Here is a 57,671-nt window from a genome sequence, read left to right as displayed (position 1 = left end):
ACAGTTGAAGCCACGGCGCCCGATTGGATCTGGAAGCCATGGGTAAACGCATTTGAGATCTGGCCAGTTCCATGGTGACGCTCAATACATGCAAGTCGAATGACATCCTGCTGCAGGTCCGGTTGAATGATGCCATCCACCACAGGCAGTACAGCCTTCCTCTTCTCCGTCCGCGCGCTATTCTCAATAGCGCCAATCACATTCACTTCGGTCTTATCCGCAGTACCCCGGCTTGCAAGCTTGAAATCATCCGCCGTTAACTCACGCTTTACATTCATCGAATTCAGAATATGTTCCGGATAGACAAATTTCGGGAGCTCCACGGTATATTGGCCCTGATCATAGATCACTTGACCATCGGTAATCACTGTTGAAGGAACAACGCGGTGGAGATCATCAATGAGAAGAATATCCGCACATTTCCCTGGAGCAATACTGCCAAGGTCTTGGTCCATGCGGAAATATCGCGCTACATTAATGGTCGCCATCTGAATCGCCGTTACCGGATCTACTCCCTCTTCAATCGCGCGACGAACAACATGGTTCAAATGCCCGAGTTCCACAAGCGTCTGCGGATTCACGTCATCCGTGACCAGCGAGATATTGCTCGTATTCACTTTATCGTCGGTCACGATCTTAATAACTTCCTTCACATCATGCCATGCGGAACCTTCCCGGATCATTAAGTGCATGCCCAGGCGAACCTTCTGAAGCCCTTGCTCCCGTGTCACCGTCTCATGATCTGACGTCACCCCAGCGTTAAGGTAGGCTTGCAGCATCCGATCATCATCACTTGGGAAGTGTCCCGTCACCGTCTTGCCTGCTTCAATCGTCGCTTCAATCTCGCCGCACATCTGCGGATCGCCGAATACGACGCCTGGGAAGTTCATGACTTCACCCAGTCCCACGACATTATTCCACTGCATCCCTGCACGAATATCCTGGACGGACAAGCTGGCTCCGGCATCCTCCAAGTCCATCGTCGCAGGGACACACGACGGGAAGGTCGTGAAGACTTTGAGCGGAAGCTGCTGCCCTTCCTCATGCATCAAGCGTACGCCCTCGCTGCCGAATACATTCGCAATCTCATGTGGGTCCATGAAAATACCTGTCGTCCCCGTCGATAGTGCCGCTCTAGCGAACTCCGTCACGGACAACATCGTGCTCTCGACATGCATATGTCCATCCAATAACCCTGGAGCGATGTATCTGCCTGCAGCATCAATAACGGTCGTCTGTTCCCCAATGGTGTGATCTGCGTTCCCTACAAGCGCAATTCTCCCTGCTACAATGGCAACATCGATCTGTTCGACGAGTTCGCCCGAGAATACATTCACGAGTATTCCATTCTTAATGATGAGGTCCGCATGGGCTTGCCCCATTGCGACATTCGCTAATTGTCTGCTGACCTCGGTCAGCTTGTTTCTTTTCATATCCGTCATGGCAGTACTTCTCCTTATCCAATTGAATAATTTCCATTTCATACTTATCCCTCATTTAACCAGTTCGGCCTGCAGATTTCAACGTTTTGACTGACTTCAAGTTCTGTATCGACCTTGACCCCCAGATCATGTACAATGGATGTAATTTTATTTAACGAGGAGATTAAATATGAAGTATATCAGCACACGGGGGCAAGTCGCCCCGATCGGGTTCATCGACGCCATCCTGATGGGACTCGCGAATGACGGAGGATTACTTGTTCCAGAACACCTGCCGCAATTATCCGAAGAGACACTGCGTCAATGGCAAGAGCTCACCTATCCCGAACTTGCGCTCGAGGTGTTCTCCTTGTTCGTGAACGATGAAATTCCAAGAGACGATCTGAAGAAGCTTGTTGATGACAGCTATGGCACCTTCCGCCATGAGGAAGTGACACCGGTCCACAAGCTAGACGATAAGCGTTATATTCTAGAGCTATTCCACGGCCCGACCTTTGCGTTCAAAGACGTCGCGCTTCAATTCTTGGGTAACCTCTATTCTTATGTGTCCAAAAAAACCAATTCGATCATCCACATCGTCGGTGCAACTTCAGGGGATACAGGAGCTTCGGCCATCGAAGGCGTACGCGGCAAAGAAGGCATTCGTATCTGTATCTTGCATCCGCATCAGAAGGTCAGTGAGGTGCAAGCCCTGCAAATGACGACGGTCGATGATGCCAACGTATTGAATCTTGCAGTCGAAGGTACGTTCGATGATTGCCAGCGCATCATCAAGGAGCTGTTCGCTGATGTCGACTTCAAGCATGAATACCACTTGCGTGCGATCAACTCCATCAATATTGCCCGGATTCTGGCGCAGACGGTGTACTACTTCTATGCTTACTTCCAATTGGCGAAGCAAGGCGTTGACCGCAAGATTAGCTTCAGCGTGCCGACAGGCAACTTCGGCGATATTTTCGCCGGCTACCTTGCACAGCAAATGGGATTGCCGGTCCATAAGCTCATCTTGGCGACGAATGCGAACAACATTCTCGAACGCTTCGTAAATGTTGGTTTGTACCAGCCTGGAGAATTCCGCGGTACGTACAGCCCATCGATGGATATCCAAGTGGCGAGCAATTTCGAGCGATATCTCTACTACTTGAACGGCGGGAACAGCGAAGTGGTGTCCACGCTCATGGCACAGTTCAAAGCTGAGGGACGGATCGTCGTAGAGTCCGATGCGCTGAGCCACGTGCAGTCCGACTTCTCCGCCTACAGCGTATCGAACGAAGCGTGTCTCGACACGCTGAGCGACTACTATACGAAATACAACTATCTCATGGACCCGCATACCGCATGCGGCGCAGCGGCAGCCGACAAGCTAGCTGCTGAGGACGATGTCACGATCATCCTATCCACGGCGCATCCAGCAAAGTTCGACGAGTCCATTCGCTTGCGTGAGATCCGTCAGGAATATCCTGCACAGATCCAAGCCTTATTCAATAAACCGCAAATTCGGACCGTTGTTAGCGGAACGAATGAGGCGATCAAAGATCAACTCGTGAAGTTCTTCTAATTGTAAGAGCATCTACGAATCCATGATGAAGAGCCATTCCGGCTGGTTGAATCGCAACCGTGGAATGGCTCTTTTTGCTGCTTACTCACGCCGGATCAAGCAGCAGCATCTCTTCATAGTTCATATTCTGCAGCAGCTTGAGCCGCGTTGCAGGCGTAATCTGCTCTGATTCTTCTAGTTTCTGCACCAGATCTCGCTTCAATTGAATGCTCAGCAGCCGTACCTCGCTCACCTTCTCCATGAAGTTCGCTTCTTCTTCCTCACTGAGCGTTGCCTGCTGCAGCCTTGCATAATACTGAATCATGAACATCGCCTCGTAACGATTATCCGGCGTCATATGCTGCTGAATCGCTTGAATCGCAGCCTGCCGGAGTCCCCCTTTTACGCGATGCAGCTCTTCGACGAACTCCGTCATCTTCTTCGTGCGGGATGCGAGTTTGGGCGGCAGCTGCGCGGCACTTAACTTCTTCAATTTCTTCTTCATCCAATACATCTTATATCCGAACCATATTCTACGTAGATTGGAGCGCACGGTATAGAGCTCCTGAGGTTCGCTAATCACCGGATAATGCATCATCAATTGCGAGGACACCTCGCCTTGTTCGATCATTTCCGTCAGCTTCTTCATCTCTGCTTCGCGAGCGATCTCCTGGAGTTTACGCAATACACTGCTCGATAGCCGGGACGCCTTGCCTTCCTCCATCATACGCCGTTGTTCCTCCAGCTCACGAATCACGCGGAAGGTCGCACGCTTATGTCCTTGATCGGACTCCGCATGCAACAGTTGGATGGTCCGCTGGAGAATGAGCTGGGTCGCTTCTTGAATAGACAGAAGTGACTTCTCGTCCTTTACGTGATGAGTTGCATGCCTTAAGGTCAGCGGCAGAACGACGGTCGCGAAGATCAAGCTAAGGAGAATGACCCCAGCCGAGATGAATAGAATCGTATTCCGGTAAGGAAATAGCGTCCCGTTAGAAAGCTCATAAGGGATAGACATCGCTGTCGCCAGCGTTATCGTTCCATGGATGCCGCAGGTTGCAGTCAAGAACGCATACCGACCTCTGGATACATTGTCGGCTTCTCCATGAGGCTCATGCCCCTCGATCGCAGCGAAATTGCGATGGAGCACATATACCCAGATATACCGAATTAAGAATAGCCCCACGCTAATGAGGAGTGTAAAGCCAAGAACCACCATGATCGATATTTCTTGGCTCGTGAGCAATCCATGCACGACTTCCGGAAGAAGAAAACCCAGCAGCACGAATACAAACCCATTAAATAGATAACTAAGGACGGACCAAGTCGTACTCGAGGTGATCTGGATCTTCGTCGACGTCTGTTGGAGCCTGTCCCGCTCAATGCCATGGATGATCCCCGCAGCGACCACCGCTAGAATGCCGGAGACCGCTAATTCCTCCGCAATAATGAAGATCACGAAGGGCGTTATAAATTGAATCGCGACGAGCGAATTCACCTCTTCGAACCCATTCTGCCTAAGCGATAGCCTTAACTTAACGAATAAGAACCCGCAGATCAGTCCCGCTAGAATACCCCCGATCGAGACGATGAGAAAATTGAACGTCGCCGCTTGAACGGAGAAGACACCTGATAACACAACCGCCAGTGCTACCTTGAAGCTCACAATGCCCGCCGCATCATTCAGCAGCGACTCCCCCTCCAGAATAGGCATCAGGCTCGATGGCAGCGGAAGCCCCTGCGTTATCGACTTCACAGCTACCGCATCCGTCGGAGATAATACCGCAGCGAGTGCAAATGCTGCCGCAAGCGGCATGGACGGAATTAATATATGTATGGCATAACCAAGCCCTATGACCGTAATTAATACCAAACCCAAGGCCATGAATAAGATCGGCTTGCGATAGACCCATAATTCTTTGCGCGACGTCACGCGTGCATCACTGAATAATAAGGGAGCAATGAGACAGACCATGAATACTTCAGGTTCGAACTCTAGGGTGAGAGGGATGAAAGGCAACCACGACACCATCGCACCGAGTAAAATTTGAAATAAGGCAAGCGGTACGCGCGGGAACTTCTTATTCAGCACTGTAGCCACGACGATCACACCGATAAGCCCTAATAAAGGAATGACAAATTCCATTAGATACTCCTTTCTTCACAACCACGACGAGCAGCATTATGCATAAACCTAATTGACATATTATTCGCCACCCACATTTAACCATACGTAAAAATAGATAAAAATTGTTGACATTGGGCGAGAATCCCTATATCTTATTTAAGTACTGACATTGATAATCATTATCATTTATGATAACTAGCTTAAAGGAGAACCGATCATGAAAAAACTATTACTCCCCGTCCTTGCTGTACTCGTCATCTTGATGAGCGCTTGCAGCAGCCAAGCAGCTAAGCCAGCGGATGAATCCACAGCGAAAGAACCTGCGAAGGCAGAGCAGCCCGCAACATTTACGTACCAATCCGAGACGGGCCCTGTCGAAGTGCCTAGCCATCCTGAGCGTGTCATTGTCCTATCGTCGTATGCAGGCAATGTGATGTCGCTTGGCGTTAAGCTTGTCGGCGTCGATTCTTGGTCGAAGATGAACCCACGGTTCCAAGATCAATTGAAGGACGTCCAAGAAGTATCGGATGAGAACCTAGAGAAGATCATCGAACTTGATCCGGATCTCATCATCGGTTTAGATACGACAAAGAATGTGGACAAATTGAAAGAAATCGCGCCAACCGTGACCTATACTTACGGCAAGTTAGACTACTTAACGCAGCATATCGAAATCGGCAAGTTGCTGAACAAAGAGAAAGAAGCACAAGCCTGGGTCGATGATTTCAAACAACGCGCAGCCAAGGCAGGCGCTGATATCAAAGCAAAAATCGGTGAGAATGCCACCGTATCGGTTATCGAGAACTTCGATAAGCAGCTCTATGTCTTCGGCGACCACTGGGCACGCGGTACGGAGATCCTCTATCAGGAAATGAAATTGAAAATGCCTGAGAAAGTGAAAGAACTGGCTATGAAGCCCGGCTATTATGCACTATCCGCCGAGGTATTGCCTGAGTTCGCTGGCGACTATATCATATTCAGCAAAACCAAAGATACTGACAATTCGTTCCAAAATACCGATACGTACAAAAACATTCCTGCTGTGAAAAACAATCGTGTCTTTGAAGCGGATGCCAAATCGTTCTACTTCAATGACCCGTTAACGCTTGAATTCCAACTTCAATTCTTTATTGATAAATTTCTAGGGAACTAAGCCGATGACGAATCGACGTCCCATCCCATTTGTCTATAAACTGATCGCAGGAATTCTCCTGTTCGTGGCGATGTTCACGGTTGCGATGGTATTTGGGGCAGCCGATACATCCCTTAAGGATGTGTGGCTCGCGCTAACCTCGGCAGACGCTACGGGAGATAAAATATCGTTGATTCGTGAAATTCGCTTACCTCGTGAAGTTGCAGCCATCTTCGTCGGAGCGGCGCTTGCCGTCTCCGGCGCGATGATGCAAGGCATGACGCGTAACCCGTTGGCCGATCCAGGCCTGCTTGGGTTAACCGCTGGCGCTAATGCAGCGCTCGCCGTGACCATGGCCTTCATTCCGGGTGCGAATTATTTCTATATTATGATTGCATGCTTTATTGGAGCTGCGCTGGGGTCCGTCCTCGTGTTCGGGATCGGTACGATCAAGAAGGGCGGCTTCTCTCCGCTTCGAATCGTGCTTGCCGGTACAGCCATTTCTGCTTTCTTGTATGCGATTGCGGAAGGAATCGGCATCTATTTCAAAATTTCAAAAGACGTATCCATGTGGACCGCAGGTGGGATCATCGGAACTACATGGGAGCAGCTTCAAGTCATTGTGCCCTTCATTATCGTCGGGCTTCTGATTGCCATGGCGCTCTCCAAGCAGTTGACGATCTTGAGCCTAAGCGAAGAGGTCGCCGTCGGGCTAGGACAGAAGATCCAGAAGTTAAAAGCACTGTTGATCTTCGCGACCATTCTGCTCGCAGGCGCATCCGTTGCACTGGTCGGCAATATGACGTTTATCGGATTAATGATTCCACATATCGTGCGTGCGGTTGTCGGCAATGATTATCGCTACACGATTCCGATGTCCGCGATTACAGGAGCCGCATTCATGTTGTTCGCTGATACGCTCGGACGTACGATCAATGCGCCTTATGAGACGCCTGTTGCAGCCATTGTGGCGATGCTTGGCTTACCTTTCTTCCTGTTTATCGTTCGTAAAGGAGGGAAGTCCTTCTCATGATTCAACCTGCACTTATTCGCAAGCAACGGCTTATTCTACTTATTTTACTCGTACTTATTATACTTACGGTTACGATTAGTATGGGACTGGGGTATTCGAAATTGTCGTATGATCGACTTCTCCCTACACTGTTCGGGCAAGGCACATTCAAAGAAGAATTCGTCCTATTCTCGATTCGACTGCCGCGGATCGTGATTACGCTCTTAGCCGGGATGGCTCTCGCGCTATCAGGTTCGATTCTTCAAGGAATAACGCGCAATGATCTGGCTGATCCTGGTGTCATCGGCATCAATTCAGGAGCTGGCGTAGCGATTGCAGTCTTCTTCTTGTTCTTCCCGATTGATGCAGGCTCCTTTATCTATGTAATACCGATCGTTGCCTTTATCGGGGCGTTGATTACGGCTGGTCTGATCTATGTGTTCGCGTATCACAAGGACACGGGCCTTCAGCCGGTTAAGCTCGTGTTAACCGGGGTTGGGTTCTCCATGGCACTATCCGGCATCATGATTGTCCTGATCTCGTCGGCTGAACGTACCAAGGTTGATTTTATCGCCAAATGGCTTGCCGGGAACATCTGGGGTACGGATTGGCCGTTCGTCTGGGCGATCTTGCCTTGGCTGGTCATCCTCATTCCATTTACGCTCTATCGGGCCAATCGCTTGAACCTGCTCGTGATGAATGAGCCCGTCACTATCGGTGTCGGTGTCTCCATCAACAAGGAGCGCCTCATTCTGCTGTTAGTTGCGGTTGCTCTATCTGCTTCCGCTGTCTCGGTTACAGGTGGGATCGCCTTCATCGGACTGATGGCACCGCATATCGCCAAAGCGCTGGTCGGTCCTCGGAATCAACTGTTCATTCCGATCGCCATTCTGATCGGCGGATGGCTGCTCTTAGTCGCAGACACCATCGGCCGCCAAATCGTCGGTCCTGACGGTATTCCCGCAGGGATTATGGTCGCCTTGATCGGTGCACCGTATTTTATCTACTTATTGCTCAAACGATAATACAAGAAGCCTCCACAGGCCCTTTCATAGGGACAACGGAGGCTTCTTCATTTGATAGCCGTATCCCTTTCTAGTTGCGGATTTGGCTTCATCCCATCATATATGCTTCGGAATTGCGTCTTCCGCCACTTCGCCATCCATATCGAGATAATAGTGCCGGATCGGCTTCAGGTCTTCATCGAGCTCATACACCAGTGGTACGCCAGTCGGAATATTAAGATCGACAATCCCATTCGCAGGGATATTGTCCAGATATTGCACGAGCGCACGGAGTGTGTTGCCATGGGCCGAGATAATGACCTTTTCCCCTTTGCGAATGGCGGGCGCAATTTCTTCCGTCCAATATTTTAGCACCCGTCTCTCCGTATCTTCCAAGTTCTCCGTTAGAGGGAATTCCACCTCCGCCAAGGACTTATATTTCGGATTCGAAGCTTCATATCGCTCATCATTCTTATCTAACGCCGGGGGTCGCAGTTCCGCAGATCTTCGCCACTGCATGACCTGCTCCTCGCCGTATTGCTTCGCCGTCTCTGCTTTGTTCAGCCCTTGCAGCGCGCCATAGTGCCGCTCGTTCAGCATCCATGTCTTATGAACAGGAATCCACATCAAGTCCATCTCATGAAGCACAATCCATAAGGTACGGATCGCCCGCTTAAGCACGGACGTATACGCCTCATCGAATACATACCCATGTTTCTTCAAGATTTGCCCGGCTTGACGCGCTTCGTTCAGACCGTTCTCGGATAGATCCACATCCGTCCAACCTGTAAATCGATTCTCTACATTCCATACGCTTTGCCCATGGCGAATAAGTACGATTTTCATAATGGCTCACTTCTTTCCATATTGAAGGTGGTTACGGGTGTTATCTTGCCCAATTTCATACAAAACAAGAAGAACCGACTTCGTCGTCCTTATTGGACGACAAGCGTATCTTCGGAAATATAAGAACAATTTATCAGTGAAACTTATAAATTCTTATATTTGAACATTATTTGCGAATATCGATCGCACCGATCGAATGTACGATGATCCAGCCGAACAACGCACTTACAGGAAGCGCGAAGATCCCGCCCCACACCCCTTGGATCAATAGGCCGGTAACCAGACCGAGTACCAAGGTGAGCGGCAGCATCATGCCGTATACCGCGATCGGTTTAGCCGACTGGAGGTCCTCCTCCCGCCAACGAAACATTTTGACATACGCCGATTTCACGAAATCATTCCAGTCGCCCTGCATCCAATACCAGATTAACAAGATTAGCCCTACGTACACAATGATCTTGATCGTCGCAGGGGTCAGTAACACAGCAACAAGACCTGCACCTAGAAACTGGAGCATCGTCTTTAATTGCAAATTCGAACGGTATACGGATTTGATCGCGAGTTCGGCCACCACCATATGCGGCTTGCGGGAAGAGAATACATGATTCGAATGGCGGAATAACATCGGTCTGCGCATCCGAAACCATGGGGACTTCTCCAAAGTATTATGCAGCAGCAAGCCTGTCAATCGCATCCGCTGCTTGCCCTCTACGATGATGTCCTGTTCGAAAGCATTCACGCGCTGTATACGTGACCGCATGAACACCACGATGATCGCCGCCACCAGCACTGCACACCCAAACAGCAGCCATGTTAGCTGATTACATCGAAGAGCAAGCAGCACATACAATGCGCCGCCAGCCGCGGTCACGCCCCATTTAATCAGCCAGCGCCGCCAGCCTGAGAACGATATCTGGATGCGATTATTTATGAAGGACCATAGAATTGAATAGCTTAGATGGAACAGGAGAAGTCCTGTCCACGCCGTCCACGTCCATCCGAAGGAACGGATCCCGATCGGCAGCACCGTCACGTAGGCCAAGACACTGATGATTGCATCCAGCGCCATACTGTAGAGACACCCAACCCGAGTTAGCGTGTGTACCCAGTTTTCTTTTTGCCGAAGAAATAAGACGTCCGCTTCTTGCACCAGCACGCGGATATTTCCTCTTCTCGCACAGAGGAATAAGAGCGCCGCCACAACAGATGCTGGCATATATTCAATCCAGACGGGGAATGCATCCGTCCACAATGAACGATATCCGATAATCGCGAAAAAAATGCCCGGTATAATCAAGTACAGCATAACGGTCCAGTCTACTGCACTCCGCAGCGCTTTATATTGATAGACCGCTTCTTCTCTTAGCCGTCTCGTCGCTAGTTGCTTCGCATTGATGCGCATGCCTGTTCACCCTACTCTCTCTCACTCAAGTTAAAGCATCGAAACAATCGAGCAGCGTGCCATCAGGCAATCCGCTCTGAGCCTGAATCTCGGCAAGCGTGCCGCTCGCAACGACTCTCCCCTGGTCGACCATGACGAAGGAGCTGCAGATCCGCTCGGCCGTATCAAGCACATGAGTCGACATCAACACACCCGCACCGCGTTCCCGCTCCAAATCCAGCATGCGGAGGAAATCCTTCGTCGCTCTCGGATCCAGCCCGACGAAGGGCTCGTCCACAATGTAGACATCCGGCTCGGTTAAGAAACCGATGACGAGCATCATTTTCTGCTGCATGCCTTTGGAGAAACTGGCTGGGAGCTGATGCTTTACATCTTGAAGCCGGAATTGCCGCAGCAGTTCATTCGCTCGCCGTTCGAATACGTCCATAGGGAGGTTATAGGCAGCTGCCGCCAGCTCTAAATGCTCCCACAACGTCATCGCATCATACATAATCGGTTTCTCCGGAATATAACCGTAGGACTGCTGTGGACCTGTGAATCGGATCTCGCCTTTACAATGCTTCAGTAAGCCCATTAGGCTCTTCATCGTCGTACTCTTGCCCGCGCCGTTCGGCCCGATCAATCCTACCAATTCGCCGGGTTTCACTTCGAACTGAATTTCATGAATTTTCGGCTCGTGGACTTCGTAACCCGCTTCGATAATATCCACTTCTAACACTGTCATACTTGTCCGCTCCCTTCATTACCTGCTATCCTTTTCATTTTAACGCAAAAACGCGAACGACGACACGCGAGACACAACAAAGACACTAGCGCCTCATACTCAATCTAGTGTCTTTGAGCTCAATTCACCTATCTCTATTCAAATCAACTTCGAGCGAAGAATGAACTCACTGCGTAATAACACCTGCATATGATTGCCTTCAACGAGATGTTTGTCGCCCTCCAGCACAAATACGCTGCTCACCATGACATTCCCGTCACCCGCATCACTATTGACCGTACGCCAGACGGGGGCGCCATCAAGCTCCCCATTATTCATCGATCCTTGCACCATGCGAAGAAATTGCACGGTACGAGTCCCAATCCCTGCGATTAATGTCACCCGGATTCCGCGATGGTACATAATTGCACGACCCGCATTCAATCGATCGAGGAAAGCATTCTGTATCTGCATCGTGCGATATGGAACGAACCGCATCGCATTGTCACAGCCAACGACGAGGTAATCACCATAATCCCTGGCAGGCACGAGTTCATGCAAGCTCGGAAACAACGTATGTACGGCTTCGAGCGGATTCTCCGGGTTGTCATGCTTCAAATTATCCAAGTAACTGTTCATGGCCATGGTAACGATATTCTCAGATGCCTCCCAATCGGGCTCTAGTGTCCCCCCGGTCCAGTAGCGATAATTGGACGGCGATCCTGCATTGGGCGTACATAACAGGATGAGCTGGTCTACATCGTCCTGATAATGCCTGCTCTGAACATAACCTCTCGCGACCAATCCTCCCATACTGTGGCAGATGAGATGGACACGAGCTGCCCCCGTTACACGTCTAGCTTTGTTCAAGACAGGCATAAGATACGTATCCACGATATCGGGAATACACTGCCGCCAATCGTAGTAGGCGATGAACAAATCAACATGTAATTGATAACCCATTTCCTGCAGCAATTGAATGAACGGTTCGTAGAATACGCCCGCCACGCCGAAACTCCAATGCCCTGTCCCTGGAATAATGGTACTGCTCATTGATCCGAACATCCCTGGGACAAAGACGAGGGGTGTCCGGTTCGTGCGACGGATCGGCATGTTCCACCAACTTTTTCTACAAACTGTATTGCTTTCACTCTTATGCTTATGCCTTCTCTATCCCATGAATTCGTTCGTCTTTCGCCTCTTTGACGCAAAAAAGAACCGCCCCAAGCACATGTGTGCTGCAAAGAACAGTCCTTCTCCTACCTGACAACTTAAACCTGATATTCGCAATCAAAGTACGCTCGATGCTTGGCTGACCCATGACACGAGCTGTCCGGAATCCACCGTATCCCCCTTGCGCAGCTTCAAGGTCTTTCTTTCTGGCGGGCCATCGAACATTCCCTCTGGAAGCTCCAGGTCCGTAGCATGAAAAATCGTAAAGCTAACCGCATCCTTGGAGGTCGAGATCACAGCGGCATATTTGCCATTTTTCAGAAAATGGGGCTTCTTATACTGCATACGCTCCTGCACTTCCGGTATCGCCTGATGCACAATCTGACGCAAATTCGTGGACAGTTCTCCCTGCCATGGTTCTTTTAACGCTTCGATAAAGTCGGTGATTTCCTGATTCATCTTGTATATGCCCCTTTATTATATTTTTTCAACATGCTCCGTTGGTCTTCTAAATCATCTTCCATTGCCAGAATCCGGGGGTTCCTTGGCGTGTGCCGATTCTCTTCGAGCTTGCGCACCTCGATTTCAAATGCCACAGGCCCATAAGGGACCGGCATCCGGCGCGCCCAATCGATCGCTTCCTCTTCAGAACACACATCAATTAGCGTATACCCCGCAATGAGCCCTTGATCTACTGGAAAAGGTCCCGCCGTTACTTCAGGCTCTCCGCCATGTACCGGATACCCGATTCGAAGCCCGGTGCCACTCGGCTGAAGTTCTTCGTCCGCGAGGAGCACACCGGCTCTAGCCAACGATTTCATATAAGCTATCCTCGCCTCATCATATGCCTGACTGTGCTTCACACCCGCCTCTGAGTACGCTGTCGTCTTGATTATCAACATAAATCGCATTATCGTTTCCCTCCTAATCGAAAGATGATCTAGGTCAGCGGCAAGCTGCCGAATCTCTTCCTCTATGAAGTCGACGAACGGGAAACGAGGTAATCGACATGGTGGCTAAAAAAATTATTTCGATGTGTCATATGCGCATTCTGCCGCTCGACCTCGCAGCAATTCCTGCTCCTTTGCATTCCGAGTCATGGACGCTGCTCGTTCAAATTCCACACGAGCTTCATCGAGCCGCCCCAGCTTCACCAGTAGATCGCCGCGCACACTTGGCAGCAGATGGTAGCCCTTCAAGGAAGGTTCAGCACTTAGCCCATCCACAATTTGCAGGCCGAAGTCCGGACCGAACGCCATGGAAATAGCAACTGCCCGGTTTAGTTCAACAATCGGCGATGGTGATACCCGAGACAGCGCTTCGTACAAGGCTGCAATCCGAATCCAATTCGTCTCTGCTGCGGTAGGCGCCTCAGCATGGCAAGCCGAAATCGCAGCCTGCAGCGCGTAAGGTCCGAGTGGGCGTCCAGCCTTCTGACTGCGCTCGAGTGCCGCCAACCCACGGCGAATCAATAGTCGATCCCATTGCGCTCGGTTCTGATCCATGAGAAGCACAGGTTCTCCTGCCGCATTCACCCGAGTTCTGAATCGGGATGATTGAATCTCCATTAAGGCAACCAGCCCGTGAACCTCCGATTCCTGCGGTGCAATCTCAGCAAGAACGCGCCCCAGTCGAAGCGCCTCCTGGCAGAGCAGCGGCCTGATCCAATGATCCCCGGAAGTTGCTGAATACCCTTCGTTGAACATCAGATAAATGACTTCAAGCACGGCGGCCAGACGTTCCTTGAGCTCGTCCCCGACGGGTACCTCAAAAGGAACCTTCTCTGCATTCAGCGTTCTCTTCGCGCGCACAATACGCTGAGCAATCGTGGATTCAGCCGCAAGGAACGAGCGTGCGATTTCGTCCGTTGTCAGCCCGCACAGTAAACGCAGCGTCAAGGCAACTCTTGCGTCCTGCGATAACACGGGATGGCAGGTCATGAAGATCAGACGGAGGAGATCATCATGGATCTCCCCGTCTAGTGCAGCATCTATGTCTTCTTCGGTATACAAATCCATGTTGTGAGCCAGCTCTACATATTTCTGGTCACGCACCTTGTTCCGGCGAAGCAGATCAATCGCGCGCCGCTTGGCCGTCGTCATTAGCCAGGCACCCGGATTGTCTGGGATACCGATCTCCGGCCACCGTTCCAAAGCAATCACCAGCGCATCCTGGGCTAAATCCTCTGCGAGACCCACGTCCCTTACCATTCGCGTTAATCCCGCAATCAGCTTGGCAGATTCGATACGCCATATGGCATCAATGGTTCGCTGTGTATTCGCTACTGTCACGCTTGCTTCTGCTCCTCAAGCTGTTTGCGAAGCAGCGCTTCCTTGGCCAACGTGTCAGGGTCGGTCATTAAATCTTCGACTTCAAATACTTGTCTAAGCTCAACCTCGCCCTGCCCAAAGCCATGAGGATCCGGCATACGCATCGCCCATTCAATCGCTTCTTCTCGAGATTTCACTTCGATCAGCGTATATCCCGCGATCATTTCCTTCGCCTCGGTGAACGGACCGTCCACCACTTTTGGCTTGCCTCCAGGCTCTGGATAAGAAATGCGAATACCGCTTGAGCTTGGCATGAGACCATCCGCAGCGAGCAGCACACCGGCCTTCACCAATTCCTCGTTGTATTTTTGCATCGCATCAATAAGCTCCTGACTAGGCATTACCCCTGCTTCCGAATCGGTTGTTGCTTTGACAATCATCATAAATCTCATGCGATCTTCCTCCTCTAATGTGTTGAAGCTCCGTTTCTTACGAAATCCGCTTCTATACTATACGACGAATGCGATTGGACCCAATCGACATCAATATTATTTTTTTCAAAAGAATGCTGTTAGCTCGGAGGCAATCATTGGCGCATTAAGCTTTTTGGTATGGCCGAGACCTTTCTTGCTCCGCAGCTGCGCATTAGGCAGCACACCCGCCAGTGCCTGTGCACCGTGTCGCAGCTGAATCGGACTCTCTGTGCCCTCGAGGATGACGGTTGGCATCGCAGCGGCGGTCCACAGGTCATCAGGCAGCGGCTTGCCGTCCATATATCCGTTAAGCAGAGCCGCGTCATAAGGGAGCGTGGGCGCCACGTCCATCAGCTTCGACCATACCCCCGGCATCAGCCGCATCATACCGACCACAAATGAAGGCGCGCCCATGCCCTGCGTCATAAAATATTTGATCGCGTCCGCTCGGCGATTCGCAGCAATTAGCTCCGTCACGTGCTTGGCGAAATCACTCGGCGGCTTATGGCCTGCCGCATCCACGACGAATGGCGGTTCATGCAGAGCCAGCTTCGTAATCTTCGCCCCGCTCGCTGCCGCCTGCAGCGCAAGGACCGCTCCGGATGACAATCCCCACACATAAGCCGAGCCGCCAGCTTCATCGATCATGGCTTGGAGATCTTCAATCTCGCGTGCGATATCGTATGAGGATGAATCACCGCTATCGCCGCGACCTCGACGATCATAGTTATATACTGTGAATTGCTCAGATAACAGCTTCGCCAATTGTACCTGTCCCGGAAATTTACGATAGCTAAACGCTCCCGCTACCAGGATGAGTGATGGTCCGCGACCTGCTTTGTCATACGCGATTTTAGTTCCGTCCTTTGAAGTTGCTGTTAACATGGAAATGTCTCCTTTTCGATAGAGATTAACGTTGCATTTACTAGGACGACGAACGGAAACTTCCGAAATCGACAGGTTCGCGATAAATTTTTAGAAAAAATATAATTAGGACTTCCAACGAAGCGCGATGATAAACAAAATAAGGGATCCAAGCGATGCGATCGTACGCACATGATTCCATGGCACCCAGCGGTCTAAGTAGGTACGCCATACATCAGCACCAGAGGCACTATTCGGATCCACAGCAGCGAGTGCATCATTGAGAGGTACATTAAATACCATCGTTATCAATATGACACCAATCAAATAGAGTAGACTAGCTGCCAGAATTAGATTGGCACTGACGGTACCTAGTCGGAAAAAGGATGTAATCGCGAGGAAAATACACGCCAAGGCCGTACCGCCAAATACAAGCCCGAACAAGGGATTCAGAATGGTCAGGTTGATGGATTGCATCGCGCTAATGCCGTGTGACTTCGGTATCCGTTCTAGCGCCGTCATCACAAAGGTCGAGAATGCAAAAAACAAACCTGCCATCAGCCCAGCACCCAATGCTGAGAAATACGTTAAGCTCAAGATCAATTTTTCCATGGTTCGCTGCCTCCTATAGACATCAAAATGTGTGATGTAAATCTATGAGGTCATCTCTAACTTACCATGAAATTAATGGAAATTATACGTCAAAAAATATATTATTTCATAGGTTACATTTGCGCTAGTAGTTGCTTCACTGTACGGCTTAAGTGCTCGTGATAGCCGCCCCAAGGCCTTTTATACATCATGCCAAGCCTTCGAATCCCAATCCATAAAGCCCAGAGGTCAATTTCCGAATGATCATCGTTCGTAAGCATCCGTACTTCGTGATACCCCGCCGCCAAAGCATCAAATCCTTGATAACGTTGGCCGTCATGTAACTTGAAATGTCCCAGATCATACAATGGGCTGCCCCCTTGTATTTCTCCAAAATCAATAATGCCTGTAAACCGGCCATCCTGCTGAAAAATATGGGAGTCATCAAAATCCCCATGGATTAATTTCGAAGAATGCCGCGTCATAAGATCGGTACCATCACCCAATATCCTCCTGATCCGAGAAGCTTCCTCCAGACTAATTACATGACCTGCTAATATTGATAAATCTTCGTCCAAAAATGCATGAATGACATCATAAAGGTTACTTTTCTCAGCCCGTAAAGTCATTTCAAGAGAAGCATCGCCTCTCACAATCCAACCGAATCCGTCGACGTCTACTTGATGAATTCGAGCGATCTGATGCCCTGCCTCCTTAAGGAGATTCTTATACCTATCGAAGGATGCGCAACTACTTGCGTCTATACCCGGAATCTCTGTGACCAACATGATGGACATGCCCAGTATTTCATTGTGATGCTCAAAGTGGATCACTTCAGGAACTTGCACGTCTCTTCGTCTCAGCAACTGGTGCAAATGCACTTCTACGCCAAAGCTCAACTCTCTCTCCGGTAGAACGCGAAGATATAGCACTTTACCAGACGAATGAACACGATAAACATAGGTTGATACGCCACTGAGTACTCTTTCAACCGTGAAATGGGAGGAACGAAGACATTCCGATACAACTTGTTGAACACCCTCAAGGGATGGGGCCTCTTGTTTCATCCAATGCATTTCTCCTTTATCACTAAAATATATTTTCATCCCCCGCCATACTGATCCACCAGTGCGCTAAGCATCTGCCGAATACGATCTACGAGCTCCTGCGGACGCTGCACTCTGGCATCTTGGCCAAGCCCAATGAAGAACTTCGCTAAGTATGGAATCTCACTGCGCGGTACCTCGCCTTCCATCGAACCCGATCCATCCTCACGCTTACGAACATAAGGCGCTGACCAGATTTCGGCCTCACACAGCTCCACGCCTTCTTTACTGAGTTCCACAACCAGTTCTATCTTCGGTTCTTCTAAGCTAGGTGAACAATTCAAATCCATCGTATCCAAATTAAGCGAGCGGATGGCGGGGAGAGGCTCCGTTATTGAAGGACTGACAGCATGCATCCGATCGCAACGATACACACGTATCGATTGATACGAGAATGTGTACGCTGAACAATACCAGAAGCCGTTTTTGGTATAAATGCCGATCGGCTGCACCTCGCGCTCCGATCTGCCGCCACGGGACTCATAATCGATGCTGAGCACCTTCTGATGGACGGCCGCATCCAGTAGCTGTGCTAGAAATAGCGATCCCGCATCCCGCATCGGCGTGACAATATCGACTCGAGATTTCATCTGGTCAATCCGCGCCCGTACGTCTTCTGGCATGTAGTAATAGAATTTACCCAAGGCAGAAGAAGACTCCGTCTCGAAGGGCAGCGAGGTATAGTGGCGCAAAGCATGCGTCGCGAAAAAGATGGCAATCGCCTCTTCCTCCGTAAAAGCAATCGGCGGCAAGATTCTCTCCTTCAACACGCGATATCCGCCATGCGGCCCCACCTCCGAGTACAAGGGTACACCAAGTTCGCTTAATTCCTGCAAATCCCGAAGAACCGTCCGCTGCGATATGCCGAATTCCTGGGCAAGTTCCTTCACCGTAAATTTCCGCTTCTGATTGACGACCATCATCATTTCCATCAGTCGTTTGGATTTTGGCATGATCTGCCCCCATTTTATTAGAAAATTTTATTGTGTTGGAATTAACCATGACAATAGTTGTCACCATTATGATCTACAATAAGATCAAAGTCCAGCAGCAAGGCAGCAGAGCTGGATCGATCGATTACCAATATTGAAGGAGTTGTTGAACATGTCTACACAAGTAAACCCATTTATACTACTGGACGGAACTGCCAAGGAAGCGATTCAATTCTATGAGCAAGCTTTAGGAGCAAAGGTTCTCTTCCAGCAACCCTTTGGAGATGCACCGGAAGGTACGCTTCCTGCTGATGCCAAGGCGCGTATCGCACATTCGGTATTAAGCATCGATGAGGCGGTATTCTTCGTATCCGATAGTATCCCAGGCGATTCACTTGTGACTGGAAACCATGTAGGCATCTGCCTCTCGACGAGCGATGCGTCCACATCGCAGCAATTTTTTGAAGCGTTGCAACAAGGAGGCAAAGTCGAGATGCCGCTGCAAGAAATCTATTTTAGCCCTGCATATGGTGTGGTAACGGATAAATTCGGCGTCACGTTCCAGATCTTCACGAAAAGACCTCGTTAATGGATATGGAACAGCCCCTTCAACCTTTAGGGTTGAAGGGGCTGTTGTCATTCACTTTTATTTTTGTTTTTAACTAACTTTACTTGAGTGACAATAAAAATTATAGTATAATATTCGTAATTAAGGGAGGCAGAGAACATGACCCAACCAACAAAACGAATGGAACTTGGTATCAGCACCTTTCTAGATGCAAGTCCAGATCCAGTGACCGGCGAAGCAATTAGCCATGCAGAACGGATGCGCCGTGCGGTCGAAGAAATCGTCCTCGCCGATCAAGTCGGTCTCGACGTCTATGGCATCGGCGAGCATCATCGCGCGAATTACGCTGCTTCTTCACCGGCTGTGATTCTTGCAGCAGCCGCTTCCACGACTAAGCATATCCGGCTCTCCAGTGCCGTTACCGTACTATCTTCAGCGGACCCGGTTCGCGTATATCAAGACTTCGCTACACTCGACGGACTCTCGAACGGTCGAGCTGAGATTATGGCGGGTCGTGGCTCATTTATTGAATCGTTCCCGCTCTTCGGCTATAGTCTGGAGGATTATGATGAGTTATTCGAAGAACATCTCGAGTTACTATTAGCCGTTCGTGCATCGGAAAAGGTATCATGGCGCGGCGGTCATCGTCCAGCGTTCGATAATCTCGGCATCTATCCAAGAGCTGTGCAAGAACCACTGCCTGTGTGGATTGCCAGCGGCGGCACACCAGAATCCGCAGTTCGCGCAGGAACACTCGGACTCCCGATTACCTTCGCGATTATCGGCGGCATGCCGGAGCGGTTTGCTCCATTAGTCTCGCTCTATAAGGAAGCTGCAGCGCGGGCCGGTCACGATCCATCCAAGCTGCAGATCGCATCGCATTCGCACGGCTTTATTAGTGATACGAACGAGCAAGCTGCGGAGATGTATTATCCTTCCACGCATGCGGCCATGAACAAAATCGGACGTGAACGCGGGTGGCCGCCGTATACGCGTGAATCCTTCGACGGTGCACGCAGCCTTCGAGGTGCGCTCTATGTCGGCGATCCCGAATATGTCGCAGAGAAAATCGTCCTATTACGCAAGAATCTTGGTCTGGATCGGTTCTTCCTACATGTCGATGTCGGCTCATTGCCGCACCGGGAAACCCTTCGCACCATTGAGTTCCTCGGCACCAAGGTTGTGCCGATCGTACACAAGGAAATTGCCCGTATGGAGGCCAACTAACCAATCCTCATTCATCTATAACGATTGTGCACAATAAAATAAGGGACATTCACACATCATCGATTGATGACAGTGAATGTCCCTTTTATTTCCTTCAGATTGCTTTTTAGCCATCGCCATCACCGATCCTCATCTTCGAAATCGATACACTCTATCTTATTCCGAGGAGAGGATTTGGAATGGACAGCTTTTCTACTTGTAGAAAACTTTGTCTACATTGTACTTGGCTTGCAACGCATTAATAATATATGTTTCGTAGATTTCGCGATGAACCGCATCTTCTACCACACATACCTCGATCTTCGTTACTTCCTCGCGGTGTTCTTTGATCGGGGATACCGTGTCTTCGAAGTGCTTCTTGATCCGTGGTCTAAGCTTTCTTGCTTTCCCGACGAACAACAATTCATCCTTCGCATTGTAGAACATGAAGATTCCCCCCACCTCTCTCGAGATCAAATGGAAATCCGTAAATCCATAAATATGGCTTAGCTGCGGGTTCTCTTGCTTCAAAATTGTAACATCCGGTGTTGGAATGGTAATGTTGATCAACTACGTTCACTTCCTCATTCAATATAAGAGGTTGTTCAAAAAGTCATCGTTTGTCCACATCAGAAAGTGACGTTCTTTCTGATTGGCGTCTAAACCTACATTACGATCGCGGTCGCTCATCGAGGATTTGCTTCGATAAAGGTTAATACATCACGAAGTCATTCTCAACCTAAGCTTACGCTTACGATGTAAGTTTTCTTTGAAAACTTTCAGGTGCTGAAATGCCGACTTTTGAACACACATCATAAGTGTAAATCTTATCACAGATTATCGAATGAATCCATGAAGATCAATGGCTTACCTCGCGACCGCTTTAAAATACCGATAAACCTTATCTAATTTCTCCGCATGCCGCCCCTTCGGGCTCTCCATATTCCCGAACTCGAAAAACTTCACAGGCTTGATCCCGACATAATGCAGCAGCGCTTTGCGCATTAATATTTTATGCGAGTTATTCAGCCAGTATAGCGGATAGAGCGGCGGGCCCTTCATCACAGAAATACACACCGCCGACTTCCCTTTCAGCAACCCTTCGGGCAACATGCCGCCGGTGTCCCGATACGCAAAGTTCGATGAGAACATTTGATCAATATAGCCGAGAAGCATCGCCGGAGGACGTCCCCACCAGATCGGATAGACGAACACGATTTTATCAGCCCATTGGATCTGATCTCGATATTTCGCGAGCTTCGGATCGATATGCATATCCCGTCTGCGCTTCTCCTTATTGAAGACTAAGACGGGATTGAACCCCTCTTCATATAGATCAAGCGTCTGAACCTCGCCGATATTCGCGTTCTCGCTGCTGCCTTGGATCACTTGCTCCAAAAACGCATAACTTAAACTCTCGTGATTCGGATGCGTATAGATTACCAGTACTTTCATGGTCCCACCTCATTAGTTATCATTTGATAACTAGATGCTATCATGTCATTATTTAGTTGTCAAATGATAATTGTTTATAGATAATGAATTTGTTATCGTGGAAGGAGAGGTGAGCTATGGTGGATAAAGAAGCATTTTTTCAACAGATCGTGGCCTTCACGACGGCTGTTCATGAAGTAACCCATACATTTACGAAGGATATTAAACCTGATGACATAACACCACTTCAGTACGGCATTCTAGAATACTTGGCCGTTAGCCAACCCGTCACCCTAAGCCAGATCAGCGATTGTAAGCATATCTCTATGCCGAATACGAGCCGTGAAATCCGTAAATTATGCGAGAAAAATCTATGCGAGAAGTTCGATGCGGTGGATGATCGACGAAAACAAATGATTCGCCTTTCCGAGGAAGGACAGGCGATGATGAATGCCGCTTTCGCGCGTATTGGAGGGCGTTTTCTAGAGCGCATGAAAGGTGCATCCGAAGAGGAATGGAAGGATATTCAACAAGCCATGCAGGTGCTTCATACCAAAGTATTTTATTGATCTGTCGCTATCGCTGCATTTCAAATGAACAACAAAGGGCACTCCTGCGAGAGGAATGCCCTTTTCGTGCAGATATTATATTTTTTTCACGAACTCCGACTTTAATTTCATCGCACCGAAACCGTCAATTTTGCAATCAATATCATGATCGCCGTCGACGAGACGGATATTTTTGACTCGTGTACCGATTTTGATGACGGAAGAGCTGCCTTTGACCTTCAAATCCTTGATGACACTAACGGTGTCACCGTCGCTTAGGATATTGCCATTGGCATCTTTGTAGACTTTCGTATCTTCGCTGTTCGCAGCTTCCGCTTCTAGCGTCCACTCGTGTGCACATTCCGGGCAGACCAATAGATTGCCATCTTCGTACGTATACTCAGATTGACATTTGGGGCAGTTGGGCAAATTAGACATCGAATGATTACCTCTATTCTTCGTTGTTAGGGGTACCTTATAGGGTTGAATGATAACATAGACTTCTCATATAGACAAACCCGCATCTTCCAGCATTGCTCTGGCAATGATCTGGAAATCTTCCCCTCCGATCTCGAAATGACCGAACCGGAAGGAATATCCCCAATTGCGATTCCCACGCGTAAAGCTAAGCTGGTCCAATAAATCGGCGATCTTCACTTCCCGACTCGGACGATAGTGAATATTCCGGCGAAATGGCACAAAGGATTCGGACATTTGAAATTCGTAGACGCTGTCATCTGCAACCTGCCCAATGGCTGTGAATGCTTGGAGCGCCTCCCCTTGGGCCATTTCCGTTCGTGGAGAATAGTAGATCAACCAGTCATTCTGACGCATTCTTCGCAAAGGCGCTGACTTACCGTGACAGAGTTGTGCGAACCCACCCGCCACGCCGCGCTTCACATGTGTTGCAGATACGACACCAATCCAGTATCGGCATGGCTCGCTTAGCGCGTCGGTTGCCATCGTTCCCACCCCTTCGTTCCCCATGTTCATGCGTATAGAAATTCCTTCAACCGGCCGAGCTGCAGCAAATGATGACGGTAGTGCATCTCAATGAGCAAATACCATTCTGTCGCGTTCATCGCACCGAATCGTGGATGAGCGACTTTATTGGACTGAGACGCATGAGCGAGTGTCGACTCTACTTCTCGCATCCGCTGAATCACCGTCTTCAACCCTTGCACGAGCTGCTCCTTGCTGGCCGGTTGCATAGGGGTATATTGCGGGGATGGCGGTACTTGGATACGCACTGGCGGGAAGCTCCCCTGTTCAAATAACGCTACGCCAGCTTCGGATTTCTCCGCAGCTAGCTCAGCCCCGGTCTCATTCGCTGTCATGCACAGCTCTACATTCCGTAAATGCATATAGATTGCCGAGTTGATGAGATGCTGCATCATTTGCCCCAGCGACCATTCACTTTCACTGGGCTGACGAGTCAATTGCTCCATACTGAATTGGTCTAACACATGAATATAGTGATTCGCCGTTTCCTCAAATTTCTGTAAAGATTCGCGTGTATTCATTCTTACGAACAGCTCCTTTATTGTCATTTGATTCCACGATATCACAGCACTACTGACACCATTATGTCAGTAGTGTTCGAGCATGTGATGAATTTCTTCACGAACCCGTGTACAGAGTGAATCCGGCTCAAGCACAACGACGCCCGCGCCCCACCCAAGCACCCATTGGAGCATCTCCTCAGGCTGTCGGACACGGAAGGTCATATGCAGACCCCCACCTTCCTGCTCCTCGATGGCTTCGTTGTAATAGTTCGGGGACTCCTTCACTTTATCCGCGATCGCCGCATGTACCTGAACTCGCACGACGATATTACGGTCATCTGGAGGTGCATAATCCTGAAGGTTGAAGTCCGACGGCGGCTGGAAAGTATCCTCTAGCATCGTCAGTTCGTTCATCCGCGATAACCGAAAATGACGAATATCCTGCCGCAGCTCGCAGCTCGCCACAAGAACCCACGAGCCTCTAGTGAACACCAGTCCATAAGGTGCCGCCACCCGCACGCTGTGGCGATTCCCGTCCTCTCCTGGCAATCGTTTGGCGTAGCCGAATTTCACTTTGCGGCCGAGTAGAATGGCTTGGCGAATCATCTCTACATAAGTTTTCTCCGGACCACGATATCTCTCGTCATCCGTTGTCAGCAGCCGTATCGTCTTACGCGCCCGAGCTGCTTCCATCCGAACGGGTTCCGGCAGAATCGCTTCGATTTTCCCGCGTGAAGAGCGTGCCTTCAGACCATAATCCTGATCGAATCGCTGCTCGATGAAATCCGTCCCAATCAGCAAAGTGACCGCTTCCTCCGCTGTGAAACTAACCGGCGGCAAGAAGTACCCTTCCATCAAGGAGTATCCTACCCCCGGCTCTCCTACCACGGGTACACCCGCCTCGCTTAACGCTTGAATATCACGATAAATAGTCCGAACACTCGTCTCGAAAATTGCCGCCAGATCCTCCGCGCGTAACACCGCAGTGCGCTGCAATTCCAATACGATGGCCAATAATCGGTCTGTCTTGTTCAAGCAACCACACGCTCCTCTTCCCTCTGTTCGGGTGCGACTACTACTTTATTCATCAAACGACGTAAAAAAGACATCCTTCAGAATGGCCTTTGCCTTCTTCAACTCAGGGCCCTTCAGCGGTTTCAACATCTTCATGATTTCGTCCCGATCTTCGGCATCCTGCAAGATCGGCTGCGCTGGCGGCTGGACGGGTGTAGGATCAGGCAGAGACCATTCCCCTTGCGAATCGTCATGGATCCACGAGGCTTCGAGCGTATCTTGCAGACATTGCGTGATGAACTTTAGCTCGTCTTCGTTGTACCGCTGGAGGAATCGATGCACGCCCCGGTCGATCTGACGATGTAGCGCTTGATGCAGGTCGAAGATCTCCTTGCCGAGTGGTGTTGTGCAGAATAGCACCTCTTTTTTGTTTCCGGGAAGATATTCGGTACGAATGATCTCCTTCTCCACCAATCGCCGTGTGATCTTCGAGACACTGCCTTTCGGAATACCGAACTGCTTGGAGATCGTGATGCCATTCACCGGCTCCAGCCGTCCGATGGCATCAATCACATGCAGCATCATCACCGTCGACTCCTGCAAGAAGCTTAGAACCTCCGGGTTACTGCTATTCGCAACCAGCCACTGCTTTTCTTCATCATCCTCCGCTTGGAATTTGGCCTGCAGCTTGGTCGTCGTCTCCATTAATTCCTGAACTAATTGTGCTTTATGGGTTGCTTCGATTGTGCTCCAATTCGAGTCTGATGGTTGCGTCATACGATAATCTCCTTAACAAAATAGACTTACGCACAGTATATCAAGAACGCACTTTATTTTAAAGTTTCTCCGAAACAATATTGACAACACAGCATACGCATAATAATATATTTTCCAAGAAACAATAATTTGTATCTATGAAACAAAATAAATATATCAAAGGAGTGTATTTCAATGAACATGCAAGCGATTCGTATCCATGCCTACGGTGGTCCTGAAGTGATGCAATTCGAGGAATTGCCGATACCCATGCCTGCACCAGGCGAAGCCCTCATCCGCGTGCAAACAGCAAGCGTGAATTTCCTCGATATACAGCATCGGCGGGGCGACCTCGTGCAGCAAGCTTTTTACAAAAAAGAAGGTGGTCTGAAATACGAACTCCCTGCAACCATCGGCAGTCAATGTATAGGGATTGTAGAAGCGCTCGGATCGGGAGACACTCCTATGAAGATTGGGGATCGTGTCATTTGCGGGGGTGGAGGCGGAACATACGCGACACATGTCGTAGCGCCCGCCAATTACCTTATTCCTGTCCCGGGAGAGCTAACACTTGAGCAAGCGGCAGCCGGGCTGGTGCAAGGCTTCATGGCTTATGCCCTGACGCATGAGGCATATCCGATTAAGCCAGGCGATTGGTGCCTTGTGCATGCTGCCGCAGGCGGTGTAGGACTCTTCCTCGTGCAGATGGCCAAAATTCGTGGAGGTCATGTCATTGCTGTGGTATCGACCGAAGAGAAAGCGAACGCCGCCAGAGAGGCAGGGGCAGATGAGATCATCATTTCCACGCAGGCGGATTTTGCGAAGGAAGCACGGCGCATCACGAATGGCCGAGGCGTCAATGTCGTCTATGACGGCGTAGGTAAGGATACGTTCGAAGGCAGCCTCGACAGCCTTGCCCCGCGCGGATATTTGGAGCTTTTCGGGCAAGCTAGCGGATTCGTTCCGCCCTTCGATCTCATGACCCTGCAGGAGAAGGGTTCGCTCTATATTAATCGCTTCTCCCTCTTATACTTCAGAGATTCATGGCAGACCTATGCAGAGCATTTCGTCCAATGGGTTCAGGAGGGCCAGGTATCCGTCAAAATTGACCGCATCTACCCGCTCGCGGATGCAGCTCTGGCTCATGAGGCGTTCGAGCAACGGAAGATTAGCGGGCGAATCTTGTTGGTTCCTTAACCGAGCGAGATCGAATGACCATCTCGATAATGACTAAGTTCGGTACCCAGCACAGCCAAGCCGTAAATCTATAGGCGAGCTCAAAATCCCCCAAGGCGAGACTCAGGGGTCCTAGATACACCCGCAGCGTAACCGCAGCGAACGTCAAGGCATAACTGCGGAGCATCCAGTTCCGATGTGTGGGAAGGTCTTGCCGCATAATCTTGGCAACGGCCATATAGGTCGTGAACATCCATGCAAGATCTAAGGCGATAAACCCGGTCTGCGCGATCCATCCCGCAGTAGCATATAACGATAGATAAATATTGACGATGCCGCTAATAAAAATCGAAATGACATAGACCATCCCGAGACAGCGGTGCATATCGCGAGACTTCGCATGCCGCTGCTTGCGAAAGATTTGGAATGGGCCGATGAGCAGCGCAAGCGCCCCCGTCACAATGTGAGCATACAAAAAATAGACCCATGGCGTAACATGAAAATCTGGACTTTGAAGCTTAAACTGCACCAATCCAGCAAGCTTGGCATCAAAAAATCCGTATTGAATCACCGTATAAAGAACAATCAAAATGGCACATAAGAACACAAGAAACGTCTTTGTTTTCCGCAAGACGGAGATCACCTCATCAGAAGATTAATAACATGAACGCCAATTTCCACAATTAGTATATTATTCCACTGATGATTCTACAATCACTTTATCGTCTCTTTACCATACAAAAAGACGACCGCCCCGCAGCCCGTAAGCCGTGGAGGGTCGTCGATACTTCTATTTTCCAACTATTCTTCAAAAGGCTTGCGCCCTCTCCCGTGCGGGATGACCATCGGTGTGCCGAACAACGGATCCTGCGAGATCACGCATTCCATGCCGAATACCGAGGACATAAGCTCGGCATTCACGATCTCCTCCGGCTTGCCTGCCGCCCAGATCCGGTTGTCTTTGATTGCAACCATATGGTGCGCATATCGACAGGCGAGGTTAATGTCATGCAGCACCATAATGATGGTGCGATTCTCACGTTCATTCAATTCGTATAGCAAATCCAGGACGTCAATCTGATGTGTCAAATCCAGATAGGTCGTTGGCTCATCCAGCAAGATGGTATCCGTCCCCTGCGCCAAGGTTAGCGCAATCCAGGCTCTCTGCCGCTGTCCCCCCGACAAGGAATCGACCGTCCGCTCTGCGAATGGCGTCATACCCGTCGCTTCAAGCGCCTGCTTCACCATGTCCTCATCTTCTTGCGACCATTGCCGAAGCCAGGATTGATACGGGTAGCGCCCCTGCTTAATCAGCTGCAGCACAGTCAGCCCTTCCGGGGCAATCGGTCCTTGAGGCAGAATCGCTAGACGCCTAGCGACTTCCTTCGTCGATAGCTTGGCAATTTCACTGCCATCCAGCAAGACCTTCCCGTCCTTCGGCTTGATCAAGCGTGCGAGGGAGCGCAGCAGCGTGGACTTCCCGCAGCCGTTGCTGCCGACGAAGACCGTAATCTCGCCTTTTGGAATGGCAAAATTCAATTCATTAAATATGAGCGCATCACCATACGCAAGACTCAAATCCTTCGTTTCCATGGCGATCATAGGTCGAACCCCCTCGATGTACACATTTATGATTTACGATGACGATAGAGCAAGTAGACAAAGAACGGCGCACCAATGATCGCGGTGAATACGCCTGCCGGAATATCGAGCGGCGTGAACATCGTTCTGCCGATAAAGTCGGCAAGGAGCAGCAGCAATGCGCCGATCAAGGCCGAGACGGGGAGCACCCCACCGAAGGCGGGACCGACCAACCGGCGCGCAATATGCGGTGCCATGAGACCGATGAAAGCAATCGCCCCGCCAATCGCGACGGCAGCGCCTGCAAGGCCAACGGCGATAATCAACAGCACCAGTCGATGCTTCTGAACCGAGCTGCCCACACCTGAGGCGACATCATCGCCGAGCTCCTGTACGTTCACATGACGTGCATACAGCATCGCAGCCGGCATCAAGATCAGAACCCAAGGCAGCAGCGGCAGCACATCATTCTGCCATGAGGTACCGTAGATACTACCTGTCATGAACGTCAGCGACTTCTGTGCCAGCACGAACGGCGCCGAGATCAAGAGCATGTACGTAATCGAGGTAAAAGCCGCATTCATCCCGATTCCGATCAGCACGAGCTTCAAGGGGGATACCCCTTTTTTCCAAGCCATCAAATAGATAGCGAATGTAGAGACGAACGCACCGATGACTGCGCCAATCGGCAGCATATGAATACTTGTCGTCTCTGCGAAGAAATAGAAATAGATGACCGCGCCGAGCGTTGCTCCGCCCGAAATCCCGATAATATCGGGTGATGCGAGCGGGTTGCGAATCATCCCTTGCAGAATCGCCCCAGATACCGCGAGCGCAGCACCGACGAGCATCGCCACAACGATTCGCGGTAGGCGCAGACTGAAGATAATGACCTGATGCGAGCTATCCTTCGCATGCCCGAAAAGGGCCGAGATCGTATCCATAACACTGATCCGCACACTCCCCATCCCAACGCTTAAGACAATGACGGCCAGCATCACGAAGAACAACAGCATACTTACCATTAAGACTTTGCGGCTCATGAGAAAAGAATAGAACGGACCTCGAACCGTGATGAACTTCTTCATTTCGCATCCACTCCTCTGCGCGCAATGTACACGAAGAAAGGAACGCCGACGATCGCTGTCATCACACCGACCGGCACTTCCTTCGGCATCACAATGAATCTGGAGCCAATGTCCGCCGTCAATAGAAGGAGTGCGCCAAGCAAAATACTGTATGGAATCACCCATTTATAATCGGTTCCCACGAAATAACGAGAAATATGCGGAATAATAATCCCCACGAAGGCAATCGGTCCCGCAACCGCAACAGACCCCCCTGCCAGAAGTAGAATAATGATCACCGCCATGATCTTAATTACCGCCGTACGTTGGCCGAGACCAATCGCGACATCTTCCCCCATGCTGAGCACATTCATCTGGCCCGCCATGAACAACGCCAATATTAGGCCTATCGCCATATAAGGAAATACGGCCGTCAGCATATTCAGCTCGCGGTCCGCGACCGAACCTACCAACCAGTACAACGTCTGCTCGAATGCCTTGCCGCTCGTTAATTGAATCCCTTGCGTTAAAGAGGCGAAGAAGGCTGTCATTGCTGAGCCTGCGAGCGTAATCTTAATCGGCGTCATGCCATCCCTGCCGAGTGAACCGAGAATATAGACGATGACAACTGCAACCGCAGCGCCCAAGAATGCCACCCAAGTCAGCACATTTAGCGAGATGTCCGAGAAGAGCGCGTACGTCGCAACAATAAAAAAGGCCGCACCGGAATTAACCCCAAGTATGCTTGGCGAAGCCAAGGGGTTCCGTGTCAGACCTTGCATATAAGCACCTGCAACCGCGAGTGCTGCACCGACCGAAGCCGCGATGAGCGCCCGGGGCACACGCGTATGCTGAATAATTAAATGCTCATTCGAGCCGTTAAATGCCGTATAAGATTCAATAACCGTGTGAAATGATATTTGCGTCACACCGAACAACACACTGCAGATCATCGCCACGGCAACGAGTCCCACTAAGATGAACAGTCCTGTAATCTTATAAGGTTTGGCTAAAATTCCTCTATTCATTATGATCGACTCCGTCTGCCTATGCTTATTCGAGACCCTAATTGCTATAATCCAAGTTAAATTGTAGGAGACCAAGTCATCGCTGTCAATTGTTTTGAGAATCATTTTCAATTAATTGTTGACACCCTCCTAACCATCCCCTATGATAATCATTATCAATTAAAGTTTTAGGGGGATTTATCAACATGCGTGCATTAAACCGTACATCTCAGTTAACCAGAATGTTTGCCCTACTATGCGCAGTGATTCTCGTGCTTACCGCATGCGGTGGCCAGTCCGGCTCCGAGTCGAAGGCGGCGGAAGACAAGGCTCCAGCGGCGGACACAACATCATATACAGTCAAGCATGCCATGGGCGAGACGACAATCAAGGGAACACCAAAGCGCATCGTGGTTCTTACGAATGAAGGAACCGAAGCTGTGCTGGCGCTCGGCATCAAGCCGATAGGCGCAGTGAAATCTTTTACAGGCGACCCGTGGTATGATCATATCAAAGCCGACATGGAAGGCGTCACGGTACTCGGTGAAGAGTCCCAACCGAACATCGAAATGATCGCAAGCCTCAAGCCAGACCTAATTCTAGGGAACAAAATGCGCCAAGAGAAAGTCTACCAACAGCTAAGCGCGATTGCACCAACCGTATTCTCCGAGACGCTTCGCGGTGAATGGAAATCGAACTTCTCCTTGTATGCGGAAGCCCTAGGCAAGAAAACCGAAGGCGAGCAGGTTCTAGCAGATTTCGATAAGAAAATTGATGATTTCAAAGCCAAAGCTGGCGATAAGCTGAACGAGAAAGTATCCGTTGTCCGCTTTATGGGTGGCAAAACACGTATTTACCTCTCCGACACGTTCACAGGTATCATTTTCAAACAAATCGGAATTGCGCGTCCGGAAACGAACTACAAAGACACCTTCGTGGAAGAAATTACGAAAGAACGCATTCCTGAAGTCGATGCCGATATGATGCTCTACTTCACGTATGAGACAGGTGACGACAAAGGGAATAAACAAGCGGAAGAATTCATGAATGATCCATTGTGGCAGAACCTGAATGTCGTGAAGAACAAGAAAGCGTTCAAAGTCGATGACGCGATCTTTAACACAGCTGGCGGCGTTCGTGCAGCGAACCTCATGGTTGATGAGCTCTACAACATTTACGGATTGCAGAAATAAGATCACAACCATATGCAGCACACCCCTTAGACGGTCTAGGGGGTGTTTTTTTGTGGGGATTAGCGCTATATTTGTCGCGTTTCTACGATACGCATGATCATGCTTGTGATACGATCCCATAATAAGGAAATCTAACTCCATAAATAATGAGGGGGCCCGATCATGAGCAGCACGTTATCGATTCAGAAACAAAGAGAAATCCATGCAACAACCCATACGGTATGGGATGTCCTAACCAACCCAGTACATATCGAGCAATGGCTTGGTGTAACCATGAAGACAACTTGGAACATAGGCGATCCGATTTCCTTCCAATTTATGTGGAAAGGCGAAGCGTATGAAGATAAGGGGCATGTACTGCAATTAGAGGCGTCAACCGTGTTCTCCTATGACTACTGGAGTGGTTTTTCCGGGATGGCGGATAGCCCGGAGAACTATTCCGTGATTACATTCACATTGACCAACCGAGATCATCTGACGATCCTGCAATTAGAGCATTGCAACTTCGCAACCCCTACGATGTATGAGCATTCTGATCGGAACTGGGAAGAAGCTCTCAATACGATCGTTAGACTAGCCGAAAGTCCCGTGTCCACATAAATCAGCCGAATCGTCACAAACATAGCAACACAAGCTAGAGCCGATCATCCATATGATCGGCTCTAGCTATTTCACCTGCATCAAATAGCAAATTCAGCAATGTACTGCTTACAGATCACTTCATAACCAAGCGAGCGGTAGAGTTGAACAGCGGCTGTATTGTCTTCCAGCACATTCAAATACACATGCGGCGAGATGGCTCTCCCCTGCCTCGTCAGCTCGGTACAGATCCGTCTGCCCAGCCCCTGTCTTCGCCTCGAGATATCCGTACCGATGTTCCCGAGCTCGACATAATCCTCACTGTAGACATGATACCCGCCCACTGCAATCAGTTCCTGCTCATCCATCACGCCGAAGAATGGGTACTTCAGCTCTTCGCGGGAGAAGGCCATCGTATTCAGCGCTGCCAACCTCGACTCGATCCGCTCATAATCGCCTGCTCCAAGACGCATGACATGTTGATCCTCCGACGGCATCGCTTCTCTATCGGTATGCTTCATAAGCAGCAGCGGCTTCGGAGGCCTAACGAATGTGAGCTGAGGAGCGAGCAGCCCCATCTCCTCCTCCGTGAGGATAAAGTTGCCGACGGCATCCTCCAGCTGTTGAAGCTCCTGCTGCATGAAAGGCAACATCGATTGAATTCGAAAGGACTCCTGCACAAGGTATACGGAAAAGGCGTTGAACGATAATCCCGTAAAGTATGCCAAAACGCCAAGCAGCTCGCCTCCATCTGTGAACTGCCCATAATGAACAGTGTGCTGTCTGCGATTCGTTAAGTAAGAATAATAGAGAAAATGCTGTTCCCTCTCAAAAGTGTGTAATAACGTATCCAGCTCATCCTGCGATAGCTTGCGAATCATGTCTCCAGTCTCCATTTCCCTACGCATTGATATATGTGATCTATTATTCTATATCCGGCCAGAATTTCGCAACACTAGAACGCTGTCGTATGGATACTATCTTCTGGTATACTATGGAAAATTACGATCCACTGGAGGAGATTCCTATGAAGGTCAGCCGAATTGTTACGAATATTGCCACGCCAGACATTGCGCTCGCCAAATCCTTCTACCACGATATACTCGGGCTTGAATTGCTCATGGATCATGGCTGGATTGCAACGTATGGATCGCAGGACGAGATGGGGATTCAGATCAGCTTCGCTGCACAAGGCGGATCCAATACACCTACACCGGATCTATCGATCGAAGTGGATGATGTCGATGAAGCGTATGCGCGCATGAAGGAATCCGGATTTCCAATTGAATATGGTCCCGCAGATGAGCCTTGGGGCGTACGCCGCTTCTACGTTCGCGATCCCTTCGGCAAGCTCATTAACATTCTTGCGCACAAGTAAATAAGCACTTAATGGACGAGCACAAGCATTGTCGCTTGGATGTGCTTAACATATTTCCTCGCCTCTTGTACGATATAGTCATCCGTGCCTGCATTTGCATTATAGGTGACAAACGCAGGCAGGAATGTGCCGTTACACTTCGTCAGTGTGCGCTGGATTGGTCGTAATAGTTCGCTAATCGTGAACCAGTTCTCACCTCCTGAACGATACGCGCTCTCCGTTCCTCCTGCCGTCGTAGCCACCATGAACTCCTTGCCTTTCAGATGTTCTCCCCCTGGACCAAAAGCCCAACCAAATGTCAGTACGTCGTCGAACCATTTTTTCAGAAGAGGTGGACAGCTGTACCAATAGAATGGGAACTGAAATACAATTCGGTCATATTGCAGGAGCAGCCGCTGCTCTCGCTCCACATCGATCTCCCAATTGGGGTACTCCTGATAAAGATCGCGGACATCAATGTCTGCATGTTGCTCCAATTCATGCTTAAAAGCCAGATTGGCACGGGATGTATTTAAATGGGGATGTGCGATAATAACCATCGTTTTCATTATTTATCAACCTTTCACGTTGTTTTTCGAATCGCGATTACACCCCCATTATTGAGTAGAAACTTGCTTTTGTTAAGTACGCTCTTTTTCCATACTAAGTCCTGTTGAACGTACTCTAGACGCTGCATCATGTTGATCCCGATAGTACGGAAAATCATACTATGTACCATAAATCATCGTACTGTCGTGAATCCAGATACTCTGATATAGTAACGCTAAAGAAATGATTCGAACGGATAGGGAGGACTTGGAGCATGAAAGAGGGATTACGAGACCCGCGCACGACACAGGGAATTATGGCGACACTACAAGTGATCGGAGGAAAATGGAAGCCGCTCATCCTGTTTATTCTGCTGCATGAGGGCACCAAACGATTCGGGGAATTAAGACGCCTGCTCCCGAACATCACTCAAGGCATGCTAACCAATCAGCTGCGTGAGATGGAACGTGACGGACTCATCGTGCGTCAGGTGTATCAAGAAATCCCACCCAAGGTGGAATATTATTTGTCCGATCATGGGAAGACGTTAAGCTCCGTGCTCGCGGATATGTGCGGGTGGGGATTTCAGCATATGGCATTTATGGAGAAAGAGGCCGCGAAGACTGGCGATCTAGGGGATGCGGGTACGGTGTAAGCAGAGTATTACAACATTTACCACATAACAAATTCGGCTAATTGTCGTCCAATGATAGAGTACAAATCTATCAACAAGGTGATGACAAATGAAGAAGAACAACTATACACTCCTCATGCTGCTAGCCGCTTCGCTTCTCTATTCAGCCCCAACGCATGCAGCAGCAGCTCCGCAAGAACAAACGACAACCAAGGCCGTATCGATCTATATGGATGGTCGCCAGCTTCAACCAGAGACACCCCCAGTCGTCGTAAACGGATCGGCTCTCGTACCAATGCGCGGACTATTCGAAGTTCAAGGTGCCAAGCTTTCTTGGAATAACGCCAGCAAGACGGTTACGGCAACGAAAGGGAACACAACGCTTACTTACCGGATAGGGGATCAGACGGCCAATCTGAATGGACAGACCCTGCATATATCCGTCCCTGGTCAAATTACGAACGGGTATACCTTGGTACCGTTACGCTTCATCAGTGAGGCGCTCGGAAGCACCGTCAAGTGGGATCCAAGCACCAAGTCCGTCTGGATCACATCCGCTGTCAAATATGAGACCTCAATTCTGCAAGGCGTCAATCTGCGAACGTCACCCAATTCACAGAATGATTCCAACGCCTTAGGATTACTGCCCGCTGGTGAGAAGGTCCATGTCATCCGTGAGGTGGATGCCCTCTGGCTGGAAGTCCAGACGAAGAATACCGGGAACGGGTACATATCGGCCAAGCCCAAATATACGGATTACACCAGCCCTGCCTTAATCCAGAAGCAAGGCAGCGAGCTGATCGCAACCGGCATGAAATATCTAGGTGCACCATACGTGTTCGGGGCTTCGTCCGACCAGACAAAGACCTTCGACTGCTCCTCGTTCGTGAAGCGTGTCTTCGGAGATACGTTATCGATTGACCTCCCTCGCGTGTCCTATGATCAAGCGAAGGTCGGCAAGGAAGTTAAGCTCGATGACCTACGCGTAGGCGACTTGCTGTTCTTCACAGCACGCAAGCTGGACATTGGACATGTTGCCATCTATGCCGGGAACAATCAAATTCTTCATACGTATTCGAAGGAACAAGGTGTCCATATGGAAGCTTTCGAAGGGCAATGGAAGAAACGGTTCGTTACCGCAAGGCGCGTATTCTAACTTATATTTGCAGCATAACAAGAGGCAGGAATCCATCCTGCCTCTTTGCTTTTTTGTTCAATGACACTTTCTCCTAATCATCATGCTAGAGCAATAGGCGAATCCCTTTTTATTGCAGAAATGGTTATTTGTCCATCGCAGGGCAGATTACTCACGTATACAATGAATATATCCACGAATAGACGGAGGAGATCTGTCCCTATGAGATTTAGCGTAATCATTCCTACGTATAATAGGTCATATCAGTTAATGCTGACCTTGACTGCTTTTGAGAAACAGACTTATCCGCTGGACCAATTCGAAGTGATCGTTGTCAACGATGGTTCGGTCGACAACACATTGGAACGGCTTAATCAGTATCAAGCTCAAGCGCCGTATCGACTTCTCTTCACCTCGCTGAGCCACACATCAGGTAGATCCATGGCACGGAATGTTGGTGTCGCAGCCGCCAAAGAGGATTACATCATTTTCTGCGACCCCGATTTTTTGGTTACCCCGGATTTTATTAGCGTTCATGCAAAGTATCATGAAGAGAAACCACTCATTGCTTCCGGTATACCTAACATGTGGAGAAATGTCTACACGCAAATACATGCTGACTTTTCTGAACAGGAGAAGGTCGCAGCGGCCCATATTCTAAAACCTAGCGGCTTATGGAGCGAACATTACTTCAACACAACTGATACCATTGATTTAGTCACGCAGGACCATGTTCGGAACCAAACAATTCCGCTCGATAGCATCATTATGCCTTGGGATATCGATGATGTCGGCAAAGTTCAATACTGCTCAACGGACGTATCCCCCTGGCTCCTATCCGTAACCCGTAATATGTCCCTACCTAAAAAGGTCTTCTTGCAAGTAGGCGGATTCAACGATAAATTCCAAAAATATGGGCTCGAGGATTGGGAGCTCGGCTATCGGCTCCATCGCACGGGCTATAACTTCGTCAGTATCCAGGAAATAATCGGATATCACCAGCAGCATCCTCAATCCTACCGCAATTCCGATTGGCCAGATGAGAACCTGAAGTTCGTTTATGAGTCCCATGGATTTGAGGATCCCGAATTAAGCATATTGTCCATTTGTGCACCTTGGGATAGTATCATCTTATATAAGAACGCGTTGCGTATCATAAAGTCTTGGCAGAAAAGCAAGCACTCGGTTTACCGCAATGCATCCAAAAAACTGAGACACGCTTGCACACGAAGTGCCGAGCTCTACTATGAAGACCGCCATTCCCCGGCTTACCAACATGGCTTAACCGTTCTAAAAGAAGCTTTTATCGCTATGAATGAACTATTCGTTCAGGATCAATCCGAACACAATCAACAGGAAATGGTACGAATTGCAAGCCACGCCTGCAACAAACTAAATATGTCTAAAGCCCCGAAAGTCTCCAAGGTTCGTAAGGTTCATAAAATCCGTAAAGTTCATAAGTTCCGTGGAATTCGCAAGCTCCGCAAAATTCGCAAGACCCGTAAGCTTCATAACGTATAACGTTCGTAAGTTCCGCATAGTCTTCTAACCTTTCAATTCAGCTGCTCCTTATCGAAGCCGCCTGAAATGCGCTTACTGCTGTCAAGCGGCTTCATCATCCCTTATAATGACTTCATAACAACCTATTGGAAGGAGTTGTGGCCGGGATGATCAGAGTCGACAGACTGGAAATAGATCAATTAGGAGCTATTGGAAGTAAAACGAATCCTAGCTTCTCAGGTATTATAGCTGGAGAATGCAAGGGTGACGTATGGGTCGATGATCTTGAACAACCTACACTTGCATTGGTGTACTCCTCATCCGTAGGTGGGTTCTGTATCTTAGGGAAACCTGAGCAGCAGCAGACTTATGCACAGTTCAAAAGTTTCCTTGATAACGAATTATTCGCTCAATTGAGAGAACTCGGAGACCATTATTTTGAATTTTCTGTTGCCGATCCTGAAGCCGAAAAAGCCATTCTTGCGTTATTCTCACATGTGAAAGTGGATTGGGAATACGAGCACACCTACCAAAAATCTACTGTAGCTGCAGAGGAACGAACGAATAACTATGGACCGTATACGATTCACAACGTTGACGGAGCATTTTTGGAACGGATGAGTGCCGGGCAGATCACGAACAGCATTATGATAAGTAAGCGGATCTTAGGGGCTTGGGGTTCTAATGAAGCTTTTCTCAGTAAAGGGCTAGCTTATGCCGCATTACACGGGGAGGAAATTGTCGCAGTCGTCGTAGGTACGGCTTATTACAATAAGATGCTCCCCATTGATATTGAGACGTTAGCGACACATCAACGACAAGGACTTGCTCATCAACTGACGGTACGTTTTGCAGATGCATGTATACGAAAGGGTTGGATCCCCCATTGGAACTGCATGGAATCGAATAACGGTTCGTGGCGAACCGCCTTGAAGGCAGGGTTTACGTTAGTACATAAACAATACGTGTATTGGTTCTCGATCTAGCGACGAGAAAGGGCACCCTTAGATGGATGCCCTCCATTCATTTAATTGGATTGATCTTTCCGATATAACTCCCGGCTTTTGTAACCTGCCTGAAGAATCATCTTCATCTCCTCGCGCCGAGCTGCCTTGGTCTCCTCCTGCTTTGCGCTGTATACATAACGTGCCCAGTCTTTACGGTACCCTGGCGTCAGAGCTTGATAGATGGCAAGCAGCTCCGGCATATCCGCCAAATCCTTTTCGATCTCTGGAATCAAGGCAATATAATCATCTACCCGCTGGCTGGATTTCGTAGACGGCTGATCTGCCTTGCTCTTGCCCTTCGCGTCCTCTTTGAACCCGACAACCGTGAACACATCGTCCAAGCCCACCATACGAGCAAATTTAATGGAGCTTGTCCCAACATAACCATTCTCATCACTGTCAAGCCCACCTAACAGCTCATCACGGTGAATGAAGGTCGGATAGACTTTATTGCCTTTCTTCGGATACGCCGCGAACAGATAACCGCCCGGCTTTAGATGCTGGTGTTCAATAACCCGATGCATCAAGGACCGTAACGATTCCATATCCAGCACAAAGGCAAAAATAAGATCATACGCAGCACCTTCGGTTAACGTTGTATCATAGCCGTTCAACTCCGTCAGATAATCGCTTCCTTCGGGCTTGTACAATACAGCAACTTGCTCGTATTTATGTAAATTCAATTTCTCTACGATCGATTTGGTCATTATGATTCATCTCCTAAGACGTTTTCGTGTGCTTCTTCTTCGACCCTTCAATATAACTTCATTATATCCAACAAAACATTCAAAATAAATCGAGTAAAATGATAGAATAGAAGTTCGAAATAACCGAGGGGGAGCGATATGTATGACAGAAGTCGTTGATTGGAAAACCGGTGCGCACGGGCGCAAGTTTATCGCTTCTTTTAGCGGAGGGAAGGATAGTGTCCTAGCGTTGTATCAGGCCATGCAGGTCGGAGAAGCCGTGGGGCTCATCGTCATGCTGGAGGAAAAAGGAGAGCGATCGAGGTCCCATGGCATGCCGCCTGAAGTCATTCAGGCCCAAGCGGAATCGATCGGTCTACCTGTATTTACAGCCGCTTCGAGCTGGGCAGATTATGAAGCGAACTATATGGAGCTCTTAGCGACCGCTAAACGGCACGGGGCTGAAGCGTTAGTCACGGGCGATCTGGATATGCCGGAGCACGGCTGCTGGCATGATAAAGTAACGCAGAATGCAGGCATGAAGCTTGGCATGCCGCTGTGGGAAATGAATCACCGCGAATCGGTCGAGACGTTCATCGGACTTGGATTCGTTACGATCATTGTGACGGTCAACTGTTCACTCGGCATGACCGAAGACGATCTGGGGCGCGTTCTAACACTCGATTATGTACAAGAGCTTGTGGATCGCGGGATTGATCCCTGTGGGGAAGGTGGAGAGTTCCATACGACCGTTATCGATGGGCCTCTATTCAAAACTCCTGTTCCTGTTCGCAAATGTGCGATCCTGAGGGACGGGGACTACGCTTTTCTGCCATTGGAGCTAGATCGATAAGCAACCAAAAGGCTCGTAACCGCCTAACGATGGGCAGTTCGAGCCTTTTTCATTCGTAGAATCGGAAAGGAATTGCCTTGATCATCGAGTTCCGACCGTTCATAGACTTCGAATCCGACGTGTTCATAGAATCCTACAGCTTGTGGATTCTGTTCATTTACATCTACGTAATTCACATTCATGTCATCAAATGCATATGTGATGAGCTTCTTCCCTATGCCCTTCCCTCGTAGCTCGGGGTCAACGAACAACATCTCGATCTTATCCCCGTGAATCCCCATGAAGGCCTGAATCTCCTGCTGCTGGTCTTCGACACAGATAACATGTTCCACCTGGGGTACGCCGCTCTGTACAAACGGGATGAGCGATACGATATCTTCCTCCGCCAGAAAATGGTGCGTTGCACGGACTGAGGCTTCCCATACTCGAAGGATTTGGGACAACTCGTTGTCCGTGAGGTTGTCTTTATGGATAAGCGTATATGAATTCATGATTTCACCTCGCTTTCGTTGATTGAATTACTTGGATACTCTGTCATGAGAAGACCGGAGCAGCATCAACTGATCCGGTCATTTGCAAATGTTTATTGTTGTGGTAGAGATGGAGTATACGTGACCGTGCAAGTCACTTCCGTTGTTTTCCCAAGCTTGTTGCTAGCAACGATTTTGAACGTATTAACACCAGAAGTCAGTTTTACGTCCATGCTGGTGCTATAGTAGACCATTTTATCATTCACATACACCTTAGGAGAGTCATCGTTGTCGTCACTTACTGTCCAAGAGAGCGTAATCGTCTCTGAAGAAGTTGTTTCCGGTGTATATCCTAAGACTAGATTCGGGCCCTGAGGCTCAAATACGATTGTACGTGTCTCTTCCGTTGTTTTACCAAGATTGTTAACCGCTCTGATCTTAATTGTATTGGTTCCCGTCGTCAAGGATATGGTTGTACTCCTACCATAACTCTGCTCGTCGTTAACATATACTTTAGGAGAGCTGTCATTAGTGTCCGACACCGTCCAACTAATCTGCAATGATCTTTTGCCTGTCGTCTGTGGAATGTCACCAACAGTTAATGTCGGACCATTACTTGCAAAGGAAACGTTCTTCGAAACTTCTGCAATCTTTCCTAACTTGTTAACCGCTTTAACTGTTATCTTATTTAGTCCTGGCTTTAATGAGACAGTCATACTGCTGCCATATGCTTGTTCTTCATTAACATACACTTTTGGAGAACTGTCATTTTGATCCTTAACACTCCAGTTTACGCGTATAGAATTATTGATCGTTGACTCTGGTAATGGGTCTACAGTCAGAACAGGAGCTCCTCCAGTCAATACGACCGTTTTCGTTACTTCCGTTGATTTGCCCATCTTGTTCACAGCTTTAAATAATAACGTATTTGTTCCTTCTTTAAGCGTAATTGTTGTACTCGTACCGTACTGCTGTTCTCCATTCAGATACACCTTTGGGGAACTATCGTTTTTATCTTGTACGGTCCAGCTTATTTTCAATGTCTCTTTATCCGATGATGCCGGAACATCAAACACATTCAAAACCGGACCATCGCCTTGGAAAACAACGTGTTTGACAACTTTAGCTGATTTCCCAGCGCTATTCTGAACGACAACAGTAATTTCATTATCGCCCTCCTTAAGACTAACCGTCGCAGAAGAACCGTATTGCTTCTCATCGTTTAAGTAGACGACTGGAGATGAATCGTTCTCATCTTTAACCGTCCAAGACACTGTAATGGATTGTTTATCCGTTTTCTCCGGTACCCCTTTGACATCTAAAGTAGGTGCACCCTTCTCAAACTTTATTGTCTTTGTTACAGACTGTGTCTTACCGCCAGGTAGTCGTGCTGACACGGTATATTTGTAGCTACCTTCTTCTTTCAATCGGAACCCAACACGAAATTGACCTTGATCAACCTCAGCCTTTTGATTATTAATAAGCACCTCGGCCCCATTGGTCACATCACCTGTGATATAAAATGTCGGCGACGATGTCGTCTCAGGAACCTCAACATTCAGCGTAAGTGTTTGCTGACTATCTCCTGCTGCACCCTTAATTACTCGGTACAGTAGCGCTGCAGACTCTGCCCGTGTAACCGCCTGTGCAGGTTTAAATGTTCCTGTGTTGTATCCATTTATCAACTTTTTCTCTACAGCTAGAGCCACATATGTACGCATGTTAGGGGAAATATCATCTTCATCGAAAAAACGACTTAAAATTTCTTTATCCTTCAAGTCGTCTGTCTTATAGCCCAACGTCTTCACAAGTGCTACTGCAACATCCTCCCGAGTCGCTTTTCCTGTCGGGTCAAAAAAAGCCTTGCCCGAAGGTGGATAATAACCTGTGATGAAATCTTTGGATGCCTCTATCGCTGTATAGGACCATCTCGATTTCGTAACATCAACAAAAGTTCCCGGCGTACTCCCATCAGGCAAATCCAAATAAAAAGCCCGCGTAATAAGCGCAGCAAATTCCTCTCGCGTCACAGTATTATTAGGCTTAAAGGTATTATCAGAATAGCCTTTCACCAGTCCCAGCTGAGCCATACTGCTGATTTCATCCTGCGCCCAGAAAGTACCACTAACATCTGTGAACTTATTTCCTTCTTCCGCAAATGAAGAGCTTGGAAAAGACAAAGTAACCGCTAGCAATAAACCCAACAACATTCCTGCCCATTTCTTCATACTTCACACCACTCCTGACCCCAATGAATTAGCACATAGGTAGATAGAATTATGCACGATTAGACTATTATAGCAATCGATTACTAGAATTATTGTCGAATTGTGTCATAAGATGCATAAAAACTATATCGGAGCAGGTACAAAGAACCTGAGAACGAGCAGATTCTCTATAATCAAGTTTGAAAATGCAAGCAAAAAAATGCGTTGACAGCAAAATTTTACCTATGCTAGGATGAACTCAATTGAACCGAATGGAGGGTTACGTGTGGCTAACTAATTTTTCGATGTCTTTGCACAAGGAATGGAATAGCGGCTAATAGCTATATTGTGTATATAGTAATCGGAGAATGGTGTGCCTGAAAGGTAACCCAAATAAGTTATGTGAAAATAAATGAACCCTTACTGTTCCACCCAGGGATCGGATAACGAATGGTCACGTACTATTGTTGTTCCTCCTTATGTGAACCCGTGAGGCGTCCGTTCTATTCTCCTTTATTCGATTACTGTAGACACAGGCAGCTGGCCTGTGTTTTTTTGATTTTATATCGTATTGGAGGAATCTCACAATGAGAGAACAATTATTACAAATAGATGGCATTGAACTATGTACGGAGTGCTTCGGAGATGCTGCTAAACCAGCGATTTTGCTGATTATGGGCGCCCAAGCCTCGATGGTATGGTGGGAAGAAGCGTTCTGCGAACGCCTAGCGGATACAGGTCATTATGTCATACGCTACGATAACCGAGATGTCGGACGCTCCACCGTCTACGAGCTGGGGCAGCCGGGATACACGTTCGAAGATATTGCGGATGATGCGATTCGTATCTTGGATGCCTATGGTATTGCGCAAGCACACATCGTTGGCATGTCGATGGGTGGCTTGCTGACTCAGATTCTGGCGCTGCGACATCCTGAGAGAATGCTAGCGGCGACACTCCTCTCCACATCGAATTTCGCTCCAGATCTCCCTCCAATGGAAGAGAAGGTGATGAATTTTTTCGCGAATGCCGGAGCCATCGACTGGACAAATGAACAGGAGGTTGTCGAGTTTACAGTCGAGAAATGGAGAATTCTTACAGGGTCTAAGCATCCGTTCGATGAACCTCGTGTTCGTCAATTGGCACAAGATGAGCTACGTCGGAGCCACCGATTTGACAGCATGAATAATCACGGCATGGTCACAGGCGGCGAAGGGTATCTGCGGCGAACCGGCGAGATCAACGTCCCTACGCTCGTCATTCACGGCACGGAGGATCCGATCATTCCTTATGCACATGGGATCGCACTAGCGAACAATATCCCTGGCGCCGTTCTGCTCACCCTTGAAGGTTCTGGGCATGAACTCCACTACAGGGATTGGGATCAGATCATCGAGGGAATTGTAGAGCACACGCAATCGAATACAAATTAGAGAACATATCTAAAAAGTGGCCGTTCTGAACATTCTCTTCTGTTTAGAACGGCCACGCTTGGTTATGGTCGGCGCACGATCCGTTGTCCCACTGTATCCCAGCGCCATTCTGGATCATGACCTTGCAAATGCACGCCGCCATACCATTCATCGATTCCATTCCGTGTGACCCAATCCTCTTGTCCCTCCATGACGCGCTTACCGAATGGTGTCATCAAGACTTCACAATTCTGCAGGGACATGTAGGCACCGTTATTGGCAAGGATTTCTTCGGCACCATGAAGCTCAATCAGCGGATGCGAACCTTGCGTCATACGCCTAAGGATATGTCCATATTGCAAATCTCCCATCCCGAGGACATGAAGCTGATTCCCGACATGCTTGAAGAGGTCATGCGTGAATTGGGTACCCGCTTGCAGCTTCGCAAGCGTGGTCTGCTCTACAATACCCAGCCCATTAAAGGTCGAAGGAAACTGGGCAAGATGATGCTTGAATGCGTCCTGCGCGAATGGAAGAGCTGACGTATCCGTGCTGAGCAATTGCTGAAGCTGCGCTGGATTCGGCGAGGTATAGGCCTGCCATAATGCACTGCCTAGCTCTAATTCCTCCGTACGGATCGTTCTCCACGTTCCCGAGATCGTGCTTAACTGTTCCGGCGAGAGCTGTCCAAGTCCCCGGAAGAGCTCAATGCCTGGATAACTGCCGATACATAACAAATTCAGCGTAGTCCCTGGCAGCGACTGTCTTGAGAACCAGTCGAGCAGATAAGCCAGCATAGCCTGATCGAACAAATCATGCTCGAACCATAATACGATGTCCTTATATTTATGACAATCCGCGAGCGTCTTCTCTTGCGCCTCACTACCTTGAATAAACTCAAGTCGCGGTACCCCGATTGTCTCCTCCAAATAAGTCGCCCGAAACATACGATGTTCCGTCTCAGCAGGATTGGTGAACACCGGACCATGCGGATATACTTCTCGCCAGACGAGAATATCCCCTTGTACAACCCCTTGCCGCAGCTTCTCTGCTACGTGGTCGCCATTAACAATATGAAGCATTCCTTCTCCTCCTTCGTACAGATGGTTGAATACGGAGATCAGATCGGCTACGGGCAGCGCCTGCTTCAGTTTGCGCCGAGCATCGTACAGCCGCTTCTTGAGCACCGGGACCGATACGTTCAGGAACCCAGAGATCTCCGGGATCGAATAGCCTTGAAAATAAAACAATTGTACAGCAATCCGCATATTCGAAGTTAATGACGATATAGTATGATGAACCATTTGCTGCAGTTCTCTTCGCTCCATTAATTCGGTTACATTGAGCTGCGAAACAGCCGATTGCGCCACATCTTCGTAAGGCACCACAGAATGCTTCTTCCTCCGCAGCATCCGATAGCATTGCCGTTCCACGATCGCTTTGAACCAGCCCGGAAATGCTGCCGGTGTCCTCAGCTTGTCGATATGTAGGTAAGCTTCTGTGAATGCCTCTTGCACCACGTCTTCTGCGAGCTGAAAATCATGAAGCTTCTCATAGGCTACCGCATTCGCCATCTCAGTATAGTGCTTGACGATTTGTTCGAAGGCCTGTTGTTCCCCCCGTTTCGCTTCTTCGATGTATTCAAGCATGCGCACCGCTCCTTTCATCTATCTCTATATCATAGTGCCGTTAACATCCTCAAAGGTTACATCCCCAACATACCAAAAAAGCCCTTCTTAGTATCCATAATTTATCACTAGATCCTTAATAATCGATAGGTCCGCCCAGCAAAAAAAGCCTCTCTGACATTTGACTGTCATGGAGGCTTTGTTGTCATACATACTTATTTCACACTATAAATGCCTTCCTTGTACGTCAACATATACGCGACACCATCCTCAGTCACGATCACTTGCCGAATATTCCCTACGACAAGGCGCGTTGAGCTGCCATCCGGATTGATGCGGTACAAACCCGGTTCGTAGCCGTCAAGCGTGTAATACGTCGCAGACTTTCCAAGATAATAAGCGCTGACGGCATGTTCAGAACGTTTTTTGTTCTGCCCGGATGCAATCTGGTATTCGTATAACACACCCGCGTTATATGCTATGGCTTTCCCATTCACCGTATAATAGAAGCTGCCTTGATGCAGGCGCACATTCAATACTTTCTGGTCTATGATCGTCTTTACAACACCTTTAGTGGTATCCAGCATCTTGAATGTACCTGAAGCGGCATCGATATAATAGATTTTATCGTCGATCAACCAGAATTGATTCGTTGCACTTGTAAGCTTCGTCTGACTTTGGTCTTTCAGATTTATTTTATAAACCCCGCCTTTGTCCTTCGGGTCGCTCTCCTTGTAACCTATCGTATACAGATAATCATCCATCACATATAACGACGACTGGCTATAGTTCATACTTGTGCCCTGATCCGTGACCTCACGATAGACGCCATACGTATAATCAGGTTGGCCGATTGCCGTGGATTGACCTGTCTTCATGTCGATCTTCGCAATATTGCGGGTACTGCCTGTCATAAAATGAAAATCCTCAGCGTATAAGTATTCGCCATACTTCTCAAATGTAACGAAATTCTTCCCGCTGGCTAACTCTCGCAATGCACCATTCTCAACTTTATAAATCGACTCGTAGCCCATGGTCAAATCCCCATAATGCAGCGTAACATACCATGCCTGATCCAGGTAACGAACATCGCTGAGCCATCCTTCTTGCTTATCCCATTGTCCGATGGGGGCGATTTTGCTGATGAGGTTCTTTGCCAGGTCATAGGCATATATCGTTCCTTGATCTTTCTCTAACGATATAAAAATAAGCTGGTCGCCTACTACTTTAGCATAAGACAAGATCGGCTTGCCTGGCAATTGAACCTGCTTCTCCTTACTTTCCCCTTCCATACGCTCGAACAAGGTATACGTGTGTTCCCTCTCTCCATACGCCGTGCGGACGAAATACAATTTTTTCCCGAATTTAGACAATAAATCGATCGACTTATTAGGATAAGAAATCGGCTTGCGAGAGTCTTCTAACTCTGCCAAAATACGACCTTTGATCGCCTTTGTCTCAGGGTGCTGCAAATCGATCGGTTCATGGCTGATCACAATTAGTCCATCCAACCAGTCAATATGCGCGCCTAGCGCCTCAGATGCGCTTCGGAGCGGCAATACGATCTGTCCATTCACCATTTGCGGCGCAACATCCATCTTGATAGATTTATTATTCACCAGCATCGTTTTATTGTTTACCGTAAATTGTATTGTTTTATGTAACTTTTCATTTTTGAGCAACACTTCTTTCGGTTTTTGCGCCTGCCAGATGGCTTGCCACTCGCTCCTGTCGTCTTCGATCTCCGAAGCCAAATAACTCATCAACCGGATCGGTACCATGATGCGGGAGTTATGTTTTACGATATGGTGGTCACCATACACATCTCTTTTTGCTCCGTTAATAAACGCTTTCCCTTGATAGTGATAAGGAATGATAACCGCTTGATCGAACGCTTCAACCATTGATTTTTTGATTAAAGCATCCCCAGCGAAGGCCAATGATCCATTAAACTGAAAGGCTAGCACAAACGTTACGATAAACAACGCAATTCTATTTTTCATACTCATCCTAAATATTCCCTCTCCCTCTAACAGGTGAATGCATCTTTTATGTTAAACGGAGCTGACCTGGAAAATGTTACAAGTGATATATGAGTGTCGGATGCAGTCCAATACGTACAAAAATGAATATTTTGCAAAAATTGATGAATCCTGATGCATTCTTGAATTAAATAATAGGTTCCGCACACATTTTCCAGAGGAATTAAAACATATTTATGGTAAAATAATAATTAACATGCGTGAGTTAATTTATATTAACTTAAGTGATATACTGTTATTCTGTAGCGGAGAGTATTGCTTACGGCTGCATTTCTTGTCACGCTCTTATCTGGCAAGGAACCCTTAACAGTAAATAGAAACCATACTTAGGAGGATTTATCATGGCATTAGAATCAATGAAAGACATGCTCAACAAAGCGCTTAAAGAAGGCTATGCGGTTGGTCAATTCAACATCAACAACTTGGAGTGGACGCAAGCGATTCTTGCTGCAGCAGAAGAAGAGAAATCTCCAGTAATCCTTGGTGTATCTGAAGGCGCAGCTCGTCATATGGGCGGCTTCAAAGTTGTAACTGCTATGGTTGCGGCACTAATCGAAGAAATGAAAATCACGGTTCCTGTTGCGACTCACTTGGACCATGGTTCAAGCTTCGACAAATGTAAAGCTGCGATCGATGCTGGCTTCACATCTGTTATGATCGATGCTTCCCACCACCCATTTGCTGAGAACGTTGAAACAACGAAAAAAGTTGTTGAATATGCACACAGCAAAGGCGTTTCTGTAGAAGCTGAGCTTGGTACAGTTGGCGGTCAAGAAGATGATGTTGTCGCTGACGGTGTTATCTACGCTGACCCTGCAGAATGCGCTGAGCTTGTTAAGCTTACAGGTATCGATTGCCTAGCTCCAGCTCTTGGTTCTGTTCATGGTCCTTACAAAGGCGAACCAAACCTTGGATTCAAAGAAATGGGAGAGATCTGCAAATCGACTCAACTTCCATTGGTACTTCATGGCGGAACAGGCATCCCAACAGATCAAATCAAAAAATCTATCTCCTTGGGTACTGCAAAAATCAACGTGAACACAGAGAACCAAATCGAGTTCACGAAAAAAGTTCGTGAAGTCCTTGCAGCAGACAGCGAAGCATTCGATCCACGTAAATTCTTGGTTCCTGGACGTGACGCAATCAAAGCTACAGTTATCGGTAAAATGCGTGAGTTCGGTTCTTCGAACAAAGCGTAAGCCTAGTTCTTAGGACAAGCATCACGATAAATAAAACGACCTTCTCTAGATGAATCTAGGAAAGGTCGTTTTTGTTATGCGCTATGTTAGAACCGAGCGTCCCAGCTACCGCAGAAGGGATCCACGGGGCTTCTACCTTCGAAGCTAGATGCTCCGACGAGCTTGTTCACGACAGCCCTTACCGTATGCTCGCTGGCTAAGTATGCATTCACATAGACCGGCACTCTCGGAAGATCATACAGATGGTACGGGTTCGCGAAAGATACGAATACGGTTGGCAGCTCGTGCAGGAACCAGGGTAGATTCTCATTAAAAGGTTCCGACCACTCTAAGCGAAGCGTAGGCTTCAGGTTAGCACTCGGGAGATTGGCAGTATAAATCACCAAGTCCGCTCTCTGCCGGACCGCTCCCGCTCCCTCCATAAAGGCGGCGTAAGGGTTCGTCCCCGGTTCGAAAACCGTCACCTCGAAGCCCTCCTCGCTTAGCAGCCTAGCAAACGGCTCCGTGATCGAGGAAGAATAGAAGCCTTCCTCCGCTAGCTTATAAGATTTCGGCTCGATCGGCACGAGCAGTACCCGCTTCGTCTTCCGCGGATCGAGCGGCAGCAGCCCCTCGGTGTCCTTCACGAGCGTTACGGCCTTGTTCGCGGCTTCCGCCGCCCAAGCTTGATGTTCGTTACAGCCTATATTCACGTTGGCATCATCCGTCGGCACCAACGCCTCGCGATCTTGCAAATGTAAACCTAAAGAGGCTTTCAAAGCTAGAATCCGCGTTACTGCCTCGTCTACCCGCTCAAGTGATAACAAGCCCGTTCGGATACCTTGGAACATATAACCGATATCCTCACGGACGTCCCGATTGAAGAGGAACATATCGCAGCCCGCCGCAATGCACATCGGCACCGCCCACTCCCGCTTGGCCGCCATCGTGAACCCAGCCATCATCGTCGAGTCGGATACGATCAGCCCATTGAAGCCCAGCCGTTCCCTCAGCAGCCCATTCAGCAGCTCCGGGGCGAGCGTCGCCGGCATCACATCCTGATCGCCCAGCGCTGGGTTCAATTGCTTCGAATACGCCGGCAGGCGAATATGTCCTGCCATGACGGTCTTGGCGCCCGCATCAATTAAATCGAGGTATACCTGACCGAACGTGGCATCCCATTCCTCCACCGATAATGTGTTGACCGCCGTGAGGAGGTGCTGATCGCGATCATCGACCCCATCCCCCGGAAAATGCTTGATCGAGGCGGCTAAGCCATGCTCTTGCAGCACCTTCACATACGTCCTGGACATATCAGATACCACCTTCGGGTCCGATCCATACGTCCGAACATTTGTGATCGGGTTCCGGAAATTCATATCAATATCCACGACCGGCGCGAACGACCAATTGCACCCGACCGCAGCGCCTTCCCGCGCCGCGACAACGCCAAGCCGCTCAGCCGTTTCGATGTCATCCGTGGCCGCAATTTGCATGGGATTCGCGAATACCGTGCCCTCTGTAACAATCCCGCTTCCGCCACTCTCTAAATTCGCTGCGAGCAGAAGCGGAATGTTGGACTTTGCTTGTAGATAGCGGTGGGTTTCGCGAATGCTCTCCTTCGATTGAGGGCGGAACATAACCCCTCCGGGCTGGATGCCCGTCAGCATTTGATCAAGCACCTCCCGCTGCTCCGTCATGCCGTGCATGCAGAACAATTGCCCGACCTTGGCTTCGAGCGTCATCGCTCCTAACGTTTGCAAGACCCAATCGATATCCTCTTCCTGCAGATGGAACGGCTTGGCTCGCATCATTTCCCGATTAGACATGTACCGACTCTCCTTTCACCTGCACCGTAGCTTGCTGTTGTTCTTTGGTTTCCCGGCGCAGCTTAATTTCACCCAAAATCCGCGCATAGAACTCCTCGGTCAGCTCATATTTGAGGAATGGTAGTGCTGCCAAGACCATCAGAATCCCCGGAATGACGCTGAAAAACAAACTGATTGATGTCACAGTCCCAGCAGCTTGTACGTGGTTCGGTACATAACCCGTTAACGCAAGAGCAAAGGCGCCGATGGAACCACCAATCGCATCCGCAAATTTGGAACGGAACGTATTGGTCGAGAAGATCGTTGCTTCCGCACGGTCTCCCGTTTTCCATTCCCCATACTCCACCGTATCGGCGAGCATCGAGGACATCGCGATGGCTCCAATGCCGAAGGCTAATGTGCCAAGGCTCGAGAAGACGAACAACATCGCGACGTTGTGGCCTGCGAAGAACAAAAGGATGTGCATCACCCCGAATCCAACGTTGCCTATTATGGCCGTTTTTTTCTTGCCGATTTTCCTTGCGACCCATGTCGAGAGAACGGCGCCGAGCAGAATAGGAACGATGCCTACTATGGTATAGATCGGAACAAGATGCTCTGCTTGCAGCACATATTTGAAATAATAAATCGAGAAAGCGCTCCGAAGGTTCATCGTCATGTCGCCGATCAACAAGGAGAACAGAATGATCAGCAGCGGCGTATTTTGGCGCAACATCTGCCACGCATCAGCAACCTTGAACTTATCCGTTCGTGGGACATGAACATTCTCTTTGACGGTGAAAAACGTCACCCACATACACAGCATACAAGCGCCGCTGAACAACAGTGCCGGAACAACCCAAGAGCCTGTCGCTTTGACTAAAGGTAAAGTTAAGGCGCTGGAAGCAATGGCGCCGACAATGGCCATAATCCGCGGAATGACGACCACTTTGGTCCGCTGCTGCGGATCATCGGTAATGACCGCGGTCATCGACCAATAGGGGACATCTAGCACCGTATACGCTAAGCTCCACGCCGCATATGTCACGAAAGCATAGATAAGCTTGCCTTGATCACTCAGATTCGGCTGAAAGAAAAGAAATACGGTTAAGACCGTCAGCACAATCGGTGCGAACAGCAGGTAAGGACGGAATTTGCCCCAACGCGTCTGGGTATTATCCATGAACACCCCGAACAACGGATCGACGAAGGCATCCACCAATCGTACGATCAACAGCAGTGCCCCGGCCGCGGCTGCGGCGATTCCCAGGTAATCCGTGTAGAACATTAACAAATAACTGACCATCAGGGCATAGAGCATATTCTGACCGAGGCTCCCGAGTCCAAAGGAGAGCGCTGTTTTCATAGAAACTTTCATCTATGCTTCCCCCTACGCTTCGTCTTCGATTTCAGTTAAATACCAGGCTTGTAATTGTTCACGATCCGTTTGAGAGATACCAAGGCCTTCCGTTAAATAATTCTCTATCGATCCATAGACGCGCTGCATCTCTGTGACCGAAGCTTGCAGATATTCCGGCTTCACGCCTAGTAAAGAACGAATGAGCGACAGATGTTCCTCGTTCTGCACCACGTGACGAAGCTGATCGATGATCTTCGCGTTCGCCTCTTGGCGATAGAGAGCTGTCATCAGGTAGTCCTCCATGATGGTCTCCATCGGTACATCCAGAATTAGCAGCAGGATAGCTGCCGCAAACCCGGTACGATCTTTGCCCGCCGTACAATGCCACAATATAGGCTCGCCCTCTGCTTCGAGGATCGAGCCGATCAATTGCCGATAGGCCTGCCGGGACTTCGGATCCGAGACGAACTGTCTGTAAGCTTCTAGCAGAGGATCTTGAGCGGATGCTCCATTCACCCCTAGCGATTTGAAAAAATCACTCAGATCCTGCATCGCCACAGCGCCGCCCATGGCAGGATTGCTCAAATTCGATACTCCCGTGATTCTCGGATTCGGCTTCTCCCGCTGCTCCTCCTCAGAGCGCAAATCGCAAATAAACGAAAGGCCGATTGACTCAAGATAAGCCACATCCTCGGAAGTCAGCTCAGACATTTCACCGGAACGGAACAGTCGATGGGATCTCACCTTCTTCCCGTTTGATGATTTATAACCGCCTAACTCTCGGAAATTGACACGCTGCATTAAATCGTTCTTCATATGGCTTATTCAGACTCCTCTCACAATATGTTTACATTATGTTAATAACCATTAACAACGTGTTAATGGTGTTCATGTTACCTGACTTTTATTTGGGACACGTTAACGGCTTGTTAACTTTTTGTAAAAAAAAGAGTTGAGCAGGATAATCCCTGCTCAACTCTTTTGCACTTCGACCTGGTCACTTGGCAAATGCCGCACCTTGGTACTATTATCATTTATCGCTAGGTTTCTCTGTATCCTTCACAACATCCTTCGATGCTTCCAGCTCCATACTGTCTCGTGTAATGATCTCGCTAATTTTTGTCTTCAGAATGTCCGATTTCGGACCGAAGATCGCTTGAATATTATTACCGACCTCTAATACGCCAGAAGCCCCTAGCTCCTTCAACTGACTTTTATTCACATCTGCTGAGCTCTTCACAGTCACGCGCAGCCGCGTAATACATGCATCTAGCGACGTGATGTTCTCTTGACCGCCGAGTGCTGTCAGAATATCGCGGGGCAGTTCATCCGCATCCTTTGCACGAACCGTTCCTCTTTCTCGGGTAACTTCTTCTCTGCCCGGAGTCCTTAGATTAAAGGCACGAATAGCAAACCGGAAGCCAAAATAGTAAATGACCGCCAGTATAAGACCAACCACGATAACTAACCACCAACGCGTACGATTCGGCAGCACACCAAACAGCAAGAAGTCGATGACGCCGCCCGAGAAGGTCATCCCTATTTTCACATTCAACAATTGCATCGTCATGAACGACAATCCCGCGAATAACGCATGTACCGCGAAAAGCAGGGGTGCAACGAATAAGAAGGAGAACTCTAACGGTTCCGTAATTCCTGTCAGGAAGGACGTCAGTGCTGCGGAGCCCATCATCCCTGCTACCAATTTCTTATGCTCAGGTCTTGCTTCATGGTACATCGCTAACGCTGCTGCCGGTAATCCGAACATCATGAACGGAAATTTCCCGACCATGAACGTACCTGCTGTTAACTTCACACCATCTGATAATTGGGCGAAGAAGATCTTCTGATCCCCGCGGACGAGTTCCCCGGCTTTATTCACATATTGACCGAACTCGAACCAGAACGGCGAATAGAAAATGTGGTGCAATCCAAAAGGAATGAGCGATCGTTCAATAACCCCGAATACGAATGCCGCCAAAGTCTGATTTTTATCAATCATACTGTGGGAGAATGCATTTAAGCCCCCTTGAATCGGTGGCCATATAAAAACCATGATGATCCCGAGTAGCAGAGAGGATGCCGCTGTAATAATCGGAACAAATCGTTTACCTGCAAAAAATCCCAAATAGGAAGGAAGCTCGATCGTAAAGAACCTCTTATACAGCGCTGCTGCCAGTATGCCGACGATGATTCCCCCGAATACCCCGGTCTGCAGCGTACTAATCCCCAACACGTTGGCATACGACAAATTTGTTTTGACCATTTCTGGTGTGATACCAATGATGAGTTTCATCGTCACATTCATCACGAGATATCCAATAATCGCCGCTAAACCGGCAACACCATCGCCGCCGGCAAGACCAATCGCGACCCCCACCGCGAACAGCAATGATAAATTATCGAATATGATGCCGCCCGCCTGCTCCATAACAGCTGAAACCCCTCGAACAGTGTCATTATCAAGGGCAGGAATCCATTCCAGCAATGACGGATTATGCAATACATTTCCCAGTGCAAGCAGGATCCCCGCGGCTGGCAATATCGCTACCGGAAGCATCAGTGCTTTACCGACTTTTTGAAGTACTCCGAAAATATTTTTGAACATCCCATTAACCTCGCTTTAACAATTAGCCGTCTGTACCGCTTGTTGAAATTTCGAAGTTATCATTTCCTGTAAATGAATAATTATCCAAACACTCCAAAATAAATAGCCCGTAAAATCCATAGGATTCTACGAGCTATTAGCCGAATCAGGAGTGTAATATTAAATTACGTTCCATGTCCTATCGATTCGGTTGTAAGTAGGCGAGGATCATGGTCGTCATTTCACGCAGTACTAACGCTGGATCGACGCGCTGATCTTGGTGCAAGATGTCGCCGCGAATGGCGATGCGATGCATCGTCGCATTCATCACATTACTAATCATCGCTGTGCATACATCGACCGAAATATCTTGACGAATGGAGCCGTCCTGCTGCCCTTCCTCCAGCCATTCGGCAAACGGGCCTTTGCCGCTGTGCAGGAAGCTGCGGTAGCGCTGCTCCAATTCCGGCGTTGGATAGCTGTCACGGAAATTAAAATCAAACATGCCAATGAACCGGTTCCGGTTCCTATTCTCTTCAAAATTCTCCAACAAATGATCGAACATGGCGCGGAATTTCAAGAACCCGCTCGATGCGCTGTGAACCGTCTCCTCCAGATCCGCCTTGAACCGTAACAGGATCCGAATTTGCACCTCGAAGATAATCTCATCGATCGATTTGAAATATTTATATAACGTGACTCGGCTGAACCCGCACCGCTCTACGATATCCTTCATCGTCACTCTCGTCAGCTCTTGTTCCATGAACAATGCCTCCGCCGCGTCAATGATTTCTTCCTTGCGCTTGCCGCGGTGCTCATCCAGCTGTTTTTTCCAGCTAGCATTCATGCCTTACAACCTTCCCCTCACATACGTATTGATCTGACTTATTCTCATGTCGTTCGGGCTACAATTTCATCCATGAAGCATTGCAAGGTACTCGTGACATAGGAATCTTTGCGTCGAATGAAAATCGTTGTAATCTCGCGAAAAGGCTCAGGTATGCGATGACAATACACCGTGCCACTTGCCGCTAGATCGGTCACCGAGGATTCCGGAAAGATGGTAATGCCTATGCCTGCAGCGACGCTGCCGATAATCGTCCCGAACGTGCCGAACTCCATAATATGCTTCGGAATAATTCCCTCCGCTTTCATCCAGCTCTCCAGCTTCTCGCGATAACCGCAGCCTTTATTGTACAGCAATAACGGCCTCTTCGTCAGTTCTTCAATGGAGAAAGCGGGGCTTTTGGAGACAAGTACGAGCTGTTCTTGCATAACCTCCACCTGCTCAATGAACGGATGCCGAATCGGGCCTGATACGAAAGCGCCGTCGAGCTTCATATCGATCACATTTTGCAATAATTGGTCGGTCACCCCGGCTTTTAACGATAATTCCACTTGGGGGTACTTGTTATAGTAAGCGGATAGAATACCTGGCAGGGCATTCACCGTCTCCACGATGCCAATCTCTAGAATCCCCGAAGGGCTCGATGTATCTTCGAACGAACGTACCATCGCTTCCACGCCCGACAGTATCTCCCGCGAATGCTCGAGCAATCGCTTGCCTTCCGGATTCAGAATCATTCCTCGTTTATGTCGATAGAACAGCGGCGTCCGCAGTTCCTTCTCCAGCAGCTTGATTCTCGCTGTTACATTGGATTGCACATAATTGAGCTCCAATGCAGCTTTGCTAATACTCCCATGGACAGCAACCGTCTGAAAAATTCTCAAATCATTGAACTCCAATGTATCCTCGCCTCTACTCTCCCGGATGTCTATGACTTTTGCTAGGTATCATTATAAATGATGCCAAACTTTATTTTCAATCATTTTACTATCCATCTTTCCTCTCCTATGATGAGTTTAGACAAAAAAATGGCAGTTCTATGTTAGAGAGAGATTAAGGGAGAGAGTCAGACATCATGCTTAAAAAACAAACCATCATCGGGTCCATCCTGTGCTTGATCGCAAGTATGTCATGGGGGGCGATGTTTCCCGTCGCACATGTGGCATTGCAGCAAATTGATCCATTCTATTTCTCGTTCATCCGTTATTTCGTCGTTGCCATCATACTCAGCGTCATGCTGTGGATGAAAGAAGGGCGTGCAGCATTTCGTCTGGAGGGCAGGGGCAAGGCCTTATTGTTCTTTGGAACGATGGCCTTTACGGTCTATAATATGGGCGTTTTCCTCGGACAACAGCTGATGGGGGAAGCCGGCACCATCGCCGCCTCCATTATGGAAGTGATGATGCCGATGATCTCAATCATGGTCCTCTGGCTCACGACGCGCAAAGCGCCGAATAAATTCACGCTCGTCAGTGTTGTGATTGCGCTCGCGGGGGCACTACTAGTCATCACGAACGGTAAACTAGACTTCTTCTTGATGGCTGGACAGCACCTATTCCCATTGCTTCTGGTCTTTACAGGTGTTATGGGATGGGTTATCTACTCGATGGGCGGAACCCGATTCAAAGACTGGTCGATTCTACGTTATTCCACGCTCACTTGCTTGCTGGGAAGCGCAGTGTCTCTCATCGTCGTATCGGCAGCATCGATCTCGGGTGCACTTCCGGTGCCGACCTTACACACAATTTTCTCGATTAAGTACGAGATGGCATTCATGATCCTGTTGCCAGGTCTGGCTGCTCTACTCTGCTGGAATCAAGGGATTAAACTGTTATCTCCGCTCAACGGTATCTTATTTATCAATTTCGTTCCGATTACGACCTTCGTCATTATGGCGTTTCAAGGGTATCAGGTCAGTATGTACGAATTCTATGGGACGCTGCTCATTATTTTCGCGCTCTTGCGGAATAATCTGCATCAGAGAAAGGCACAGCGGAATATCCGCATCGATGTTCCAAAGACGGTGCCTACGGCAACAACGGTAAAAGAAGAACGCATGAAAGCAGCCTCCAGTTAAAACTGAACTGCACCCCAATTGTTAGACACCATCTAGCAATTGGAGGTGCAGTTTTTTTGTCAAAATTCAATTTAGATTTGAAGAT

57 protein-coding genes (1 of these 57 running past the window's edge) are annotated in these 57,671 nt (G+C 48.8%); 19 read left to right on the top strand and 38 right to left on the bottom strand.

Going from position 1 to position 57,671, the window contains the following annotated elements:
* On the bottom strand, positions 1-1,442 hold the 5' portion of the coding sequence (gene ade / locus ACFQZR_RS06210) for an adenine deaminase (protein WP_379343974.1). Its footprint begins 352 nt before the window's first position; only the first 1,442 of its 1,794 coding nucleotides appear in the window; the start codon lies at positions 1,440-1,442; its stop codon lies off the left edge, out of view.
* A gap of 169 nt (positions 1,443-1,611) precedes the next feature.
* Here ade and thrC point away from each other — a divergent pair, with 169 nt between their 5' ends.
* Positions 1,612-3,000 (top strand): threonine synthase, encoded by a 1,389-nt coding sequence (gene thrC, locus ACFQZR_RS06205; protein WP_379343972.1) that lies wholly within the window; start codon positions 1,612-1,614, stop codon positions 2,998-3,000.
* A gap of 85 nt (positions 3,001-3,085) precedes the next feature.
* Here thrC and ACFQZR_RS06200 read toward each other — a convergent pair whose 3' ends face one another.
* Entirely contained in the window at positions 3,086-5,125 is a 2,040-nt protein-coding gene (locus tag ACFQZR_RS06200) for a Na+/H+ antiporter (protein WP_379343970.1), read from the bottom strand.
* Between the two features lie 199 nt (positions 5,126-5,324).
* Between ACFQZR_RS06200 and ACFQZR_RS06195 the strand changes: the two genes are divergently transcribed.
* The 3 genes from ACFQZR_RS06195 to ACFQZR_RS06185 are packed head-to-tail and all read left to right on the top strand — an operon-like array spanning position 5,325 to position 8,276.
* Positions 5,325-6,260 (top strand): iron-hydroxamate ABC transporter substrate-binding protein, encoded by a 936-nt coding sequence (locus ACFQZR_RS06195; RefSeq protein ID WP_379343968.1) that lies wholly within the window; start codon positions 5,325-5,327, stop codon positions 6,258-6,260.
* 4 nt (positions 6,261-6,264) lie between these two features.
* On the top strand, positions 6,265-7,272 hold the full coding sequence (locus ACFQZR_RS06190; protein WP_379343966.1) for a FecCD family ABC transporter permease: 1,008 nt from the start codon (positions 6,265-6,267) through the stop codon (positions 7,270-7,272).
* Complete coding sequence (locus ACFQZR_RS06185) at positions 7,269-8,276, top strand: FecCD family ABC transporter permease (RefSeq protein WP_379343964.1); 1,008 nt, start codon at positions 7,269-7,271, stop codon at positions 8,274-8,276. The genes ACFQZR_RS06190 and ACFQZR_RS06185 overlap by 4 nt, the downstream gene beginning before the upstream one ends.
* A 96-nt stretch (positions 8,277-8,372) precedes the next feature.
* Here the strand turns inward: ACFQZR_RS06185 and gpmA are convergent, their stop codons facing one another.
* The 12 genes from gpmA to ACFQZR_RS06125 form a co-directional block, all read right to left on the bottom strand.
* Positions 8,373-9,104 carry a 2,3-diphosphoglycerate-dependent phosphoglycerate mutase gene (gene gpmA / locus ACFQZR_RS06180; RefSeq protein WP_379344902.1) on the bottom strand — a complete coding sequence of 244 codons (732 nt, stop codon included), beginning with the start codon at positions 9,102-9,104 and terminating at the stop codon, positions 8,373-8,375.
* A gap of 163 nt (positions 9,105-9,267) precedes the next feature.
* Positions 9,268-10,503, bottom strand: a complete 1,236-nt coding sequence (locus ACFQZR_RS06175; protein ID WP_379343962.1) for an ABC transporter permease — start codon at positions 10,501-10,503, stop codon at positions 9,268-9,270.
* 25 nt (positions 10,504-10,528) lie between these two features.
* Positions 10,529-11,227 (bottom strand): ABC transporter ATP-binding protein, encoded by a 699-nt coding sequence (locus tag ACFQZR_RS06170; protein WP_379343960.1) that lies wholly within the window; start codon positions 11,225-11,227, stop codon positions 10,529-10,531.
* A gap of 138 nt (positions 11,228-11,365) precedes the next feature.
* The gene (locus ACFQZR_RS06165; protein ID WP_379343958.1) at positions 11,366-12,319 is read right to left on the bottom strand and encodes an esterase/lipase family protein; all 954 of its coding nucleotides are present in this window, start codon (positions 12,317-12,319) and stop codon (positions 11,366-11,368) included.
* A gap of 177 nt (positions 12,320-12,496) precedes the next feature.
* A complete protein-coding gene (locus ACFQZR_RS06160) occupies positions 12,497-12,838 on the bottom strand; it encodes a DUF1801 domain-containing protein (RefSeq protein ID WP_379343956.1) in 342 nt (113 codons plus the stop codon).
* Positions 12,835-13,290, bottom strand: coding sequence for a YciI family protein (locus tag ACFQZR_RS06155; RefSeq protein WP_379343954.1), 456 nt, complete (start codon positions 13,288-13,290; stop codon positions 12,835-12,837). The genes ACFQZR_RS06160 and ACFQZR_RS06155 overlap by 4 nt, the downstream gene beginning before the upstream one ends.
* A gap of 114 nt (positions 13,291-13,404) precedes the next feature.
* Positions 13,405-14,670: an RNA polymerase sigma factor gene (locus ACFQZR_RS06150; protein ID WP_379343952.1), complete on the bottom strand. Its 1,266-nt coding sequence runs from the start codon at positions 14,668-14,670 to the stop codon at positions 13,405-13,407.
* Positions 14,667-15,101, bottom strand: a complete 435-nt coding sequence (locus ACFQZR_RS06145; protein WP_379343950.1) for a YciI family protein — start codon at positions 15,099-15,101, stop codon at positions 14,667-14,669. The genes ACFQZR_RS06150 and ACFQZR_RS06145 overlap by 4 nt, the downstream gene beginning before the upstream one ends.
* 105 nt (positions 15,102-15,206) lie before the next feature.
* Positions 15,207-16,007 (bottom strand): alpha/beta fold hydrolase, encoded by an 801-nt coding sequence (locus tag ACFQZR_RS06140; protein WP_379343948.1) that lies wholly within the window; start codon positions 16,005-16,007, stop codon positions 15,207-15,209.
* A gap of 105 nt (positions 16,008-16,112) precedes the next feature.
* Positions 16,113-16,598 (bottom strand): anthrone oxygenase family protein, encoded by a 486-nt coding sequence (locus tag ACFQZR_RS06135; protein ID WP_379343946.1) that lies wholly within the window; start codon positions 16,596-16,598, stop codon positions 16,113-16,115.
* A 113-nt stretch (positions 16,599-16,711) separates the two neighbouring features.
* A complete protein-coding gene (locus tag ACFQZR_RS06130) occupies positions 16,712-17,644 on the bottom strand; it encodes a phosphotransferase family protein (protein ID WP_379343944.1) in 933 nt (310 codons plus the stop codon).
* 35 nt (positions 17,645-17,679) lie between these two features.
* Complete coding sequence (locus ACFQZR_RS06125) at positions 17,680-18,636, bottom strand: helix-turn-helix transcriptional regulator (protein WP_379343942.1); 957 nt, start codon at positions 18,634-18,636, stop codon at positions 17,680-17,682.
* 151 nt (positions 18,637-18,787) lie between these two features.
* Here ACFQZR_RS06125 and ACFQZR_RS06120 point away from each other — a divergent pair, with 151 nt between their 5' ends.
* Together ACFQZR_RS06120 and ACFQZR_RS06115 are read left to right on the top strand one after the other, a co-directional pair.
* On the top strand, positions 18,788-19,204 hold the full coding sequence (locus tag ACFQZR_RS06120; RefSeq protein ID WP_379343940.1) for a VOC family protein: 417 nt from the start codon (positions 18,788-18,790) through the stop codon (positions 19,202-19,204).
* Between the two features lie 138 nt (positions 19,205-19,342).
* Entirely contained in the window at positions 19,343-20,410 is a 1,068-nt protein-coding gene (locus ACFQZR_RS06115) for an LLM class flavin-dependent oxidoreductase (protein WP_379343938.1), read from the top strand.
* A 192-nt stretch (positions 20,411-20,602) separates the two neighbouring features.
* Here ACFQZR_RS06115 and ACFQZR_RS06110 read toward each other — a convergent pair whose 3' ends face one another.
* Together ACFQZR_RS06110 and ACFQZR_RS06105 are read right to left on the bottom strand one after the other, a co-directional pair.
* On the bottom strand, positions 20,603-20,959 hold the full coding sequence (locus ACFQZR_RS06110) for a nucleotide excision repair endonuclease (protein WP_379343936.1): 357 nt from the start codon (positions 20,957-20,959) through the stop codon (positions 20,603-20,605).
* A 297-nt stretch (positions 20,960-21,256) separates the two neighbouring features.
* On the bottom strand, positions 21,257-21,844 hold the full coding sequence (locus ACFQZR_RS06105; protein WP_379343934.1) for an NAD(P)H-dependent oxidoreductase: 588 nt from the start codon (positions 21,842-21,844) through the stop codon (positions 21,257-21,259).
* A gap of 116 nt (positions 21,845-21,960) precedes the next feature.
* On the opposite strand from ACFQZR_RS06105, the gene ACFQZR_RS06100 reads away from it, so the two are divergent.
* Entirely contained in the window at positions 21,961-22,392 is a 432-nt protein-coding gene (locus tag ACFQZR_RS06100) for a MarR family winged helix-turn-helix transcriptional regulator (protein ID WP_379343932.1), read from the top strand.
* Positions 22,393-22,467: 75 nt separating this feature from the next.
* On the opposite strand, the gene ACFQZR_RS06095 is transcribed toward ACFQZR_RS06100, so the two are convergent.
* The 5 genes from ACFQZR_RS06095 to ACFQZR_RS06075 form a co-directional block, all read right to left on the bottom strand.
* On the bottom strand, positions 22,468-22,809 hold the full coding sequence (locus ACFQZR_RS06095) for a zinc ribbon domain-containing protein YjdM (protein ID WP_379343930.1): 342 nt from the start codon (positions 22,807-22,809) through the stop codon (positions 22,468-22,470).
* Between the two features lie 66 nt (positions 22,810-22,875).
* Positions 22,876-23,364 carry an EVE domain-containing protein gene (locus ACFQZR_RS06090; protein ID WP_379343928.1) on the bottom strand — a complete coding sequence of 163 codons (489 nt, stop codon included), beginning with the start codon at positions 23,362-23,364 and terminating at the stop codon, positions 22,876-22,878.
* Positions 23,361-23,894, bottom strand: a complete 534-nt coding sequence (locus ACFQZR_RS06085; protein ID WP_379343926.1) for a DinB family protein — start codon at positions 23,892-23,894, stop codon at positions 23,361-23,363. The genes ACFQZR_RS06090 and ACFQZR_RS06085 overlap by 4 nt, the downstream gene beginning before the upstream one ends.
* Positions 23,895-23,960: 66 nt before the next feature.
* On the bottom strand, positions 23,961-24,911 hold the full coding sequence (locus tag ACFQZR_RS06080) for a helix-turn-helix transcriptional regulator (RefSeq protein ID WP_379343924.1): 951 nt from the start codon (positions 24,909-24,911) through the stop codon (positions 23,961-23,963).
* 45 nt (positions 24,912-24,956) lie between these two features.
* Positions 24,957-25,667 (bottom strand): winged helix DNA-binding protein, encoded by a 711-nt coding sequence (locus tag ACFQZR_RS06075; protein ID WP_379343922.1) that lies wholly within the window; start codon positions 25,665-25,667, stop codon positions 24,957-24,959.
* Positions 25,668-25,841: 174 nt separating this feature from the next.
* On the opposite strand from ACFQZR_RS06075, the gene ACFQZR_RS06070 reads away from it, so the two are divergent.
* Positions 25,842-26,843 (top strand): quinone oxidoreductase family protein, encoded by a 1,002-nt coding sequence (locus ACFQZR_RS06070; RefSeq protein ID WP_379343920.1) that lies wholly within the window; start codon positions 25,842-25,844, stop codon positions 26,841-26,843.
* Here ACFQZR_RS06070 and ACFQZR_RS06065 read toward each other — a convergent pair.
* The 4 genes from ACFQZR_RS06065 to ACFQZR_RS06050 all read right to left on the bottom strand — a co-directional run bounded on the left by ACFQZR_RS06065 (position 26,815) and on the right by ACFQZR_RS06050 (position 30,498).
* On the bottom strand, positions 26,815-27,453 hold the full coding sequence (locus tag ACFQZR_RS06065; protein ID WP_379343918.1) for a DUF2306 domain-containing protein: 639 nt from the start codon (positions 27,451-27,453) through the stop codon (positions 26,815-26,817). The genes ACFQZR_RS06070 and ACFQZR_RS06065 overlap by 29 nt on opposite strands.
* A 170-nt stretch (positions 27,454-27,623) precedes the next feature.
* On the bottom strand, positions 27,624-28,424 hold the full coding sequence (locus ACFQZR_RS06060; RefSeq protein ID WP_379343916.1) for an ABC transporter ATP-binding protein: 801 nt from the start codon (positions 28,422-28,424) through the stop codon (positions 27,624-27,626).
* Between the two features lie 26 nt (positions 28,425-28,450).
* A complete protein-coding gene (locus tag ACFQZR_RS06055; protein WP_379343914.1) occupies positions 28,451-29,491 on the bottom strand; it encodes a FecCD family ABC transporter permease in 1,041 nt (346 codons plus the stop codon).
* Positions 29,488-30,498 (bottom strand): FecCD family ABC transporter permease, encoded by a 1,011-nt coding sequence (locus ACFQZR_RS06050; RefSeq protein WP_379343912.1) that lies wholly within the window; start codon positions 30,496-30,498, stop codon positions 29,488-29,490. The genes ACFQZR_RS06055 and ACFQZR_RS06050 overlap by 4 nt, the downstream gene beginning before the upstream one ends.
* Positions 30,499-30,683: 185 nt before the next feature.
* On the opposite strand from ACFQZR_RS06050, the gene ACFQZR_RS06045 reads away from it, so the two are divergent.
* Both ACFQZR_RS06045 and ACFQZR_RS06040 read left to right on the top strand, forming a co-directional pair.
* Positions 30,684-31,670, top strand: coding sequence for an ABC transporter substrate-binding protein (locus ACFQZR_RS06045; protein WP_379343910.1), 987 nt, complete (start codon positions 30,684-30,686; stop codon positions 31,668-31,670).
* A gap of 162 nt (positions 31,671-31,832) precedes the next feature.
* Positions 31,833-32,270 (top strand): SRPBCC family protein, encoded by a 438-nt coding sequence (locus ACFQZR_RS06040; protein WP_379343908.1) that lies wholly within the window; start codon positions 31,833-31,835, stop codon positions 32,268-32,270.
* Between the two features lie 80 nt (positions 32,271-32,350).
* Here ACFQZR_RS06040 and ACFQZR_RS06035 read toward each other — a convergent pair whose 3' ends face one another.
* Positions 32,351-33,130 (bottom strand): GNAT family N-acetyltransferase, encoded by a 780-nt coding sequence (locus ACFQZR_RS06035; protein WP_379343906.1) that lies wholly within the window; start codon positions 33,128-33,130, stop codon positions 32,351-32,353.
* A 146-nt stretch (positions 33,131-33,276) separates the two neighbouring features.
* Here ACFQZR_RS06035 and ACFQZR_RS06030 point away from each other — a divergent pair, with 146 nt between their 5' ends.
* Positions 33,277-33,627: a VOC family protein gene (locus ACFQZR_RS06030; protein WP_379343904.1), complete on the top strand. Its 351-nt coding sequence runs from the start codon at positions 33,277-33,279 to the stop codon at positions 33,625-33,627.
* A gap of 8 nt (positions 33,628-33,635) precedes the next feature.
* Here the strand turns inward: ACFQZR_RS06030 and ACFQZR_RS06025 are convergent, their stop codons facing one another.
* Entirely contained in the window at positions 33,636-34,175 is a 540-nt protein-coding gene (locus ACFQZR_RS06025) for an NAD(P)H-dependent oxidoreductase (RefSeq protein ID WP_379343902.1), read from the bottom strand.
* A 254-nt stretch (positions 34,176-34,429) separates the two neighbouring features.
* On the opposite strand from ACFQZR_RS06025, the gene ACFQZR_RS06020 reads away from it, so the two are divergent.
* The 4 genes from ACFQZR_RS06020 to ACFQZR_RS06005 all read left to right on the top strand — a co-directional run bounded on the left by ACFQZR_RS06020 (position 34,430) and on the right by ACFQZR_RS06005 (position 38,410).
* The gene (locus tag ACFQZR_RS06020; RefSeq protein ID WP_379343900.1) at positions 34,430-34,810 is read left to right on the top strand and encodes a winged helix-turn-helix transcriptional regulator; all 381 of its coding nucleotides are present in this window, start codon (positions 34,430-34,432) and stop codon (positions 34,808-34,810) included.
* Between the two features lie 88 nt (positions 34,811-34,898).
* Positions 34,899-35,945, top strand: a complete 1,047-nt coding sequence (locus ACFQZR_RS06015) for a stalk domain-containing protein (protein ID WP_379343898.1) — start codon at positions 34,899-34,901, stop codon at positions 35,943-35,945.
* 201 nt (positions 35,946-36,146) lie between these two features.
* Complete coding sequence (locus ACFQZR_RS06010; protein ID WP_379343896.1) at positions 36,147-37,445, top strand: glycosyltransferase; 1,299 nt, start codon at positions 36,147-36,149, stop codon at positions 37,443-37,445.
* Positions 37,446-37,591: 146 nt separating this feature from the next.
* On the top strand, positions 37,592-38,410 hold the full coding sequence (locus ACFQZR_RS06005) for a GNAT family N-acetyltransferase (RefSeq protein WP_379343894.1): 819 nt from the start codon (positions 37,592-37,594) through the stop codon (positions 38,408-38,410).
* Between the two features lie 41 nt (positions 38,411-38,451).
* On the opposite strand, the gene ACFQZR_RS06000 is transcribed toward ACFQZR_RS06005, so the two are convergent.
* Positions 38,452-39,138 carry a YdeI/OmpD-associated family protein gene (locus ACFQZR_RS06000; RefSeq protein ID WP_379343892.1) on the bottom strand — a complete coding sequence of 229 codons (687 nt, stop codon included), beginning with the start codon at positions 39,136-39,138 and terminating at the stop codon, positions 38,452-38,454.
* A 142-nt stretch (positions 39,139-39,280) separates the two neighbouring features.
* Between ACFQZR_RS06000 and ACFQZR_RS05995 the strand changes: the two genes are divergently transcribed.
* On the top strand, positions 39,281-39,970 hold the full coding sequence (locus tag ACFQZR_RS05995) for a Dph6-related ATP pyrophosphatase (RefSeq protein ID WP_379343890.1): 690 nt from the start codon (positions 39,281-39,283) through the stop codon (positions 39,968-39,970).
* 23 nt (positions 39,971-39,993) lie between these two features.
* Here ACFQZR_RS05995 and ACFQZR_RS05990 read toward each other — a convergent pair whose 3' ends face one another.
* Together ACFQZR_RS05990 and ACFQZR_RS05985 are read right to left on the bottom strand one after the other, a co-directional pair.
* Positions 39,994-40,461, bottom strand: a complete 468-nt coding sequence (locus ACFQZR_RS05990; protein WP_379343888.1) for an acetyltransferase — start codon at positions 40,459-40,461, stop codon at positions 39,994-39,996.
* 92 nt (positions 40,462-40,553) lie between these two features.
* A complete protein-coding gene (locus ACFQZR_RS05985) occupies positions 40,554-42,668 on the bottom strand; it encodes an S-layer homology domain-containing protein (RefSeq protein WP_379343886.1) in 2,115 nt (704 codons plus the stop codon).
* Positions 42,669-43,234: 566 nt separating this feature from the next.
* Here ACFQZR_RS05985 and mle point away from each other — a divergent pair.
* Entirely contained in the window at positions 43,235-44,080 is an 846-nt protein-coding gene (gene mle / locus ACFQZR_RS05980) for an alpha/beta fold macrolide esterase (protein ID WP_379343884.1), read from the top strand.
* Between the two features lie 62 nt (positions 44,081-44,142).
* Here the strand turns inward: mle and ACFQZR_RS05975 are convergent, their stop codons facing one another.
* Both ACFQZR_RS05975 and ACFQZR_RS05970 read right to left on the bottom strand, forming a co-directional pair.
* Positions 44,143-45,708: a sigma-70 family RNA polymerase sigma factor gene (locus ACFQZR_RS05975; RefSeq protein WP_379343882.1), complete on the bottom strand. Its 1,566-nt coding sequence runs from the start codon at positions 45,706-45,708 to the stop codon at positions 44,143-44,145.
* 194 nt (positions 45,709-45,902) lie between these two features.
* Positions 45,903-47,690, bottom strand: coding sequence for a stalk domain-containing protein (locus ACFQZR_RS05970; protein WP_379343880.1), 1,788 nt, complete (start codon positions 47,688-47,690; stop codon positions 45,903-45,905).
* 380 nt (positions 47,691-48,070) lie between these two features.
* Between ACFQZR_RS05970 and ACFQZR_RS05965 the strand changes: the two genes are divergently transcribed.
* Positions 48,071-48,928, top strand: coding sequence for a class II fructose-bisphosphate aldolase (locus ACFQZR_RS05965; RefSeq protein ID WP_018754357.1), 858 nt, complete (start codon positions 48,071-48,073; stop codon positions 48,926-48,928).
* A gap of 86 nt (positions 48,929-49,014) precedes the next feature.
* Here ACFQZR_RS05965 and ACFQZR_RS05960 read toward each other — a convergent pair whose 3' ends face one another.
* The 6 genes from ACFQZR_RS05960 to ACFQZR_RS05935 form a co-directional block, all read right to left on the bottom strand.
* Positions 49,015-50,736 carry a glycoside hydrolase family 3 protein gene (locus ACFQZR_RS05960; protein ID WP_379343877.1) on the bottom strand — a complete coding sequence of 574 codons (1,722 nt, stop codon included), beginning with the start codon at positions 50,734-50,736 and terminating at the stop codon, positions 49,015-49,017.
* Positions 50,729-52,093 carry an MFS transporter gene (locus ACFQZR_RS05955; protein WP_379343875.1) on the bottom strand — a complete coding sequence of 455 codons (1,365 nt, stop codon included), beginning with the start codon at positions 52,091-52,093 and terminating at the stop codon, positions 50,729-50,731. The genes ACFQZR_RS05960 and ACFQZR_RS05955 overlap by 8 nt, the downstream gene beginning before the upstream one ends.
* 12 nt (positions 52,094-52,105) lie before the next feature.
* Positions 52,106-52,891, bottom strand: coding sequence for a tyrosine-protein phosphatase (locus ACFQZR_RS05950; protein WP_379343872.1), 786 nt, complete (start codon positions 52,889-52,891; stop codon positions 52,106-52,108).
* Between the two features lie 214 nt (positions 52,892-53,105).
* Positions 53,106-54,683, bottom strand: a complete 1,578-nt coding sequence (gene ptsG, locus ACFQZR_RS05945; RefSeq protein ID WP_379343870.1) for a glucose-specific PTS transporter subunit IIBC — start codon at positions 54,681-54,683, stop codon at positions 53,106-53,108.
* Positions 54,684-54,861: 178 nt separating this feature from the next.
* Positions 54,862-55,509 carry a TetR/AcrR family transcriptional regulator gene (locus tag ACFQZR_RS05940; RefSeq protein ID WP_379343868.1) on the bottom strand — a complete coding sequence of 216 codons (648 nt, stop codon included), beginning with the start codon at positions 55,507-55,509 and terminating at the stop codon, positions 54,862-54,864.
* 44 nt (positions 55,510-55,553) lie between these two features.
* Positions 55,554-56,408 (bottom strand): LysR family transcriptional regulator, encoded by an 855-nt coding sequence (locus ACFQZR_RS05935; protein ID WP_379343866.1) that lies wholly within the window; start codon positions 56,406-56,408, stop codon positions 55,554-55,556.
* Between the two features lie 176 nt (positions 56,409-56,584).
* Between ACFQZR_RS05935 and ACFQZR_RS05930 the strand changes: the two genes are divergently transcribed.
* Complete coding sequence (locus tag ACFQZR_RS05930; RefSeq protein WP_379343864.1) at positions 56,585-57,586, top strand: DMT family transporter; 1,002 nt, start codon at positions 56,585-56,587, stop codon at positions 57,584-57,586.
* The last annotated feature ends 85 nt before the right edge of the window (positions 57,587-57,671 follow it).

This window comes from Paenibacillus sp. GCM10027629 (genome assembly GCF_042676425.1).
Classification (GTDB): domain Bacteria; phylum Bacillota; class Bacilli; order Paenibacillales; family Paenibacillaceae; genus Paenibacillus_K; species Paenibacillus_K terrigena.
This window is presented reverse-complemented; position numbering and strand designations above follow the sequence as displayed.

Bases quoted from the DNA above. Each gene is read 5' to 3' on its own strand.
- thrC (WP_379343972.1), top strand. From the start codon at position 1,612: ATGAAGTATATCAGCACACGGGGGCAAGTCGCCCCGATCGGGTTCATC.
- ACFQZR_RS06200 (WP_379343970.1), bottom strand. From the start codon at position 5,125: ATGGAATTTGTCATTCCTTTATTAGGGCTTATCGGTGTGATCGTCGTG.
- ACFQZR_RS06195 (WP_379343968.1), top strand. From the start codon at position 5,325: ATGAAAAAACTATTACTCCCCGTCCTTGCTGTACTCGTCATCTTGATG.
- ACFQZR_RS06190 (WP_379343966.1), top strand. From the start codon at position 6,265: ATGACGAATCGACGTCCCATCCCATTTGTCTATAAACTGATCGCAGGA.
- ACFQZR_RS06185 (WP_379343964.1), top strand. From the start codon at position 7,269: ATGATTCAACCTGCACTTATTCGCAAGCAACGGCTTATTCTACTTATT.
- ACFQZR_RS06175 (WP_379343962.1), bottom strand. From the start codon at position 10,503: ATGCGCATCAATGCGAAGCAACTAGCGACGAGACGGCTAAGAGAAGAA.
- ACFQZR_RS06170 (WP_379343960.1), bottom strand. From the start codon at position 11,227: ATGACAGTGTTAGAAGTGGATATTATCGAAGCGGGTTACGAAGTCCAC.
- ACFQZR_RS06165 (WP_379343958.1), bottom strand. From the start codon at position 12,319: ATGCCGATCCGTCGCACGAACCGGACACCCCTCGTCTTTGTCCCAGGG.
- ACFQZR_RS06160 (WP_379343956.1), bottom strand. From the start codon at position 12,838: ATGAATCAGGAAATCACCGACTTTATCGAAGCGTTAAAAGAACCATGG.
- ACFQZR_RS06155 (WP_379343954.1), bottom strand. From the start codon at position 13,290: ATGCGATTTATGTTGATAATCAAGACGACAGCGTACTCAGAGGCGGGT.
- ACFQZR_RS06145 (WP_379343950.1), bottom strand. From the start codon at position 15,101: ATGAGATTTATGATGATTGTCAAAGCAACAACCGATTCGGAAGCAGGG.
- ACFQZR_RS06140 (WP_379343948.1), bottom strand. From the start codon at position 16,007: ATGTTAACAGCAACTTCAAAGGACGGAACTAAAATCGCGTATGACAAA.
- ACFQZR_RS06135 (WP_379343946.1), bottom strand. From the start codon at position 16,598: ATGGAAAAATTGATCTTGAGCTTAACGTATTTCTCAGCATTGGGTGCT.
- ACFQZR_RS06130 (WP_379343944.1), bottom strand. From the start codon at position 17,644: ATGAAACAAGAGGCCCCATCCCTTGAGGGTGTTCAACAAGTTGTATCG.
- ACFQZR_RS06125 (WP_379343942.1), bottom strand. From the start codon at position 18,636: ATGCCAAAATCCAAACGACTGATGGAAATGATGATGGTCGTCAATCAG.
- ACFQZR_RS06120 (WP_379343940.1), top strand. From the start codon at position 18,788: ATGTCTACACAAGTAAACCCATTTATACTACTGGACGGAACTGCCAAG.
- ACFQZR_RS06115 (WP_379343938.1), top strand. From the start codon at position 19,343: ATGACCCAACCAACAAAACGAATGGAACTTGGTATCAGCACCTTTCTA.
- ACFQZR_RS06105 (WP_379343934.1), bottom strand. From the start codon at position 21,844: ATGAAAGTACTGGTAATCTATACGCATCCGAATCACGAGAGTTTAAGT.
- ACFQZR_RS06100 (WP_379343932.1), top strand. From the start codon at position 21,961: ATGGTGGATAAAGAAGCATTTTTTCAACAGATCGTGGCCTTCACGACG.
- ACFQZR_RS06095 (WP_379343930.1), bottom strand. From the start codon at position 22,809: ATGTCTAATTTGCCCAACTGCCCCAAATGTCAATCTGAGTATACGTAC.
- ACFQZR_RS06090 (WP_379343928.1), bottom strand. From the start codon at position 23,364: ATGAACATGGGGAACGAAGGGGTGGGAACGATGGCAACCGACGCGCTA.
- ACFQZR_RS06085 (WP_379343926.1), bottom strand. From the start codon at position 23,894: ATGAATACACGCGAATCTTTACAGAAATTTGAGGAAACGGCGAATCAC.
- ACFQZR_RS06075 (WP_379343922.1), bottom strand. From the start codon at position 25,667: ATGACGCAACCATCAGACTCGAATTGGAGCACAATCGAAGCAACCCAT.
- ACFQZR_RS06070 (WP_379343920.1), top strand. From the start codon at position 25,842: ATGAACATGCAAGCGATTCGTATCCATGCCTACGGTGGTCCTGAAGTG.
- ACFQZR_RS06060 (WP_379343916.1), bottom strand. From the start codon at position 28,424: ATGATCGCCATGGAAACGAAGGATTTGAGTCTTGCGTATGGTGATGCG.
- ACFQZR_RS06055 (WP_379343914.1), bottom strand. From the start codon at position 29,491: ATGAAGAAGTTCATCACGGTTCGAGGTCCGTTCTATTCTTTTCTCATG.
- ACFQZR_RS06050 (WP_379343912.1), bottom strand. From the start codon at position 30,498: ATGAATAGAGGAATTTTAGCCAAACCTTATAAGATTACAGGACTGTTC.
- ACFQZR_RS06045 (WP_379343910.1), top strand. From the start codon at position 30,684: ATGCGTGCATTAAACCGTACATCTCAGTTAACCAGAATGTTTGCCCTA.
- ACFQZR_RS06040 (WP_379343908.1), top strand. From the start codon at position 31,833: ATGAGCAGCACGTTATCGATTCAGAAACAAAGAGAAATCCATGCAACA.
- ACFQZR_RS06035 (WP_379343906.1), bottom strand. From the start codon at position 33,130: ATGATTCGCAAGCTATCGCAGGATGAGCTGGATACGTTATTACACACT.
- ACFQZR_RS06030 (WP_379343904.1), top strand. From the start codon at position 33,277: ATGAAGGTCAGCCGAATTGTTACGAATATTGCCACGCCAGACATTGCG.
- ACFQZR_RS06025 (WP_379343902.1), bottom strand. From the start codon at position 34,175: ATGAAAACGATGGTTATTATCGCACATCCCCATTTAAATACATCCCGT.
- ACFQZR_RS06020 (WP_379343900.1), top strand. From the start codon at position 34,430: ATGAAAGAGGGATTACGAGACCCGCGCACGACACAGGGAATTATGGCG.
- ACFQZR_RS06015 (WP_379343898.1), top strand. From the start codon at position 34,899: ATGAAGAAGAACAACTATACACTCCTCATGCTGCTAGCCGCTTCGCTT.
- ACFQZR_RS06010 (WP_379343896.1), top strand. From the start codon at position 36,147: ATGAGATTTAGCGTAATCATTCCTACGTATAATAGGTCATATCAGTTA.
- ACFQZR_RS06005 (WP_379343894.1), top strand. From the start codon at position 37,592: ATGATCAGAGTCGACAGACTGGAAATAGATCAATTAGGAGCTATTGGA.
- ACFQZR_RS06000 (WP_379343892.1), bottom strand. From the start codon at position 39,138: ATGACCAAATCGATCGTAGAGAAATTGAATTTACATAAATACGAGCAA.
- ACFQZR_RS05995 (WP_379343890.1), top strand. From the start codon at position 39,281: ATGACAGAAGTCGTTGATTGGAAAACCGGTGCGCACGGGCGCAAGTTT.
- ACFQZR_RS05990 (WP_379343888.1), bottom strand. From the start codon at position 40,461: ATGAATTCATATACGCTTATCCATAAAGACAACCTCACGGACAACGAG.
- ACFQZR_RS05985 (WP_379343886.1), bottom strand. From the start codon at position 42,668: ATGAAGAAATGGGCAGGAATGTTGTTGGGTTTATTGCTAGCGGTTACT.
- mle (WP_379343884.1), top strand. From the start codon at position 43,235: ATGAGAGAACAATTATTACAAATAGATGGCATTGAACTATGTACGGAG.
- ACFQZR_RS05975 (WP_379343882.1), bottom strand. From the start codon at position 45,708: ATGCTTGAATACATCGAAGAAGCGAAACGGGGGGAACAACAGGCCTTC.
- ACFQZR_RS05970 (WP_379343880.1), bottom strand. From the start codon at position 47,690: ATGAAAAATAGAATTGCGTTGTTTATCGTAACGTTTGTGCTAGCCTTT.
- ACFQZR_RS05965 (WP_018754357.1), top strand. From the start codon at position 48,071: ATGGCATTAGAATCAATGAAAGACATGCTCAACAAAGCGCTTAAAGAA.
- ACFQZR_RS05960 (WP_379343877.1), bottom strand. From the start codon at position 50,736: ATGTCTAATCGGGAAATGATGCGAGCCAAGCCGTTCCATCTGCAGGAA.
- ACFQZR_RS05955 (WP_379343875.1), bottom strand. From the start codon at position 52,093: ATGAAAGTTTCTATGAAAACAGCGCTCTCCTTTGGACTCGGGAGCCTC.
- ACFQZR_RS05950 (WP_379343872.1), bottom strand. From the start codon at position 52,891: ATGAAGAACGATTTAATGCAGCGTGTCAATTTCCGAGAGTTAGGCGGT.
- ptsG (WP_379343870.1), bottom strand. From the start codon at position 54,683: ATGTTCAAAAATATTTTCGGAGTACTTCAAAAAGTCGGTAAAGCACTG.
- ACFQZR_RS05940 (WP_379343868.1), bottom strand. From the start codon at position 55,509: ATGAATGCTAGCTGGAAAAAACAGCTGGATGAGCACCGCGGCAAGCGC.
- ACFQZR_RS05930 (WP_379343864.1), top strand. From the start codon at position 56,585: ATGCTTAAAAAACAAACCATCATCGGGTCCATCCTGTGCTTGATCGCA.